This window comes from Litchfieldella xinjiangensis, assembly GCF_000759345.1.
GTDB classification, from domain to species: domain Bacteria; phylum Pseudomonadota; class Gammaproteobacteria; order Pseudomonadales; family Halomonadaceae; genus Litchfieldella_A; species Litchfieldella_A xinjiangensis.
Window position 1 is genome coordinate 1 of sequence record NZ_JPZL01000002.1, and the last position, 54,047, is coordinate 54,047.

At 59.8% G+C, this 54,047-nt stretch carries 65 protein-coding genes, 4 tRNA genes and 1 pseudogene (1 of these 70 running past the window's edge); 56 read left to right on the top strand and 14 right to left on the bottom strand.

The features are described from left to right. Window positions 1-213 precede the first annotated feature (213 nt). The 46 genes from JH15_RS07470 (at window position 214) to rplQ (ending at window position 33,001) form a co-directional block, all read left to right on the top strand. Entirely contained in the window at window positions 214-1,197 is a 984-nt protein-coding gene (locus JH15_RS07470) for a biotin--[acetyl-CoA-carboxylase] ligase (RefSeq protein WP_043529081.1), read from the top strand. Beyond that, a complete protein-coding gene (locus JH15_RS07475; RefSeq protein WP_043529082.1) occupies window positions 1,194-2,033 on the top strand; it encodes a type III pantothenate kinase in 840 nt (279 codons plus the stop codon). The genes JH15_RS07470 and JH15_RS07475 overlap by 4 nt, the downstream gene beginning before the upstream one ends. 105 nt (window positions 2,034-2,138) lie before the next feature. Continuing rightward, window positions 2,139-2,222 (top strand) — tRNA-Tyr (locus JH15_RS07480). Window positions 2,223-2,267: 45 nt separating this feature from the next. Then, window positions 2,268-2,341 (top strand) — tRNA-Gly (locus tag JH15_RS07485). 16 nt (window positions 2,342-2,357) lie between these two features. Beyond that, window positions 2,358-2,432, top strand: a tRNA-Thr gene (locus JH15_RS07490). 132 nt (window positions 2,433-2,564) lie between these two features. Then, a tRNA-Trp gene (locus JH15_RS07495) sits at window positions 2,565-2,640 on the top strand. A 73-nt stretch (window positions 2,641-2,713) separates the two neighbouring features. Beyond that, window positions 2,714-3,082: a preprotein translocase subunit SecE gene (secE, locus tag JH15_RS07500; protein WP_043529084.1), complete on the top strand. Its 369-nt coding sequence runs from the start codon at window positions 2,714-2,716 to the stop codon at window positions 3,080-3,082. Between the two features lie 8 nt (window positions 3,083-3,090). Further along, a complete protein-coding gene (nusG, locus tag JH15_RS07505) occupies window positions 3,091-3,624 on the top strand; it encodes a transcription termination/antitermination protein NusG (protein WP_043529087.1) in 534 nt (177 codons plus the stop codon). Window positions 3,625-3,713: 89 nt separating this feature from the next. After that, the gene (gene rplK / locus JH15_RS07510; protein ID WP_043529089.1) at window positions 3,714-4,145 is read left to right on the top strand and encodes a 50S ribosomal protein L11; all 432 of its coding nucleotides are present in this window, start codon (window positions 3,714-3,716) and stop codon (window positions 4,143-4,145) included. Window positions 4,146-4,147: 2 nt separating this feature from the next. Beyond that, the gene (gene rplA / locus JH15_RS07515) at window positions 4,148-4,840 is read left to right on the top strand and encodes a 50S ribosomal protein L1 (protein WP_043529090.1); all 693 of its coding nucleotides are present in this window, start codon (window positions 4,148-4,150) and stop codon (window positions 4,838-4,840) included. A gap of 253 nt (window positions 4,841-5,093) precedes the next feature. Then, entirely contained in the window at window positions 5,094-5,597 is a 504-nt protein-coding gene (rplJ, locus tag JH15_RS07520; protein WP_043529093.1) for a 50S ribosomal protein L10, read from the top strand. 93 nt (window positions 5,598-5,690) lie between these two features. Beyond that, entirely contained in the window at window positions 5,691-6,059 is a 369-nt protein-coding gene (gene rplL, locus JH15_RS07525) for a 50S ribosomal protein L7/L12 (protein WP_043529095.1), read from the top strand. A gap of 234 nt (window positions 6,060-6,293) precedes the next feature. Then, entirely contained in the window at window positions 6,294-10,370 is a 4,077-nt protein-coding gene (gene rpoB / locus JH15_RS07530; RefSeq protein ID WP_043529097.1) for a DNA-directed RNA polymerase subunit beta, read from the top strand. A gap of 9 nt (window positions 10,371-10,379) precedes the next feature. Beyond that, entirely contained in the window at window positions 10,380-14,597 is a 4,218-nt protein-coding gene (gene rpoC, locus JH15_RS07535) for a DNA-directed RNA polymerase subunit beta' (RefSeq protein ID WP_043529099.1), read from the top strand. 144 nt (window positions 14,598-14,741) lie between these two features. Next, window positions 14,742-15,116 (top strand): 30S ribosomal protein S12, encoded by a 375-nt coding sequence (gene rpsL, locus JH15_RS07540; RefSeq protein WP_043529100.1) that lies wholly within the window; start codon window positions 14,742-14,744, stop codon window positions 15,114-15,116. A gap of 123 nt (window positions 15,117-15,239) precedes the next feature. Next, window positions 15,240-15,710: a 30S ribosomal protein S7 gene (rpsG, locus tag JH15_RS07545; protein ID WP_043529102.1), complete on the top strand. Its 471-nt coding sequence runs from the start codon at window positions 15,240-15,242 to the stop codon at window positions 15,708-15,710. A gap of 65 nt (window positions 15,711-15,775) precedes the next feature. Further along, window positions 15,776-17,896, top strand: coding sequence for an elongation factor G (gene fusA / locus JH15_RS07550; protein WP_043530520.1), 2,121 nt, complete (start codon window positions 15,776-15,778; stop codon window positions 17,894-17,896). A gap of 28 nt (window positions 17,897-17,924) precedes the next feature. Further along, window positions 17,925-19,118, top strand: coding sequence for an elongation factor Tu (gene tuf, locus JH15_RS07555; protein ID WP_043529104.1), 1,194 nt, complete (start codon window positions 17,925-17,927; stop codon window positions 19,116-19,118). Window positions 19,119-19,280: 162 nt separating this feature from the next. Further along, window positions 19,281-19,592: a 30S ribosomal protein S10 gene (gene rpsJ, locus JH15_RS07560; RefSeq protein ID WP_016419080.1), complete on the top strand. Its 312-nt coding sequence runs from the start codon at window positions 19,281-19,283 to the stop codon at window positions 19,590-19,592. 147 nt (window positions 19,593-19,739) lie between these two features. Next, window positions 19,740-20,378 carry a 50S ribosomal protein L3 gene (rplC, locus tag JH15_RS07565; RefSeq protein ID WP_043529106.1) on the top strand — a complete coding sequence of 213 codons (639 nt, stop codon included), beginning with the start codon at window positions 19,740-19,742 and terminating at the stop codon, window positions 20,376-20,378. Window positions 20,379-20,389: 11 nt separating this feature from the next. Beyond that, on the top strand, window positions 20,390-20,998 hold the full coding sequence (rplD, locus tag JH15_RS07570) for a 50S ribosomal protein L4 (protein ID WP_043529108.1): 609 nt from the start codon (window positions 20,390-20,392) through the stop codon (window positions 20,996-20,998). Next, window positions 20,995-21,291, top strand: a complete 297-nt coding sequence (gene rplW / locus JH15_RS07575) for a 50S ribosomal protein L23 (protein ID WP_043529109.1) — start codon at window positions 20,995-20,997, stop codon at window positions 21,289-21,291. The genes rplD and rplW overlap by 4 nt, the downstream gene beginning before the upstream one ends. A gap of 17 nt (window positions 21,292-21,308) precedes the next feature. Then, window positions 21,309-22,139 (top strand): 50S ribosomal protein L2, encoded by an 831-nt coding sequence (rplB, locus tag JH15_RS07580; RefSeq protein ID WP_043529110.1) that lies wholly within the window; start codon window positions 21,309-21,311, stop codon window positions 22,137-22,139. A gap of 33 nt (window positions 22,140-22,172) precedes the next feature. Continuing rightward, window positions 22,173-22,448: a 30S ribosomal protein S19 gene (gene rpsS / locus JH15_RS07585; protein ID WP_009098993.1), complete on the top strand. Its 276-nt coding sequence runs from the start codon at window positions 22,173-22,175 to the stop codon at window positions 22,446-22,448. An 18-nt stretch (window positions 22,449-22,466) separates the two neighbouring features. Continuing rightward, window positions 22,467-22,799: a 50S ribosomal protein L22 gene (gene rplV, locus JH15_RS07590; protein ID WP_016419085.1), complete on the top strand. Its 333-nt coding sequence runs from the start codon at window positions 22,467-22,469 to the stop codon at window positions 22,797-22,799. Between the two features lie 11 nt (window positions 22,800-22,810). Next, window positions 22,811-23,512: a 30S ribosomal protein S3 gene (rpsC, locus tag JH15_RS07595; protein WP_043529111.1), complete on the top strand. Its 702-nt coding sequence runs from the start codon at window positions 22,811-22,813 to the stop codon at window positions 23,510-23,512. A gap of 15 nt (window positions 23,513-23,527) precedes the next feature. Continuing rightward, complete coding sequence (gene rplP, locus JH15_RS07600; protein WP_043529112.1) at window positions 23,528-23,941, top strand: 50S ribosomal protein L16; 414 nt, start codon at window positions 23,528-23,530, stop codon at window positions 23,939-23,941. Then, window positions 23,941-24,132 carry a 50S ribosomal protein L29 gene (gene rpmC / locus JH15_RS07605; RefSeq protein WP_043529114.1) on the top strand — a complete coding sequence of 64 codons (192 nt, stop codon included), beginning with the start codon at window positions 23,941-23,943 and terminating at the stop codon, window positions 24,130-24,132. The genes rplP and rpmC overlap by 1 nt, the downstream gene beginning before the upstream one ends. A 1-nt stretch (window position 24,133) precedes the next feature. After that, window positions 24,134-24,394 carry a 30S ribosomal protein S17 gene (gene rpsQ / locus JH15_RS07610; RefSeq protein WP_043529115.1) on the top strand — a complete coding sequence of 87 codons (261 nt, stop codon included), beginning with the start codon at window positions 24,134-24,136 and terminating at the stop codon, window positions 24,392-24,394. Window positions 24,395-24,440: 46 nt separating this feature from the next. After that, complete coding sequence (rplN, locus tag JH15_RS07615; protein ID WP_010626476.1) at window positions 24,441-24,812, top strand: 50S ribosomal protein L14; 372 nt, start codon at window positions 24,441-24,443, stop codon at window positions 24,810-24,812. Window positions 24,813-24,826: 14 nt separating this feature from the next. Beyond that, window positions 24,827-25,141 carry a 50S ribosomal protein L24 gene (gene rplX / locus JH15_RS07620; RefSeq protein WP_043529118.1) on the top strand — a complete coding sequence of 105 codons (315 nt, stop codon included), beginning with the start codon at window positions 24,827-24,829 and terminating at the stop codon, window positions 25,139-25,141. Between the two features lie 18 nt (window positions 25,142-25,159). Beyond that, a complete protein-coding gene (gene rplE, locus JH15_RS07625; protein WP_043529120.1) occupies window positions 25,160-25,699 on the top strand; it encodes a 50S ribosomal protein L5 in 540 nt (179 codons plus the stop codon). Between the two features lie 10 nt (window positions 25,700-25,709). After that, window positions 25,710-26,015 carry a 30S ribosomal protein S14 gene (rpsN, locus tag JH15_RS07630; RefSeq protein WP_043529122.1) on the top strand — a complete coding sequence of 102 codons (306 nt, stop codon included), beginning with the start codon at window positions 25,710-25,712 and terminating at the stop codon, window positions 26,013-26,015. Window positions 26,016-26,047: 32 nt separating this feature from the next. Beyond that, window positions 26,048-26,440: a 30S ribosomal protein S8 gene (gene rpsH, locus JH15_RS07635; RefSeq protein WP_043529123.1), complete on the top strand. Its 393-nt coding sequence runs from the start codon at window positions 26,048-26,050 to the stop codon at window positions 26,438-26,440. Window positions 26,441-26,449: 9 nt separating this feature from the next. Next, a complete protein-coding gene (rplF, locus tag JH15_RS07640; protein ID WP_043529125.1) occupies window positions 26,450-26,980 on the top strand; it encodes a 50S ribosomal protein L6 in 531 nt (176 codons plus the stop codon). A gap of 9 nt (window positions 26,981-26,989) precedes the next feature. Further along, window positions 26,990-27,340 carry a 50S ribosomal protein L18 gene (gene rplR, locus JH15_RS07645; protein ID WP_043529127.1) on the top strand — a complete coding sequence of 117 codons (351 nt, stop codon included), beginning with the start codon at window positions 26,990-26,992 and terminating at the stop codon, window positions 27,338-27,340. An 11-nt stretch (window positions 27,341-27,351) separates the two neighbouring features. After that, complete coding sequence (rpsE, locus tag JH15_RS07650) at window positions 27,352-27,852, top strand: 30S ribosomal protein S5 (RefSeq protein WP_043529129.1); 501 nt, start codon at window positions 27,352-27,354, stop codon at window positions 27,850-27,852. Window positions 27,853-27,857: 5 nt separating this feature from the next. Beyond that, window positions 27,858-28,040, top strand: a complete 183-nt coding sequence (rpmD, locus tag JH15_RS07655) for a 50S ribosomal protein L30 (RefSeq protein ID WP_043529132.1) — start codon at window positions 27,858-27,860, stop codon at window positions 28,038-28,040. Between the two features lie 3 nt (window positions 28,041-28,043). Continuing rightward, window positions 28,044-28,478 carry a 50S ribosomal protein L15 gene (gene rplO / locus JH15_RS07660; protein ID WP_043529133.1) on the top strand — a complete coding sequence of 145 codons (435 nt, stop codon included), beginning with the start codon at window positions 28,044-28,046 and terminating at the stop codon, window positions 28,476-28,478. Continuing rightward, the gene (gene secY, locus JH15_RS07665; protein WP_043529134.1) at window positions 28,478-29,809 is read left to right on the top strand and encodes a preprotein translocase subunit SecY; all 1,332 of its coding nucleotides are present in this window, start codon (window positions 28,478-28,480) and stop codon (window positions 29,807-29,809) included. The genes rplO and secY overlap by 1 nt, the downstream gene beginning before the upstream one ends. A 29-nt stretch (window positions 29,810-29,838) precedes the next feature. Beyond that, complete coding sequence (gene rpmJ, locus JH15_RS17750) at window positions 29,839-29,952, top strand: 50S ribosomal protein L36 (RefSeq protein WP_031384759.1); 114 nt, start codon at window positions 29,839-29,841, stop codon at window positions 29,950-29,952. Window positions 29,953-30,076: 124 nt separating this feature from the next. Then, window positions 30,077-30,433 (top strand): 30S ribosomal protein S13, encoded by a 357-nt coding sequence (rpsM, locus tag JH15_RS07670; protein ID WP_043529136.1) that lies wholly within the window; start codon window positions 30,077-30,079, stop codon window positions 30,431-30,433. A 36-nt stretch (window positions 30,434-30,469) separates the two neighbouring features. Beyond that, a complete protein-coding gene (rpsK, locus tag JH15_RS07675; RefSeq protein WP_011505752.1) occupies window positions 30,470-30,856 on the top strand; it encodes a 30S ribosomal protein S11 in 387 nt (128 codons plus the stop codon). Window positions 30,857-30,868: 12 nt separating this feature from the next. Beyond that, entirely contained in the window at window positions 30,869-31,489 is a 621-nt protein-coding gene (rpsD, locus tag JH15_RS07680; protein WP_043529141.1) for a 30S ribosomal protein S4, read from the top strand. A gap of 87 nt (window positions 31,490-31,576) precedes the next feature. Continuing rightward, window positions 31,577-32,575 carry a DNA-directed RNA polymerase subunit alpha gene (locus JH15_RS07685; RefSeq protein ID WP_043529143.1) on the top strand — a complete coding sequence of 333 codons (999 nt, stop codon included), beginning with the start codon at window positions 31,577-31,579 and terminating at the stop codon, window positions 32,573-32,575. Window positions 32,576-32,614: 39 nt separating this feature from the next. Then, window positions 32,615-33,001 (top strand): 50S ribosomal protein L17, encoded by a 387-nt coding sequence (gene rplQ / locus JH15_RS07690; RefSeq protein WP_043529146.1) that lies wholly within the window; start codon window positions 32,615-32,617, stop codon window positions 32,999-33,001. A 72-nt stretch (window positions 33,002-33,073) separates the two neighbouring features. Here the strand turns inward: rplQ and uvrA are convergent, their stop codons facing one another. Continuing rightward, complete coding sequence (gene uvrA, locus JH15_RS07695) at window positions 33,074-35,938, bottom strand: excinuclease ABC subunit UvrA (protein WP_043529148.1); 2,865 nt, start codon at window positions 35,936-35,938, stop codon at window positions 33,074-33,076. A 170-nt stretch (window positions 35,939-36,108) separates the two neighbouring features. Here uvrA and JH15_RS07700 point away from each other — a divergent pair, with 170 nt between their 5' ends. The 4 genes from JH15_RS07700 to JH15_RS07715 are packed head-to-tail and all read left to right on the top strand — an operon-like array spanning window position 36,109 to window position 39,809. After that, on the top strand, window positions 36,109-37,500 hold the full coding sequence (locus tag JH15_RS07700; RefSeq protein WP_043529150.1) for an MFS transporter: 1,392 nt from the start codon (window positions 36,109-36,111) through the stop codon (window positions 37,498-37,500). Window positions 37,501-37,547: 47 nt separating this feature from the next. Next, window positions 37,548-38,144, top strand: coding sequence for a single-stranded DNA-binding protein (locus tag JH15_RS07705; RefSeq protein WP_043529152.1), 597 nt, complete (start codon window positions 37,548-37,550; stop codon window positions 38,142-38,144). A gap of 37 nt (window positions 38,145-38,181) precedes the next feature. Continuing rightward, complete coding sequence (locus JH15_RS07710; RefSeq protein ID WP_043529154.1) at window positions 38,182-39,051, top strand: sugar nucleotide-binding protein; 870 nt, start codon at window positions 38,182-38,184, stop codon at window positions 39,049-39,051. Next, window positions 39,048-39,809 carry a lysophospholipid acyltransferase family protein gene (locus JH15_RS07715; RefSeq protein WP_043529155.1) on the top strand — a complete coding sequence of 254 codons (762 nt, stop codon included), beginning with the start codon at window positions 39,048-39,050 and terminating at the stop codon, window positions 39,807-39,809. Before JH15_RS07710 ends, JH15_RS07715 begins: the two co-directional genes overlap by 4 nt. A 304-nt stretch (window positions 39,810-40,113) precedes the next feature. Here the strand turns inward: JH15_RS07715 and JH15_RS18445 are convergent. After that, window positions 40,114-41,595 (bottom strand): annotated as a pseudogene (locus JH15_RS18445) (methyl-accepting chemotaxis protein); the annotation flags it as partial. Between the two features lie 342 nt (window positions 41,596-41,937). Here JH15_RS18445 and JH15_RS07725 point away from each other — a divergent pair. Continuing rightward, window positions 41,938-42,138 (top strand): hypothetical protein, encoded by a 201-nt coding sequence (locus JH15_RS07725; protein ID WP_043529157.1) that lies wholly within the window; start codon window positions 41,938-41,940, stop codon window positions 42,136-42,138. Window positions 42,139-42,215: 77 nt separating this feature from the next. Here JH15_RS07725 and JH15_RS07730 read toward each other — a convergent pair whose 3' ends face one another. Further along, window positions 42,216-43,040: a Tim44 domain-containing protein gene (locus JH15_RS07730; RefSeq protein WP_043529159.1), complete on the bottom strand. Its 825-nt coding sequence runs from the start codon at window positions 43,038-43,040 to the stop codon at window positions 42,216-42,218. Between the two features lie 90 nt (window positions 43,041-43,130). On the opposite strand from JH15_RS07730, the gene JH15_RS07735 reads away from it, so the two are divergent. Then, window positions 43,131-43,703: an isochorismatase family protein gene (locus tag JH15_RS07735; protein ID WP_043529161.1), complete on the top strand. Its 573-nt coding sequence runs from the start codon at window positions 43,131-43,133 to the stop codon at window positions 43,701-43,703. A 48-nt stretch (window positions 43,704-43,751) separates the two neighbouring features. Here JH15_RS07735 and yaaA read toward each other — a convergent pair whose 3' ends face one another. Continuing rightward, window positions 43,752-44,531, bottom strand: a complete 780-nt coding sequence (gene yaaA / locus JH15_RS07740; RefSeq protein WP_043529163.1) for a peroxide stress protein YaaA — start codon at window positions 44,529-44,531, stop codon at window positions 43,752-43,754. Window positions 44,532-44,631: 100 nt separating this feature from the next. Continuing rightward, the gene (locus JH15_RS07745) at window positions 44,632-45,663 is read right to left on the bottom strand and encodes an NADP(H)-dependent aldo-keto reductase (RefSeq protein ID WP_043529165.1); all 1,032 of its coding nucleotides are present in this window, start codon (window positions 45,661-45,663) and stop codon (window positions 44,632-44,634) included. A gap of 213 nt (window positions 45,664-45,876) precedes the next feature. Between JH15_RS07745 and JH15_RS07750 the strand changes: the two genes are divergently transcribed. Next, entirely contained in the window at window positions 45,877-46,380 is a 504-nt protein-coding gene (locus JH15_RS07750) for a tetratricopeptide repeat protein (RefSeq protein ID WP_043529167.1), read from the top strand. A gap of 47 nt (window positions 46,381-46,427) precedes the next feature. Beyond that, window positions 46,428-46,955 carry a hypothetical protein gene (locus tag JH15_RS07755; protein WP_043529170.1) on the top strand — a complete coding sequence of 176 codons (528 nt, stop codon included), beginning with the start codon at window positions 46,428-46,430 and terminating at the stop codon, window positions 46,953-46,955. Between the two features lie 3 nt (window positions 46,956-46,958). On the opposite strand, the gene JH15_RS07760 is transcribed toward JH15_RS07755, so the two are convergent. From JH15_RS07760 to JH15_RS07795, 8 genes are all read right to left on the bottom strand, one after another. Next, window positions 46,959-47,930: an NAD(P)H-quinone oxidoreductase gene (locus JH15_RS07760; protein ID WP_043529172.1), complete on the bottom strand. Its 972-nt coding sequence runs from the start codon at window positions 47,928-47,930 to the stop codon at window positions 46,959-46,961. Window positions 47,931-47,955: 25 nt separating this feature from the next. Further along, window positions 47,956-48,507, bottom strand: coding sequence for an LOG family protein (locus tag JH15_RS07765; RefSeq protein WP_043529174.1), 552 nt, complete (start codon window positions 48,505-48,507; stop codon window positions 47,956-47,958). Window positions 48,508-48,574: 67 nt separating this feature from the next. Next, window positions 48,575-49,096, bottom strand: a complete 522-nt coding sequence (locus tag JH15_RS07770) for a DUF501 domain-containing protein (protein ID WP_043529176.1) — start codon at window positions 49,094-49,096, stop codon at window positions 48,575-48,577. Further along, complete coding sequence (locus tag JH15_RS07775; RefSeq protein WP_043529178.1) at window positions 49,068-49,394, bottom strand: hypothetical protein; 327 nt, start codon at window positions 49,392-49,394, stop codon at window positions 49,068-49,070. The genes JH15_RS07770 and JH15_RS07775 overlap by 29 nt, the downstream gene beginning before the upstream one ends. 64 nt (window positions 49,395-49,458) lie before the next feature. Continuing rightward, window positions 49,459-49,929 carry a Cys-tRNA(Pro) deacylase gene (gene ybaK, locus JH15_RS07780; RefSeq protein ID WP_043529180.1) on the bottom strand — a complete coding sequence of 157 codons (471 nt, stop codon included), beginning with the start codon at window positions 49,927-49,929 and terminating at the stop codon, window positions 49,459-49,461. Further along, window positions 49,926-50,336, bottom strand: a complete 411-nt coding sequence (locus JH15_RS07785) for an acyl-CoA thioesterase (RefSeq protein ID WP_043529182.1) — start codon at window positions 50,334-50,336, stop codon at window positions 49,926-49,928. The genes ybaK and JH15_RS07785 overlap by 4 nt, the downstream gene beginning before the upstream one ends. Window positions 50,337-50,352: 16 nt before the next feature. Beyond that, the gene (locus JH15_RS07790) at window positions 50,353-51,237 is read right to left on the bottom strand and encodes a hypothetical protein (RefSeq protein ID WP_231566402.1); all 885 of its coding nucleotides are present in this window, start codon (window positions 51,235-51,237) and stop codon (window positions 50,353-50,355) included. Between the two features lie 15 nt (window positions 51,238-51,252). Continuing rightward, window positions 51,253-51,678 (bottom strand): hypothetical protein, encoded by a 426-nt coding sequence (locus JH15_RS07795; RefSeq protein ID WP_043529184.1) that lies wholly within the window; start codon window positions 51,676-51,678, stop codon window positions 51,253-51,255. Window positions 51,679-51,723: 45 nt separating this feature from the next. On the opposite strand from JH15_RS07795, the gene JH15_RS07800 reads away from it, so the two are divergent. Then, entirely contained in the window at window positions 51,724-52,878 is a 1,155-nt protein-coding gene (locus tag JH15_RS07800) for a MalY/PatB family protein (RefSeq protein ID WP_043529186.1), read from the top strand. Between the two features lie 22 nt (window positions 52,879-52,900). On the opposite strand, the gene JH15_RS07805 is transcribed toward JH15_RS07800, so the two are convergent. Further along, window positions 52,901-53,830: a thioredoxin family protein gene (locus JH15_RS07805; protein WP_043529188.1), complete on the bottom strand. Its 930-nt coding sequence runs from the start codon at window positions 53,828-53,830 to the stop codon at window positions 52,901-52,903. 117 nt (window positions 53,831-53,947) lie between these two features. Here JH15_RS07805 and JH15_RS07810 point away from each other — a divergent pair, with 117 nt between their 5' ends. Next, on the top strand, window positions 53,948-54,047 hold the 5' end (the start) of the coding sequence (locus JH15_RS07810) for a DUF3750 domain-containing protein (protein WP_043529189.1). 656 nt of this gene lie beyond the right edge of the window; the window shows 100 of its 756 coding nt (coding positions 1-100); it begins with the start codon at window positions 53,948-53,950; its stop codon lies off the right edge, out of view.

Here is a 54,047-nt window from a genome sequence, read left to right on the forward strand (position 1 = left end):
TTTTTCGTTGTGGCTCGGGCAGCGCCAAAAACCGCCAGCGCAAGGCTGGCGGTGTGCAGGCAGTGCGAAAGGGCGTCAACCAAGCAGGCGCTCCAGGGCTTCGATGAGACTATCCATTTCGTGATCGATAGCCTAACCCCACTTTGGTCGCGGAGATTCCCGGGCCTGGCCACATTCCGATAGAATGAGGCTTTTCCGGGCTGGGGGCCCTTCATGATCATCGGCGAATTGATTCGCTTATTGAGCGACGGAAAGTTCCATTCGGGCGAACAGCTTGGCGACAGCCTCGGTGTTTCCCGGACCGCCGTGTGGAAGCAGCTCAAGAAGCTGGAGGCCATGAATATCCCTCTTGAAGCGGTGAAAGGCCTGGGTTACCGGTTGCCCGAGCCGCTTGAGCTGCTCAGCGGGCCCACTATCGTGGCCGGAATCGAGCGAGAGAGTCGCCAGCATCTGGCGCGCCTGTTCATCGAGCAAACACTGCCTTCAACCAATCTCTTTGTGCGTGAACGCTTCTTGAAGGGAGCAGGGCATGCCGAAGTCTGCCTGGCAGAAAACCAAAGTGCAGGCAGGGGGCGGCGGGGTCGCGGCTGGGCATGCCCCTGGGGACATGGTCTATTGTTGTCCATTGGTTGGCGCTTTGAAACCGGGACCGCTGCCCTTGAAGGTCTCAGCTTGGCAGTGGGAGTGGCGATGGCGGAGGTACTCGAGCGGCATGGTCTTCCTGTCGTCTTGAAATGGCCCAACGATATACTGGTTAGCGACGCGTTAGGCAAAAACCAGAAGCTTGCCGGCATCCTGCTCGAAGTCAGTGGTGATGCCGCTGGCCCCTGTGAGGTCGTGGCAGGGTTGGGGCTCAACGTGAGCCTACCGGCATCGGTGCGCAGCCAGATCGACCAGCCGGTAGCGTCAGTCCATGATTACCAGCCCACATTATCCCGGAATCGCTTGGCATCTGAGCTGGTGGCAGCATTGTTAGGTCTGTTCGCGAGCTTTGAAGGGCAGGGGTTCGCTCCCTGGCGGGATGCCTGGAACAGGCGTAACGCGCATGCGGGCAAGGAGGTCTTGGTAACACAGGGGGCGCGGCAGTATACCGCCAAGGTTACCGAGGCCGACGCGGCAGGTAATCTTCTGATCGAGACCTCTGATGGGCCTGATCGATTAACTGGAGGCGAGATCAGTTTGCGTGGCCAGCCATGATACTGGACCTGGATATAGGCAATACGCTGTCCAAGTGGCGTTTAAAAGACACGGCTACAAGCGAAATCAGATCGCGAGGCGCAGTTTGGACGCGTGAGGAGTGGCGTCCTGGCTCGGACATCCCTGACCTTGATGTCGTCGAGGCCGTTCGAATATCGAGCGTCGCTCGGCAGTCGGTACTGCAGGAAACCGTACAGTTGTTGCAGCACCGAGTGGGTACGGTACATGTGGCAAGGTCGGTTCCTGAAGCGTTGGGTGTAACCAACGGTTACGAAGAACCCGCTCGCCTTGGCGTGGATCGCTGGATGGGCGCTTTGGCTGGTTACCAACTGATTGGTGGGTGCTGTAGTGTGGATTGCGGCAGCGCCATCACAGTGGATTTCGTTCTACCGGGTGGACGCCACCTGGGGGGGTATATACTCCCAGGGCTGCGCCTGATGAAGGAAAGCCTCAAGCTGGGAACGAGGAATGTGGCCATCGATCCTGATAGTGAAGCGGATACCTTGTTAACCCCTGGACGCAACACGATCGAGGCCGTCAATCACGGTATTTATATGGCCGCGGTCAGCGCCGTCAACCGTATTTATGGCGAAGTATGCGATCGTGAAGGGGTTTCGTTACCCTTGGTAATGACGGGAGGGGATGCGCGTGTTGTGTCCCGGGGGATCCGTATTCCTCACGCCGTGTGGCCGGACATGGTCTATGGTGGTCTGGAGGCCTGCTTTCCGCTGACTGCGGCAGAGCGTGCAGGTCGCATGTCGGGGGCCCCACAGGTACCAGCGCCGGTTGCGCTAGAAAAAATTCGCGCCGCGCTTGCATTCTCGGCACTGCTTTGACATAATTCTGCGCGTTCGCAGCCGGTCGCGTCTAGGTACGAGCAGTAAGGAAGATGGATAACTGCTTGACAGGGTTGTGAAATGCGGTAGAATTTGCCGCCAGTTGGAGGGGTTCCCGAGTGGCCAAAGGGAGCAGACTGTAAATCTGCCGCGAAAGCTTCGAAGGTTCGAATCCTTCCCCCTCCACCAGTTTTGCCGAAGCGGATTAGCTGGTTCGGCTGCAAGAGTCGGCAAGCGGGCATAGTTCAATGGTAGAACTTCAGCCTTCCAAGCTGATAGTGCGGGTTCGATTCCCGCTGCCCGCTCCAGGCATGCAAGGGTTGCGCTCATGTAGCTCAGGGGTAGAGCACACCCTTGGTAAGGGTGAGGTCGACGGTTCAAATCCGTCCATGAGCTCCATATCGAACAGGCGAGCACAGGCTCGCCTTTTCTTTACCCGGAAACCCGGGGTTGTAAGACGGGCTGCTATTCGCTATTATAGCGCCCGCTGTCGCGCAGGTAGCCTGCAAGAGGCTTGCGAGAAGTAGTTACAGGCCAGTAGCTCAATTGGCAGAGCAGCGGTCTCCAAAACCGCAGGTTGGGGGTTCGATTCCCTCCTGGCCTGCCAGCCTTCCCCAGGCTGGCTTGATCTCATATACTGTCTTGTTTTCGATTGCTGCACCCTGAGGAGTCTCATTTTAATGAAACATAACGCCGAGGTGCAGGAGTCGCGCCACGACGGGCTCAAGTGGGCGGTTGTCGTCGCCTTGGTGGTAGTCGCTGTCGTTGGTAACTCCTATTTCGATGACCAGGCCATGCTCTATCGAGTGCTGGGCGTGGTTGCCATGTGCGCGCTGGCTGCCGGGGTCGCGCTGACTACCGCCAAGGGGCGTAGTTTGGTGGAGCTGGCACGCAGCTCGCGCAAAGAAATACAGCGTGTCGTGTGGCCGACTCGCCCTGAGACAGTGCAAACGACCGCCATCGTTCTGGTGGCCGTGCTGGTGGTTGGCCTGGTTCTTTGGTTGATCGACACCCTTCTTGGCTGGGCAATGTCCGGCATCATTGGTTAGGAGATTCCATGTCCAAGCGATGGTATGTCGTCCATGCCTATTCCGGCTTCGAGAAGCATGTCATGCGTTCGCTTATCGAGCGGGTGAAGATGTTTGGCATGGAAGATCGCTTTGGCGAGATTCTTGTGCCCACCGAAGAAGTCGTCGAGATGCGTGACGGCAAGCGCCGTAAGAGTGAGCGCAAGTTCTACCCGGGCTACGTGCTGGTAGAAATGGAAATGGAAGACGCTACTTGGCACCTGGTCAATGAAACGCCGCGTGTGATGGGGTTCATCGGTGGTAGCAAGGAAAAGCCGGCACCCATCACCCAGAAAGAGGCAGACGCTATCTTGCGTCGTGTCCAGGACGGCACAGACAAGCCACGTCCCAAGACGCTATTCGAGCCCGGGCAGTCCGTGCGCGTCATTGACGGTCCTTTTGCAGATTTCAACGGCGTTGTAGAAGAGGTCAACTACGACAAGAGCCGTTTGCAGGTCAGTGTTCTGATATTTGGACGTGCCACGCCCGTTGAGCTTGAGTTCTCTCAGGTTGAGAAAGAATAACCTGAGGAACGTACTAATCGTTTGAGCCGGGTCGCCGGCTCGATAAATCCGGGGAGCCGAAAGGCGCTACTACCCAACTGGAGTGAAACATGGCCAAGAAAGTACAGGCTTATATCAAGCTGCAGGTCGCAGCGGGTAAAGCCAATCCGAGTCCTCCCGTAGGTCCCGCGCTGGGCCAACACGGCGTCAATATCATGGAGTTCTGCAAGGCGTTCAACGCCGAGACGCAGAATCTCGAGCCGGGTCTTCCGACGCCTGTTGTAATTACGGTCTATTCCGACCGTAGTTTCACCTTCGTGACCAAGACGCCGCCGGCTGCTGTCTTGCTGAAGAAGGCCGCTGGGATCAAGTCCGGCTCCGGTGAGCCGAACAAGACCAAGGTCGGTACTGTCACACGAGAGCAGCTCGAAGAGATCGCCAAGGCCAAGGAACCGGATCTGACGGCTGCGGATCTTGATGCTGCCGTGCGTACCATTGCAGGCAGTGCCCGTAGCATGGGTCTCAACGTGGAGGGGCTTTGATCATGGCTAAGCTATCCAAGCGCGCTAAGATGATTCGCGACAAGGTTGATGCTGGCAAGGTCTACTCCATCGAGGAAGCTGTGGCCCTGTTGAGCGAAGTATCGACCGTCAAGTTCAAGGAGTCCGTGGACGTCGCCATCAATCTTGGCGTCGACCCGCGTAAATCCGATCAGGTCGTACGTGGCGCCACCGTCATGCCCAACGGTACAGGCAAGGACGTTCGTGTTGCCGTCTTCACGCAAGGTGCCAATGCCGACGCTGCGAAAAAAGCCGGTGCCGATATCGTAGGCATGGATGACCTGGCCGAGCAGGTAAAAAAGGGCCAGCTCGATTTCGACGTGGTCATTGCTTCTCCGGATGCGATGCGTGTCGTTGGTCAGTTGGGCCAGATCCTAGGGCCGCGCGGCCTGATGCCTAACCCCAAGGTGGGTACCGTGACGCCCGACGTCGCGACAGCCGTTAGGAATGCCAAGGCAGGTCAGGTGCGTTTCCGCACAGACAAGAATGGCATCATCCACACTACCTTGGGTAAGACCGACTTTGATGCCACCGCTATTCGTGGCAACCTGGAAGCGTTGGTTAATGACCTGAAAAGGCTTAAGCCAAGCACCTCCAAGGGTATCTATTTAAAGAAGATGACCATGTCCACTACCATGGGCCCGGGCATCACCGTCGATCACAGCGCTTTTGTGTAACGGTAAACAGGCAGTAACTTTGCGGTCCCCGTGCACTGTTTCGACAGGTAGGGGCGGGGCACCGTCAAAGACCGCAGGCGCCGCGCTTTGTTAGGCGCGGCTTAATTGCCCCTGAGGCGCCTGCGCAGATGGTGTTGCCGCCAGATATCTGGTGAGCACCATCCCCAAGGCTCCAGGCATGGTCAGTGTCGCCTGGAGAGATGGTAAACACCGGATTCCTCGAACGAGGGTCCGGCACGAAGGAGTGATCACTGTGCCACTAGCACTTGAAGGCAAGAAGGCGATCGTTGCCGAGGTCAGTGAAGCTGCAAAGGACGCTCTTTCCGTCGTAGTTGCCGATTCTCGTGGCGTGGCTGTGGGCGCAATGACTGATTTGCGCAAGCAGGCCCGCGAGAATGGCGTCCAGATCCGTGTTGTACGTAACACACTGGCACGCCGCGCGCTGTCAGGCACTCCTTGGGAGTGCCTGAACGAGACTTTCTCTGGTCCGACAATGCTGGCCTTTTCCTATGAGCACCCGGGCGCCGCAGCTCGTCTGTTCAAGGAATTTGCCAAGTCGCAGAAGGACTTTGAAGTCAAGGCGCTGGCCTATGAGGGAGAGTTCATCCCCGCTGCCGATCTTGACCGTCTGGCGACTCTGCCGACACGCGATGAAGCGATTGCCAAGCTGATGTCTGTCATGAAAGAAGCTTCTGCAGGCAAGCTGGTTCGTACCCTCGCAGCACTGCGCGATCAGAAGCAGGAGAGCGCCGCTTAACGGCCTCCCTGGACGCTGCAGTCTGAGCCGATTGTTGAATCATGAGCACTTGCCGATCTCGGTTAAGGCTCCGCAAAGTTTAGGAACATGAAAATGGCACTGTCTCAAGAAGATATCATCAACGCCGTCGCTGAAATGTCCGTGATGGAAGTGGCCGAACTGGTTTCCGCCATGGAAGAGAAGTTCGGCGTTTCTGCTGCTGCCGCTGTCGTGGCTGGTCCCGCTGCTGCCGGCGAAGCTGTCGAAGAGCAGACTGAGTTCGATCTGGTGCTGACCGCAGCCGGTGACAAGAAGGTCAACGTCATCAAGGTCGTGCGCGAGATCACTGGTCTGGGCCTGAAGGAAGCCAAGGGTGCCGTCGACGGTGCTCCGTCGACCATCAAGGAAGCCATGTCCAAGGACGACGCAGAAGCTGCCAAGAAGAAGCTGGAAGAAGCTGGCGCCTCTGTGGAGCTCAAGTAACCCTTGGGGTCAGGAACTCTACGCGCAGCGTAAGTTCCACGGCTGGTGGCGGGATGCCCGCTGCCGGCCTTTTTCTGTTGTTACTAGCCGGCGGCCATGATGGCTTAGTCGCTAGCCGAATACCGACGGCGAGCTCTCCTGAGAGGGCTTGCCGTCAACGCCTGACGGAGTCGGATCCGTCCGGTGGCGCCGACACGCATCGGTCACCCATGGTGAACAAGCTGGGGAATACAGATGGCTTACTCATACACTGAGAAAAAACGCATCCGCAAGGATTTCGGCAAACTGCCCCAAGTGATGGATGTGCCCTACCTGCTGGCCATCCAGCTTGATTCCTACTACGACTTTCTCCAGCAGGATCGCGCACCGGAAGAGCGACTCGAGATAGGGTTGCACGCCGCCTTCAGGTCTGTTTTTCCGATCGAGAGCTTCTCGGGGAATGCAGCGCTCGAATACGTTAGCTACCGCTTTGGTACGCCGGCTTTTGACGTCAAGGAATGTCAACTGCGTGGCGTCACCTACTCTGCGCCCTTGCGCGTCAAGGTTCGCCTGATCATCTACGACAAAGAGTCGTCGAACAAGGCGATCAAGGATATCAAGGAGCAGGAAGTCTACATGGGGGAAATCCCCCTGATGACCGAGAACGGTACCTTCGTCGTCAATGGTACTGAGCGGGTCATCGTCTCCCAGCTGCATCGCAGCCCCGGGGTTTTCTTCGACCATGACAAGGGCAAGAGCCACTCGTCAGGTAAGCTGTTGTACTCCGCTCGGGTCATTCCTTACCGTGGTTCCTGGCTCGACTTCGAGTTCGATCCCAAGGACAGCGTATTCGTACGTATCGACCGTCGCCGCAAGTTGCCGGCTACGGTGCTTCTGCGTGCGCTGGGTATGGGCGCCGAAGAGATCCTTGATACCTTCTTCGATACCAGCACCTTCCATATCGAGAAGTCCGGCTTCTCCGTGGAGCTCGTGCCTTCGCGCCTGCGTGGCGAGACTGCCACTTTCGACATCAAGGATGGCGATGGCAGCGTGATTGTCGAAGAGGGTCGTCGCATTACCCAGAAGCACATCCGGCAGTTGGAAAAATCGGGCCTCGAACGTCTCGTAGTTCCGATGGAGTACCTGTACGGAAAGACGCTGGCCAAGGATCAGGTCGATCCCAACACCGGCGAGCTGATCTGTGAATGCAACACCGAAGTTACTGCCGACCTGCTGGAGAAGCTGGCTACGGCAGGCATTACCAAGCTCGACACGCTCTATACCAATGATCTCGACTGCGGTCCGTTCATTTCCGATACGCTGAAACTGGATACCACCCGCAGCCAGCTCGAGTCCCTGGTTGAGATCTATCGCATGATGCGCCCCGGCGAGCCGCCCACCAAGGAGGCTGCCGAGACGTTGTTCAACAACCTGTTCTTCACCGAAGATCGCTACGATCTCTCGGGTGTGGGGCGCATGAAGTTCAACCGTCGCCTGCGTCGCGATGAGGACACAGGCTCTGGCGTACTCGACAAGCAGGATATCCTTGACGTTCTCAAGGAGCTGATCGCCATCCGTAACGGCTTTGGCGATGTCGACGATATCGACCACTTGGGCAATCGTCGTATCCGTTGCGTCGGTGAGATGGCCGAAAACCAGTTCCGTGTCGGTCTGGTCCGTGTCGAGCGTGCGGTCAAGGAACGCCTCTCGATGGCCGAGAGCGAAGGCCTGATGCCGCAGGACTTGATCAATGCCAAGCCAGTTGCCGCTGCCGTCAAGGAATTCTTCGGTTCCAGTCAGCTGTCACAGTTCATGGATCAGAACAATCCGCTATCCGAGGTCACGCACAAGCGTCGTGTGTCGGCGTTGGGCCCGGGCGGTCTGACTCGCGAACGCGCTGGCTTCGAGGTGCGCGACGTCCATGCGACTCACTACGGACGTCTATGCCCGATCGAGACGCCGGAAGGTCCTAACATCGGCCTGATCAACTCGCTGGCCACGTATAGCCATACCAACAGTTATGGGTTCCTCGAGACACCGTATCGCAAGGTCGTGGATCGTCAGGTCACCGACGATGTCATGCATCTGTCGGCCATCGAGGAAGGTGACTTCGTCATCGCCCAGGCATCGGCAACGGTCGACGAAAGCGGCAAGCTGGTCGACGATCTGGTTCAGGTGCGTCATCGCGGCGAGACCACCTTCGTGGCGCCTGACAAAGTCACCCTGATGGACGTTTCTCCCCGTCAGGTGGTCTCGGTGGCAGCGGCCTTGATTCCGTTCCTCGAGCATGACGACGCCAACCGCGCTCTGATGGGCTCGAACATGCAGCGTCAGGCGGTACCGTCGCTTCGTGCCGACAAGCCGTTGGTAGGTACCGGGCTCGAGCGTGTCGTGGCACGAGACTCTGGTGTCTGCGCCGTTGCACGCCGCGGCGGGGTCATCGATTCTGTCGATGCCAAGCGGATCGTGGTGCGTATCAACGAAGACGAGATCATCGGCGGCGAAGCCGGCGTCGATATCTACAACCTCACCAAGTACGTGCGTTCCAACCAGAATACCTGCATGAACCAGCGTCCCATCGTGCGTCCGGGCGACGTCGTGGCTCGTGGCGACATTCTGGCGGATGGCCCCTCAGTGGATATGGGTGACCTGGCGCTTGGCCAGAATATGCGTATCGCCTTCATGCCCTGGAACGGCTACAACTTCGAAGACTCAATCCTGCTGTCCGAGCGTGTAGTGCAGGAAGATCGCTTCACCACCATCCATATTCAGGAACTGACCTGCGTCTCTCGTGACACCAAGCTGGGTGCCGAAGAGATTACGTCAGACATCCCTAATGTGGGTGAGTCGGCACTATCCAAGCTGGACGAGGCCGGCGTGGTCTACATCGGTGCTGAAGTCGGCTCTGGCGATATTCTGGTTGGCAAGGTCACGCCCAAGGGCGAGACACAACTGACGCCGGAAGAGAAGCTGCTGCGTGCCATTTTCGGTGAGAAGGCCAGCGATGTGAAGGATACGTCTCTGCGTGTGCCCACCGGCATGAAGGGCACCGTGATCGACGTACAGGTCTTCACCCGCGATGGCGTGGAGAAGGATTCCCGTGCGCTGTCTATCGAGCAGATGCAGCTCGACGAGGTACGCAAGGATCTGCAGGAGACCTACCGCATCGCCGAGGACGCTACATTCGAGCGCCTCAAGCGGACCCTCTCTGGTCAGGCCGTGAATGGCGGGCCCAAGCTGAAGAAAGGTGACGTCCTGAGTGACGACTACCTGGAAGAGCTGCCACGCCAGCAATGGTTCAAGTTGCGCATGCAGGACGAGAGCCTGAATGAGTTGTTGGCTCAGGCCGATGAGCAGCTGGAGAACCGTCGCAAGGAAATGGACGAGCGTTTCGAAGACAAGAAGCGCAAGCTCACCCAAGGCGACGACCTCGCTCCGGGCGTGCTCAAGATCGTCAAGGTCTACATGGCCGTGAAGCGTCGCATTCAGCCGGGTGACAAGCTGGCCGGCCGTCACGGTAACAAGGGTGTCATCTCTGCCATCATGCCGGTCGAAGACATGCCGTTCGACGAGAAAGGCGAGCCGGTCGACGTGGTGCTCAACCCGCTCGGTGTTCCTTCGCGGATGAATGTCGGGCAGGTGCTCGAGACTCACCTGGGGCTGGCGGCGCACGGCCTGGGGCAGCGCATCGGCGAGATGCTGCGTGAGGCGCGCGGTCAACAGGTCGCGGAGATTCGTGAGTTCCTGGGCAAGGTGTACAACACCCCGGGTACCCGTGAGGAAGATATCGGTTCTCTCACCGACGAGGAAGTTATCGCACTGGCCAAGAACCTCCAAGGGGGTGTTCCCATGGCCTCGCCGGTCTTCGACGGCGCCAAGGAACACGAGATCAAGCACCTGTTGAGTCTGGCGGGTCTACCCGATTCCGGCCAGATGACACTGTACGACGGCCGTACCGGCGATACATTCGACCGGCCGGTCACCGTTGGCTACATGTACATACTGAAGCTCAACCACCTAGTCGACGACAAGATGCATGCGCGTTCCACCGGCTCCTACTCGCTGGTCACACAGCAGCCGCTGGGCGGCAAGGCGCAGTTCGGTGGCCAGCGCTTCGGCGAGATGGAGGTGTGGGCGCTGGAAGCCTACGGCGCTGCCTACACGCTCCAGGAGATGCTCACCGTCAAGTCCGACGACGTGGAAGGTCGCACCAAGATGTACAAGAGCATCGTCGATGGCGACCACACCATGCAGGCGGGTATGCCGGAATCCTTCAACGTGTTGGTGAAGGAAATCCGCTCGCTGGGCATCGATATCGAGTTAGAGAGCTAGGAGCCTCCCATGAAAGATTTGGTGAAAGTCCTCAAATCGCAGGCACAGTCCGACGAGTTCGACGCGATCAAGATCACGCTCGCGTCGCCGGACATGATCCGCTCCTGGTCCTACGGCGAGGTCAAGAAGCCCGAGACCATCAACTACCGTACCTTCAAGCCGGAGCGGGATGGCCTCTTCTGTGCCAAGATCTTTGGCCCGGTGAAGGATTACGAGTGCTTGTGCGGCAAGTACAAGCGCATGAAGCATCGCGGCATCATCTGCGAGAAGTGCGGCGTCGAGGTTACCAAGGCTGCTGTGCGTCGTGAGCGCATGGGTCATATCGAGCTGGCTTCGCCGGTGGCGCACATCTGGTTCCTGAAATCCTTGCCGTCGCGGATCGGCATGTTTCTGGACATGACCCTGCGGGATATCGAACGCGTACTCTACTTCGAGAGCTTCGTGGTCATCGATCCGGGCATGACCACGCTTGAGCGTGGTCAGCTGCTCAACGATGAACAGTATTTCGAGGCCCTGGAAGAGTTCGGGGACGATTTCGATGCGCGCATGGGGGCCGAAGCGGTACAGGCTCTGCTGCAGGACATCGATCTGGAAGAGGAAATCAATCAGCTGCGTGACGAGATCCCGCAGACGAACTCCGAAACCAAGATCAAGAAGCTGTCCAAGCGACTCAAGCTGTTGGAAGCCTTCTACCATTCCGGCAACGCGCCCGCATGGATGGTCATGGAAGTGCTGCCGGTACTGCCGCCGGATTTGCGCCCTCTGGTACCGCTGGACGGTGGCCGGTTCGCAACGTCGGATCTGAACGATCTCTATCGTCGCGTCATCAACCGTAACAATCGCCTGAAGCGCCTGCTCGACCTCAATGCGCCCGATATCATCGTGCGCAACGAAAAGCGCATGCTGCAGGAGTCGGTGGATGCCCTGCTGGATAACGGTCGTCGCGGACGTGCCATTACGGGCTCCAACAAGCGCCCGCTGAAATCGCTTGCCGACATGATCAAGGGTAAGCAGGGGCGTTTCCGCCAGAACCTGCTGGGCAAGCGTGTCGACTACTCCGGTCGTTCGGTCATCACGGTGGGCCCAACGCTGCGGCTGCATCAGTGCGGTCTGCCGAAGAAAATGGCGCTGGAGCTGTTCAAGCCCTTCATCTACTCGAAGCTGCAGCTCAATGGTCAGGCCTCGACCATCAAGGCGGCAAAGAAGATGGTCGAGCGCGAGCTGCCCGAAGTGTGGGACATTCTCGCCGAGGTCATTCGCGAGCATCCGGTACTGCTCAACCGCGCGCCGACGCTGCACCGTCTGGGTATCCAGGCCTTCGAACCGTTGCTGATCGAAGGTAAGGCCATCCAGCTGCACCCGCTGGTATGTGCCGCTTACAACGCCGACTTCGATGGCGACCAGATGGCGGTTCACGTACCGCTGACTCTGGAAGCCCAGCTCGAAGCCCGTGCGTTGATGATGGCGACTAATAACGTCCTATCCCCGGCCAACGGTGAGCCGATCATCGTGCCGTCTCAGGACGTCGTTCTGGGTCTGTATTACATGACCCGCGAGAAGATCAATGCCAAGGGCGAAGGCATGGTCTTCGCTAACCTCAATGAAGTGGAGCGCGCCTTCGGTACTCAGAGCGTTTCACTGCATGCACGGGTCAAGGTGCGCCTGACGGAGCACCTTCCGGAAGTAGAGGACGGTGAACTGATCGAGAATACCTCGATCTTCGATACCACCGTAGGGCGCGCGCTGTTGTTCCGCATCCTGCCCAAGGGCGCTCCATTCGAGTTGGTTGACCAGCCGATGAAGAAAAAGGCGATTTCACGGCTGATCAATGAGGTCTATCGTCGCGCGGGCCTCAAGGAAGCGGTCATTTTCGCCGACCAACTGATGTATACCGGGTTCCGTCTGGCGACATGGTCAGGGGCCTCGATCGGTGTCAACGACTTCGTCATCCCCGATGCGAAGAAGGGCATCGTCGATGCGGCCGAGGACGAGGTCAAGGAAATCGAGGACCAGTTCTCCTCGGGTCTGGTGACCGCTGGCGAGAAGTACAACAAGGTTATCGATATCTGGTCCAAAGCCAACGATAAGGTAGCCAAGGCGATGATGACGGGGATCTCCAAGGAGACCGTCGTCGACCGTGATGGCAACGAGGTCGAACAGGACTCGTTCAACAGCGTATTCATCATGGCCGACTCCGGCGCCCGGGGTAGTGCCGCCCAGATCCGCCAGCTGGCGGGGATGCGGGGCCTGATGGCCAAGCCGGACGGCTCGATCATCGAGACGCCGATCGTTGCCAACTTCCGCGAGGGGTTGAACGTACTCCAGTACTTCATCTCGACACACGGGGCGCGTAAGGGCCTTGCGGATACGGCACTGAAGACGGCCAACTCCGGTTACCTCACACGACGCCTCGTCGATGTGGCGCAGGACCTGGTCATCACCGAAGCGGACTGCGGGACCGAAGAGGGCTTGACGCTTCACCCGATCATCGAAGGCGGCGACATCATTGTCTCCCTCGCCCAGCGTGTACTCGGCCGAGTGGTGGCACAGGAAGTCATCGATCCGTCTACCGAGGAAGTGCTGATTCCGCGTGGCACATTGCTCGACGAAGCATGGTGCGCAGACCTGGACGTGATGGGCGTTGACGAGATCGTGGTGCGCAGCACCATTACTTGCGAAACCCCGCACGGGGTGTGCTCGTCCTGTTACGGCCGCGACCTGGCACGGGGCCATCAGGTCAACATCGGTGAGGCTGTGGGTGTCATTGCTGCCCAGTCGATCGGTGAGCCGGGCACTCAGCTGACGATGCGGACATTCCACATCGGTGGCGCGGCATCACGTGCTTCGGCAGTGGACAGCGTGCAGGTCAAGCATGGCGGCAAAGTGCGTCTGCACAACATCAAGTCCGTTGAGCGTGGCGACGGTAAGCTGGTTGTCGTTTCTCGTTCTAGCGCACTTGCCGTTGCTGATGAGCATGGTCGCGAGCGTGAGTACTACAAGTTGCCGTACGGTGCCGAAATTTCGGTACGTGATGGCGACGAGGTTGAGGCTGGCCAGGCGGTTGCCAAGTGGGATCCGCACACGCACCCGATCGTTGCCGAGGTGGAAGGTAAGATCCAGTACGTCGACATGGATGAAGGTCTGTCGATTTACCGGAGTGTTGACGAGATGACCGGTCTGTCATCGATCGAGGTGATCGAGACAGGGGCACGTCCGGCGGCGGGCCGTGACAAGCGGCCATTGATCATGCTGCTGGACGACGCTGGCGAAGCGGTTTCACTGCCGGGCTCTAATACGCCCGTACAGTACATGTTGCCGGGCAACGCCATCGTTTCCGTCGATGATGGATCTACCATCGGTGTGGGTGAAGTCATCGCCCGTATTCCCATGGAAGCATCCGGCACCAAGGATATCACCGGCGGTCTGCCGCGAGTTGCCGATTTGTTCGAAGCTCGCAAGCCCAAGGAGCCAGGCATCCTTGCTGAAATCAGCGGTGTGGTGAGCTTTGGGAAGGAAACCAAGGGTAAGCGGCGTCTGACGATTTCACCGGAATCCGGCGATCCGTTCGAGATGCTGATCCCGAAATGGCGTCAGATTGCAGTCTTCGAAGGCGAGACTGTCGAGCGTGGCGAAGTGATTTCCGACGGCCCGAGCAACCCGCACGATATCTTGCGCCTGTTGGGTGTCTCGGAGCTCGCCAAGTACATCACTGCCGAAGTGCAGGAGGTCTATCGTCTCCAGGGCGTGGGCATCAACGACAAGCACATCGAAGTGATCGTGCGCCAGATGCTTCGCAAGGTCGAAATCACCGATGCTGGCGATTCGAGCTTCATTACCGGCGACCAGGTCGAATTGGTGCGGGTGATCGAAGAGAACGCTCGCCTGGCCGAGGCCGACAAGTTCCCGGCCAAGTTCGACCGTCTGCTGCTGGGTATCACCAAAGCCAGCCTGGCGACTGAATCGTTCATCTCTGCGGCTTCGTTCCAGGAGACGACACGCGTACTGACCGAGGCCGCAGTGACCGGCAAGCGCGACTACCTGCGTGGCCTCAAGGAGAACGTGGTGGTAGGTCGCCTGATTCCGGCAGGGACCGGCCTGACTCACCACGCCGAGCGTCGTCGCAAGCGTGAAGACGCCGAGCGCATCCTGCAGCCATCGGCCTATGACGTCGAGCAGGAGTTGGGCGCTCAGCTCACCGCGTTGGACGCCGACGACGAAGAAATCTGAGGCAAGGGGCGTCAAGACCAGGCTTGGCTCTGGTCTTGACGCCTAACCGGGCAAGACAGTAGAATTCGCAGCCTTTAATAGTGGGGTGGGTGCGTCCACGCCACTTTTTAAGGCCAAGGCAACCATTGGAGTCAGCTACAGACCATGGCAACGATTAATCAGCTCGTGCGCAAGCCGCGCAAGCGTCCGGTCACGAAAAGTGACGTGCCGGCGCTTCAGGCCTGCCCGCAAAAGCGTGGGGTTTGCACCCGCGTTTACACCACCACCCCCAAGAAGCCTAACTCGGCCCTGCGTAAGGTTTGCCGCGTGCGCCTGACCAACGGTTTCGAGGTGTCTTCTTATATCGGCGGTGAAGGCCACAATCTTCAGGAACACTCTGTGGTCCTGATTCGCGGCGGACGTGTCAAGGACTTGCCGGGTGTGCGTTATCACACCGTTCGTGGCGCCCTGGATACTTCTGGCGTTCAGAACCGTAAGCAGGGTCGTTCCAAGTACGGCACCAAGCGTCCCAAGGCATAAGCCAGGGCGTCAATCGAGAGTCGAAACGGTCAGATAAGAGTAAGGTCGAGCGCTGCGTGACGATGTTCACGATTCGCAGGAGTCTCGGGTTTACCTGAAGGACCCTTCAATTGAGGGCTTATCATGCCTAGAAGAAGAGTAGCAGCGAAGCGCGAGATCCTGCCGGATCCCAAGTTTGGAAGTGAGCGCTTGGCGAAGTTCATGAACCACCTGATGTTCAGCGGCAAGAAGTCTGTAGCAGAGCGCATCGTTTACGGTGCACTCGACAAGGTTGCCGAGCGTAGCAAGGACGAGCCGCTGGAAATCTTTGACAAGGCGCTCGAAGCCATCCAGCCGATGGTCGAGGTCAAGTCGCGTCGTGTGGGTGGTGCCACTTACCAGGTCCCGGTCGAAGTTCGGCCTTCGCGCCGTCAGGCGCTGGCCATGCGCTGGCTCGTCGATGCGGCCCGTAACCGTGGTGAAAAGACCATGGTTCAGCGTCTTGCTGGTGAGATGCTCGATGCCTCTGAGGGTAAGGGCGCGGCGGTTAAGAAGCGTGAAGACGTTCACCGTATGGCAGAGGCCAACAAGGCCTTCTCTCATTACCGTTTCTAACGCCGACTTCCATACACGAGGTGCCGCCCCTTTGGCGGTGCCTCTCAGCAATGGGGAATTTCATCGTGGCACGCAAGACTCCGCTCAAGCGTTACCGCAATATCGGTATCGTGGCCCACGTCGACGCCGGCAAGACCACCACTACCGAGCGTGTCCTGTTTTATACCGGCCTGTCGCACAAGGTCGGTGAGGTTCATGATGGCGCTGCTACCATGGACTGGATGGAGCAGGAGCAGGAGCGTGGTATCACTATCACCTCCGCCGCGACTACCTGCTTCTGGCAGGGTATGAACAAGCAGTTCGACGAACATCGCATCAATATCATCGACACGCCTGGGCACGTCGATTTCACTATCGAAGTCGAGCGCTCACTGCGTGTGCTCGACGGTGCCGTGGTCGTGCTGTGCGGTTCTTCAGGCGTACAGCCGCAGACCGAAACCGTGTGGCGCCAGGCCAACAAGTACGAAGTTCCGCGCATGGTCTTCGTCAATAAGATGGACCGTGCTGGCGCTGACTTCTTCATGGTCGTCGAGCAGCTCAAGTCCCGTCTCGGTGCCAATGCGGTTCCAATCCAGATCAACTGGGGCACTGAAGAGGACTTCAAGGGCGTCATCGATCTCCTGCAGATGAAGGGCATTCTGTGGAATGAAGAAGACAAGGGCATGAGCTATGACCTCGTCGATATTCCCGCCGAATTGCAGGAAACCGCTGAGAAGTACCGCGAAGAGATGGTCGAGGCAGCGGCCGAGGCGTCCGAAGAGTTGATGGACAAGTATCTTGAAGGCGGTGAGCTCTCCGTCGAGGAGATCAAGGCCGGTCTGCGTCGTCGTACCCTCGACAACGAGATCGTGCTGGTCACCTGCGGCTCGGCGTTCAAGAACAAAGGTGTTCAGGCCGTACTGGACGGTGTCATCGAGTTCATGCCGTCGCCCACCGAGGTCAAGGCCATCGAGGGTGAGCTTGACGACAAGGATGGCACCATCGCCACGCGTGAAGCGGACGACAGTGCGCCTTTCTCTGCGCTGGCATTCAAGATCGCCACAGACCCGTTCGTCGGCACACTGACGTTCATTCGTGTCTATTCGGGTGTTCTGAAGTCCGGTGACAGCGTCTACAACTCCGTCAAGGAGAAGAAGGAGCGCGTCGGTCGTATCGTCCAGATGCACTCCAATTCCCGTGAGGAGATCAAGGAAGTATACGCCGGGGACATCGCGGCCTGTATCGGCCTTAAAGATGTGACCACTGGGGACACCCTGTGTGACTTGAATGACAAGATCGTTCTTGAGCGCATGGAATTCCCGGATCCCGTCATCTCCGTGGCAGTGGAGCCGAAGTCCAAGGCCGACCAGGAGAAGATGGGGGTTGCTCTGGGCAAGCTGGCCCAGGAGGACCCGTCCTTCCGCGTCAAGACCGACGAAGAGACAGGTCAGACCATCATCTCTGGCATGGGCGAGTTGCACCTCGATATCATCGTCGACCGCATGCGTCGCGAGTTCAAGGTCGAGGCCAACATCGGCAAGCCGCAGGTGGCATACCGCGAGACCATCCGCGGCAAGGTCGAGCAGGAAGGCAAGTTCGTGCGTCAGTCTGGCGGTCGTGGTCAGTTCGGCCATGTCTGGTTGCGCATCGAGCCGCTAACTGCGGAGGACAAGGGCGAGGACGAGGAGATGCACTTCAAGTTCACGTCCGAGATCGTCGGTGGTGTGGTTCCCAAGGAATACGTGCCGGCCGTCGAGAAAGGGGCCTTTGAGCAGCTGCAGAACGGTGTCATCGCGGGTTACCCGATGATCGACGTCAAGGTCACGCTGTATGATGGCTCCTACCACGACGTGGACTCTAACGAGACCGCGTTCAAGATCGCCTCTTCCATGGCGGTCAAAGAAGGTGCCAGAAAGGCCAAGGCCGTGCTGCTGGAGCCGATGATGAGGGTCGAAGTCGTGACACCCGAGGAGTTCATGGGTGACGTCATGGGCGACCTGAACCGTCGTCGCGGTCTGGTGCAGGGCATGGATGATTCCTCTTCGGGCAAGATCATCCGCGCAATGGTGCCGCTGGGCGAGATGTTCGGTTATGCAACCGACCTGCGCTCTCAGTCCCAGGGCCGTGCAAGCTACTCCATGGAGTTTGCGCAGTACGACGAGGCGCCCTCCAGCGTCGTTGAAGCCGTCATCAACCAGAACGGTTAACCGTTAGCAACGTAAAGAGGTTATAGCAGTGGCTAAGGAAAAATTTGAACGTTCCAAACCGCACGTCAACGTCGGCACCATCGGTCACGTCGACCACGGTAAAACTACGCTGACAGCGGCTCTGACCCGTGTTTCTGCCGAGGTTTTCGGCGGCGAGTGGCGTCAGTTCGATTCTATCGATAACGCCCCGGAAGAGCGCGAGCGCGGTATCACTATCGCCACCGCTCACGTCGAGTATCAGTCTGAAGTGCGTCACTATGCGCACGTTGACTGCCCGGGACACGCCGACTACGTCAAGAACATGATCACCGGTGCTGCCCAGATGGACGGCGCGATCCTGGTCTGTTCTGCCGCTGACGGCCCCATGCCGCAGACTCGCGAGCACATCCTGCTGTCTCGTCAGGTTGGCGTTCCTTACATCGTCGTGTTCCTGAACAAGGCTGACATGGTCGATGACGAAGAACTGCTCGAGCTGGTCGAGATGGAAGTTCGCGAACTTCTGAGCGAGTACGACTTCCCGGGCGACGACACGCCGATCATTACCGGCTCTGCCCTGATGGCGCTGGAAGGTAAGGATGACAACGGCATGGGTACGACTGCTGTTGCCAACCTGATCAAGGCGCTTGACGACTACATTCCCGAGCCGGAGCGTGCTATCGACCAGCCGTTCCTGATGCCGATCGAAGACGTGTTCTCCATCTCCGGTCGCGGTACCGTTGTTACCGGTCGCGTTGAGCGCGGCATCGTCAAGAGCGGTGAGGAAGTGGAAATCGTGGGTATCCGCGACACCACCAAGACTACCGTTACTGGCGTCGAGATGTTCCGCAAGCTGCTCGACGAAGGTCGCGCCGGTGAGAACGTCGGTGCCCTGCTGCGTGGCACCAAGCGTGACGACGTCGAGCGTGGTCAGGTTCTGGCCAAGCCGGGCACAATTACCCCGCACACCGTGTTCGAGTCTGAAGTCTACATCCTGTCCAAAGAAGAAGGTGGTCGTCACACGCCGTTCTTCAAGGGCTATCGTCCGCAGTTCTACTTCCGTACCACTGACGTCACTGGTACCTGTGAACTGCCGGAAGGTGTCGAGATGGTCATGCCTGGTGACAACGTCAAGATGGTTGTCACGCTGATCGCGCCGATCGCCATGGAAGACGGCTTGCGCTTCGCTATCCGCGAAGGCGGTCGTACCGTTGGCGCCGGCGTCGTCGCCAAGATCGTCCAGTAAGCCTCGGCTTTACGATGATCGAAGGGGGCTCCCAAGGGAGCCCCCTTTCTGCGCATCCTTTTCCGGTCATTGACTCCAGGAAAAGGCATGCCTATAATGCGCATCCTTTGAATGCGTGGGTAGACGGCTCGCGCCGTTGAAAGCCATTGGAGTTTAGGGCAAATGCAGAACCAGAAGATTCGCATTCGGTTGAAGGCCTTCGACCATCGCCTGATCGACCAGTCCGCCGCGGAGATCGTTGAAACCGCCAAGCGTACCGGTGCTCAGGTTCGTGGTCCGATTCCGCTGCCGACCAACCGTGAGCGCTATACCATCCTGATCTCGCCGCACGTCAACAAGGATGCGCGCGATCAGTATGAGATCCGGACCCACAAGCGTGTGCTCGATATCGTCGAGCCCACGGAAAAGACCGTTGATGCCCTGATGAAGCTCGACCTCGCTGCTGGCGTGGACGTGCAGATCAAGCTCGACTGAAACCACACTAGACACTTCGGTATTATTTCCGACATAGGGTTGGGAGAGACCGACGCGCCGTGATGGCGCCACACAATGTGCTAGTGGAATGCTCTGGAAAGGGCAGCCATAGCGGGTGATAGCCCCGTACACTAAAGGAGACTGAACATGACTATCGGTTTAGTCGGTAAGAAGGCCGGGATGACCCGTGTCTTTACCGAAGATGGCGCTTCCGTGCCCGTAACCGTTATCGAGGTTGAGCCGAATCGCGTGACGCGCGTCAAGACTGTCGAGTCTGACGGTTATAGCGCCGTGCAGGTTACAGCCGGTTCCCGCAAGGCCAAGCACTTGACCAAGGCGCAAGCTGGACAGTTTGCCAAGGCAGGTACCGAGGCCGGTCGTTCACTGATGGAGTTCCGTCTGACAGAAGGCGAAGAAGCTCCTGAAGTGGGTGGCGAATTCACCGTATCCCTCTTCGAAGCTGGCCAGTTGATCGATGTGACTGGCACCTCCAAGGGCAAGGGCTTCCAGGGCGCAGTCAAGCGCTGGAACTTCCGCACCCAGGACATGACTCACGGTAACTCCCTGTCGCATCGCGCACCGGGTTCTATCGGCATGTGTCAAACGCCGGGTCGCGTCTTCAAGGGCAAGAAAATGGCCGGTCAGCTGGGTAACGTCCGCTGCACCGTACAGAGCCTGGAAGTCGTACGTGTCGATGCCGAACGCAATCTGTTGCTCATCAAGGGCGCCGTCCCGGGTGCGCCGGGTAGCGACGTCATTGTGCGCTCTGCCGTCAAAGCTCGCTGAGGGGGTTAACGATGAATCTGAATCTTGCAGGTGCAAGCGCCGGTACTGTTGAGGTATCTGACGCCACCTTCGGCAACGAATTCAATGAAGCGCTGGTTCACCAGGTCGTCACCGCCTATCTGGCCGGTGGTCGCCAGGGTACCCGCGCTCAGAAGACTCGCTCTGATGTGCGTGGTGGTGGCAAGAAGCCGTGGCGCCAGAAGGGCACGGGTCGTGCGCGTGCCGGCACCATTCGCTCCCCCTTGTGGCGTAGTGGTGGTGTGACGTTCGCTGCACGTCCTCAGGATCACTCGCAGAAGGTCAACCGCAAGATGTACCGTGCGGCTATGCGTTCGATCCTCTCCGAGCTGGTGCGTCAGGAACGTCTGGTTGCGGTTGATGAATTTGTTGTCGACGCGCCGAAGACCAAGCAGCTGGTTGCCAAGCTCAAGGAGCTTGAGCTGGAGAAAGTGCTGATCGTCACTGAAGACGTTGACGAAAAGCTCTATCTGGCCGCGCGCAATATTCCCAACGTCGATGTCGTGGATGTTGCTGCCGCTGACCCGGTGAGTCTGGTTGCCTTCGACAAGGTGCTGGTCACCGTCTCCGCTCTGCGCAAATTCGAGGAGAAGCTGGCATGAATCAGGAACGCGTTTTCAAGGTGCTGCTGGGTCCGCACATGACCGAGAAGGCCGCCTTCGCCGCCGAGAACAACCAGTATGTGTTCAAGGTGGCAAGTGACGCGACCAAGCCGGAAATCAAGCAGGCTGTTGAAGCTCTGTTCGGCAAGAAGGTCAATCGCGTCCAGGTCCTGAACATGAAAGGCAAGACCAAGCGCACTGCAAAGGGCATCGGCCAACGCAAGGGTTACCGTAAGGCATACGTGTCCCTGGCTGCGGGCGAGACGCTCGAAGACTTCTCTGGCGCCGAATAAGGGCAGGAGTACGGATCATGGCAGTAGTTAAGACCAAACCCACATCCGCCGGTCGTCGCCACCTGGTCAAGGTCGTCAGCGACGAGCTTTACAAGGGTCGCGCTTACGCGCCGCTGCTCGAAAAGCAGTCGAAGTCCGGTGGGCGTAACAACAATGGCCGCATTACTACCCGTCACGTGGGCGGTGGCCATCGTCATCATTATCGGATGATCGACTTCAAGCGCACCAAGGATGGCGTTCCCGCCATCGTCGAGCGTCTGGAGTACGACCCGAACCGTAGCGCACACATTGCGCTGCTGAAGTACCTGGACGGTGAGCGTCGCTACATTATCGCGCCGAAGGGCGTGACTGCTGGCGACAAACTCGAGTCCGGTGTCAACGCGGCGATCAAGCGGGGCAATACCCTGCCGCTGCGCAACATCCCGGTGGGTTCCACCGTGCACTGCATCGAGCTCAAGCCCGGCAAAGGCGCTCAGATCGCTCGCAGTGCCGGTGCCAGCGCTCAGCTGGTAGCACGTGAAGGCAATTACGCCACTGTGCGTCTTCGCTCCGGCGAGATGCGCAAGATTCTGGCCGAATGCCGTGCAACCCTCGGCGAGGTGAGCAACTCCGAGCACAGCCTACGTCAACTTGGCAAGGCCGGTGCGAAGCGCTGGAGAGGTGTGCGCCCGACCGTTCGCGGTGTGGCCATGAACCCGGTCGATCACCCGCATGGTGGCGGTGAAGGTCGTACCAGTGGTGGCCGTCACCCGGTAACACCGTGGGGCGTGCCCACCAAGGGTCACAAGACCCGCAAGAACAAGCGCACCGACAAGCTGATCATTCGTCGCCGCAAGGCCCGGAACTAAGATCCAACGCCAAGACATCAAGAGGTAACGGCTGTGCCACGTTCACTGAAGAAAGGTCCCTTCATTGACCTTCATCTGCTGAAGAAGGTTGAGGCTGCAGTGGAGAAGAACGACCGTAAACCGATCAAGACCTGGTCGCGTCGTTCGATGATCCTGCCCAACATGGTCGGGCTCACCATTGCAGTCCATAACGGTCGCCAACACGTCCCGGTGCACGTCTCCGAGGAAATGGTTGGCCACAAGCTGGGCGAATTCGCTGCCACCCGCACCTACCGCGGCCATGCGGCGGACAAGAAAGCCAAACGGTAAGCCAGAGAGGATTGAGAGATGGAAGTCACAGCTAAGCTGCGTGGCGCTCGTTTATCCGCCCAGAAGGCCCGTTTGGTGGCTGACCAGGTGCGCGGTAAACCGGTCGCCGAAGCGCTCGACCTGCTGACCTTCTCACCGAAGAAGGCTGCCAAGCTGGTCAAGAAAGTGCTTCAGTCCGCTATTGCGAACGCGGAAGAAAACAACGGCATGGACATCGACGAGCTGCGTGTCTCGACCATCTGTGTCGATGAGGGCATGACGCTCAAGCGCATCCAGCCGCGCGCCAAAGGCCGCGCGGATCGTATCTTGAAGCGCACCTGCCACATCACCGTCAAGGTAGCCGAGAAGTAGGAGTCGACCAGATGGGTCAGAAAGTAAATCCGACAGGTATTCGTCTCGGTATCGTCAAGGACCACACATCAGTGTGGTACGCCGAGCGCGGTGCCTACGCAGACAAGTTGAATAATGATCTTGCCGTTCGCCGCTTCCTCGAGGAGCGTCTGAAGAATGCGTCTGTAAGCCGCATCATCATCGAGCGTCCGGCTAACAATGCCCGCATTACCATTCACACGGCCCGTCCGGGCATCGTGATTGGCAAGAAGGGCGAGGACGTCGATCGGCTGCGTCGTGACGTCACCCAGATGATGGGCGTGCCTGTGCACGTCAACATCGAGGAAGTTCGCAAGCCGGAACTCGATGCCCAGCTCGTTGCGCAGAACATCGCCGGCCAGCTTGAGCGTCGCGTGATGTTCCGTCGCGCCATGAAGCGCGCCGTGCAGAATGCCATGCGCCTGGGCGCGGGTGGTATCAAGGTACAGCTGTCCGGCCGCCTCGGCGGTGCTGAGATCGCTCGTACCGAATGGTACCGCGAAGGTCGTGTACCGCTGCATACGCTGCGTGCGGACATCGACTACGCCACCTACGAAGCCCACACCACCTACGGCGTCATCGGCGTCAAGGTATGGGTCTTCAAGGGTGAAATCCTCGGGGGCATCGAGGAGGTACGCGCCAAGGCCAAGCAACAGCCTCAGGCAGCGCCCTCCAAGAAGAAAGGTTCCAGGTAAGGGGAGAGCGAATCGATGTTACAACCCAAGCGTATGAAATTCCGCAAGATGCAGAAAGGCCGCAACCGTGGCCTGGCGCATCGCGGAAGCAAGGTGAGCTTCGGCGAGTATGGCCTGAAAGCTACCGGACGCGGTCGCGTCACTGCTCGACAGATCGAAGCGGGTCGTCGTGCCATCACTCGTCACGTCAAGCGTGGCGGCAAGATCTGGATTCGGGTCTTCCCGGACAAGCCGATCTCCAAGAAGCCCCTCGAAGTTCGTATGGGTAAGGGGAAAGGCTCCGTGGAATACTGGGTCGCACAGATCCAGCCAGGTCGTGTCCTGTATGAGATCGAAGGTGTTTCTGAAGAGTTGGCTCGCGAGGCGTTCAGCCTGGCAGCGCAGAAATTCCCGGTCTCCACCACCTTTGTGAAACGGACGGTGATGTGATGAAAGCCCAGGAAATTCGTGAAAAGTCGGAAGGGGAACTGCGCGAGCAGCTCTTCGAACTCCTCCGCGAGCAGTTCAACCTGCGCATGCAGAAGGCCACTGGCCAACTGAGCCAGACTCATCTGCTCAAGCAGGTCCGTCGGGATATCGCCCGCGTGAAGACTGTGCTCAACGAGAAAGCAGGTGATTGAGATGGCCGAAGAAAAGAAATCCCGTACGCTCACCGGCAAGGTGGTGAGTGACAAGATGGACAAGTCCATCGTCGTCATGATCGAGCGCCGTGAGCGTCATCCGATTTACGGCAAGTACGTGAAGCGCTCCACCAAACTGCATGCCCATGACGCGCAGAACCAGGCTAAGGCAGGCGACACCGTTTCCATTCAGGAATCGCGTCCCCTGTCAAAGAAGAAAGCCTGGACGCTGGTCGAAGTGGTCGAGCAGGCCAAGGGCTGAGCTCACCTCACAACCAGTGCGGTCAGATTAGGTTTGGAGAAAACCGATGATTCAGACACAGACAATGCTGGATGTCGCCGACAACAGCGGCGCGCGCCGGGTGCAATGCATCAAGGTGCTGGGCGGTTCACACCGCCGCTACGCTCGCGTGGGTGACATCATCAAGGTCACGGTGAAGGAAGCCATTCCACGGGGCAAGGTCAAGAAGGGCCAGGTCCTCAAGGCTGTGGTAGTCCGGACCCGTAGTGGCGTCCGTCGTAGCGACGGTTCGCTGATCCGCTTCGACGGAAATGCGGCGGTTCTGTTGAACAACACCAACGAACAGCCGATCGGAACCCGTATTTTCGGGCCGGTGACGCGTGAACTTCGTACTGAGAAGTTCATGAAGATCATTTCCTTGGCGCCTGAAGTGCTGTAAGGAGCGAGGCGGATATGCAAAAGATCAAACGTGACGATGAAGTGATCGTCATCGCTGGCAAGGACAAGGGCAAGCGTGGCACCGTTAAGCGGGTTCTCGAAAACCGCTTCGTGGTGTCCGGTGTGAATATGATTAAGCGTCACACCAAGCCCAATCCCATGGCCGGCAATCAGGGCGGTATCGTCGAGCGCGAGGCTCCGATTCACGCGTCCAACGTAGCCATCTTCAATCAGGAGACCGGTAAGGCGGATCGCGTCGGCTTCCAGGTAAAGGAAGACGGTACCAAGGTACGTATCTACAAGTCGACGCAGACGCAGATCGACGCCTAACGCGAGTCGGGTAGCAAAATGGCGAACTTGAAAGAACGTTATCAGAACGAGGTGGTGGCTCAACTCCGAGAGCAGTTCAGCTACGCCAACGTTATGCAGGTACCCCGGATCACCAAGGTGACCCTGAACATGGGTATCGGCGATGCGACCAGCGACAAGAAGCTGATCGACAATGCCATCGGCGATCTGGAGATGCTCTCCGGTCAGAAGCCGATGGTGACCAAGGCACGCAAGTCCATCGCGGGCTTCAAGGTGCGTGAAGGTTGGCCCATCGGGATCAAGGTCACACTGCGCAGTGCGCGCATGTGGGACTTCCTGGACCGCCTGGTGAACATCGCGATCCCCCGCGTGCGTGACTTCCGGGGTCTGAACCCGAAGTCCTTCGACGGCCGTGGCAACTATTCCATGGGGGTGCGTGAGCAGATCATCTTCCCGGAGATCGAATATGATAAGATCGACCGGATTCGTGGTCTGGATGTCACAATCACCACCACTGCCAACACTGACGAAGAAGGGCGTGCGCTGCTGAGCGCGCTGAACTTCCCGTTCAAGCGATAAGGGTGGGATCATGGCAAAGAAGAGCATGATTGAGCGCGAACTCAAGCGCACCAAGCAGGTCGAGAAGTATGCCGCCAAGCGCGCAGCACTCAAGGCCGTCATCTACGACGTGAACGCTTCCGACGAAGAGCGCTTCGACGCACAGCTTCAGTTGCAGCAGCTGCCGCGCGACTCCAGTCCGGTACGCCAGCGTAATCGCTGCCGTATCACCGGTCGTCCGCACGGCTACTACAACAAGTTCGGGCTTGCCCGGAACATGTTGCGTGAAGCCGCCATGCGTGGCGACGTTCCCGGGCTCAAGAAGTCCAGCTGGTAACGGCCACGTAGAATTATCAGGAGCGTAACGTAATGAGCATGCAAGATACGCTGGCGGATATGTTCACCCGTATCCGCAATGCGCAGATGGCCACCAAGGAGACGGTTACCATGCCGTCTTCCAAGCTCAAGATCGAGCTGGCCCGCGTATTGAAGGAAGAGGGCTACATCAATGACTTCGCTGTCAGTGGTGACGTCAAGCCCGAACTGACCGTCAGCCTCAAGTACTTCGAGGGCAAGCCGGTCATCGAGCACATCCAGCGAGTGTCCAAGCCGTCCCTGCGCCAGTACAAGGGCAAGGATGCGCTGCCTAAGGTCGCCGATGGTATGGGCGTCGCGATCGTTTCCACCTCCCAGGGCGTGATGACCGATCGTGCGGCCCGTCATGCCGGTGTCGGTGGTGAAGTCCTCTGCACCGTATTCTAGGAGTTTGGAATGTCCCGCATAGCCAAATATCCGGTTAAGCTGCCCAGCGGCGTCGAAGTCAAGCTCGACGGCGATCAACTGACCGTCAAGGGCGGTCAGGGCACGCTCGCCATGACCGTTCACGCTGACGTCGTGATCGGCCAGGAAGAAGGTCAGCTGACCTTCGCTCCGAGCGAGAGCGCCAAGAGCTGGGCCATGGCCGGTACTACTCGCGCACTGGTCCAGAACCTGGTTACCGGTGTGCACGAGGGGTTCACCAAGAGCCTCGAGATCAATGGCGTCGGCTACCGTGCCCAGGCAAGTGGCAAGACGCTCAACCTCACACTGGGCTTCTCCCACCCGGTCGAGTACACGCTGCCTGAAGGTGTCGTGGCGGAAACGCCCAAGAACACCACGATCGTGCTGAAGAGCGCGGACAAGCAGAAGCTCGGCCAGGTAGCCGCGGAAATCCGTGCCTTCCGTCCGCCTGAGCCCTACAAGGGCAAGGGTATCCGGTACGGCGACGAGCAGGTCCGCCGCAAAGAAGCCAAGAAGAAGTAAGGCAGGGTTATGAACGCGAAGAAAGAATCTCGTCTCCGTCGTGCCCGCCGCGCGCGTGCCAAGATCCGCGAGCTGGGCGTGTATCGCCTGTGTGTGAACCGTACCCCGCGCCACATCTATGCGCAGATCATCTCGCCGGATGGTGGCAAGGTATTGGCCAGCGCTTCGACGCTGGACAAGGCCCTGCGCGAGGGTGCGACCGGTAATTCTGACGCTGCCGCCAAGGTGGGTGCGTTGATTGCCGAACGCGCAAAGGAAGCAGGCATCACTCAGGTGGCCTTCGACCGTGCTGGCTTCAAGTACCATGGCCGCGTCAAGGCCTTGGCAGATGCCGCACGTGAAGGCGGTCTGGAATTCTAAAGGGTTTTACGATGGCGAAGAACGAACAGAACGGCGGAGATCTGCAGGAAAAGCTCGTGCAGGTCAACCGCGTCGCCAAGGTGGTCAAGGGGGGCCGGATTTTCGGCTTTACCGCACTGACCGTCGTTGGTGATGGCAATGGTCGTGTTGGCTTCGGTCGTGGCAAGGCGCGTGAAGTGCCTGTCGCGATTCAGAAGGCCATGGATCAGGCACGTCGTAACATGGTCAAGGTTACCCTTAGCGGTAGCACGCTGCAGTACCCGGTTCGCGCCCGTCATGGTGCATCCAAGGTCTACATGCAGCCGGCTTCCGAAGGTACCGGGATCATCGCCGGCGGTGCCATGCGCTCCGTGCTCGAACTGGCTGGCGTCCACGACGTTCTGGCCAAGTGCTACGGCTCCACTAATCCGGTGAACGTGGTGCGTGCGACCGTCAAAGGTCTTGCCGCCATGCAGTCTCCGGAAGACATCGCCGCCAAGCGCGGACTGTCTGTCGAAGCGATCACGGGGTAAGCACCATGGCAGCAACGATCAAGGTTACCCAGATCCGTAGCACCATCGGCGTCCTGGATAAGCACAAGGCCACCATGAAAGGCCTCGGGCTGCGTCGCATCGGGCATACGGTCGAATTGGAAGACACCCCTGCCGTACGCGGTATGGTCAACAAGGTCAACTACCTTGTGCGTGTTGAGGGAGAGTAATCCATGAAACTCAATAGCCTGAGCCCGGCACCGGGTTCCAAGCACGCCGAGAAGCGTGTCGGCCGTGGCATCGGCTCTGGTCTTGGCAAGACCGGTGGTCGTGGTCACAAGGGTCAGAAGTCGCGTAGCGGTGGTACGGTCAAGCCCGGTTTCGAGGGCGGCCAGATGCCGTTGCAGCGTCGTCTGCCCAAGTTTGGCTTCACCTCAATGAAGTCACTGGTCTCCGAAGAGGTTCGCCTGGCCGAGCTGGGCAAGGTCGAGGGCGATGAAGTCACCCTCGAAAGCCTCAAGAAGGCCAACGTGCTCAAGGACGCCACGCAGCATGCGAAGGTGATCCTCTCCGGCGAACTGAACAAGGCGGTTACCGTGCGCGGTCTGAAGGTCACCAAAGGTGCCCGCAGCGCAATCGAAGCCGCCGGTGGCAAGGTAGAGGACTAATGGCTAAGTCAGGTAACATGCCGGCGACGGGAAGTGGGTTGAGTGAACTGTGGGCGCGCTTGCGCTTCGTGTTTCTCGCCATCGTGGTGTACCGAATCGGTGCACACATTCCCGTTCCCGGTATCAATCCTGACCAGCTAGCTGCCTTGTTCAGGGAGCAGCAGGGCACCATCCTGGGACTGTTCAACATGTTCTCAGGGGGCGCCCTGGAGCGCATGAGTATCTTGGCGCTGGGGATCATGCCGTATATCTCCGCATCGATCATCATGCAGCTCTTGACCGCGGTCTCACCTCATCTTGAGCAATTGAAGAAAGAGGGTGAGGCTGGACGCCGCAAGATCAGCCAGTACACGCGCTACGGCACGGTGGTTCTTGCTTTTGTCCAGGCGACCGGCATGTCGGTTGGCCTGGCAGGGCAGGGAGTCGCCTACGCTGCTGACTTCAGCTTCTATTTCACCGCCGTGGTTACATTCGTATCCGGAGCGGTGTTCATGATGTGGCTAGGTGAGCAGATTACCGAGAAGGGGATCGGCAATGGCATTTCGTTGCTGATCTTCTCTGGGATCGTCGCCGGGTTGCCGGGTGCCGTCGGCCAATCGTTCGAACTGGCGCGCAACGACGGTGCCTGGAACGTATTGCCGCTGCTGGCACTGACCGTACTGGGGGTTGCCACCGTGGCCTTCGTGGTGTTCATCGAGCGCGGCCAACGCCGCATCACGGTGAACTACCCACGTCGTCAGGTGGGCAACAAGATGTATGCAGGGCAAAGTAGTTACTTGCCTCTGAAGGTCAACATGGCGGGTGTCATTCCTGCCATCTTCGCCTCCAGCATTCTGCTGTTTCCGGCTTCTCTCGGCCAATGGGTCAGCGCCGGTGACGGCATGGAGTGGCTGCAGAAGGCGTCCTTGGCTCTTGGCCCGGGTCAGCCGTTGTACATCTTGCTTTTCGCGGCGGCGGTGATATTCTTCTGCTTCTTTTACACAGCGCTGGTCTTCAACCCCAAGGATGTCGCTGACAACCTCAAGAAGTCAGGGGCGTTCCTGCCGGGTATCCGTCCGGGCGAGCAGACGGCTCGCTATATCGACAAGGTCATGACACGTCTGACCCTGTTCGGTGCCCTGTACATCACTGCGGTTTCCTTGATGCCTCAGTTCCTGATTGTAGCCTGGAACGTACCGTTCTTCTTCGGTGGAACTTCGCTGCTGATCGTGGTGGTGGTGATCATGGATTTCATGGCCCAGGTACAGTCGCATCTCATGTCGAATCAGTATGAGTCGGTCATGAAGAAGGCCAACCTGAAAGGCTACGGTAGCGGCGGCATCATGCGCTGAGGCGCGCCGACCGCGATTTGGAGAGAACGATGAAAGTTCGAGCTTCCGTAAAGAAAATGTGCCGTAACTGCAAGATCATCCGTCGCAACGGCGCTGTTCGCGTCATCTGCACGGAGCCGCGGCACAAGCAGCGTCAGGGTTGATACCCAGGCGTTGACCTGAACCGGTGCTGGCATACCCCTTGCCCTGATTAGGGTAAAGGGGTATGCTGTTGCGCCTTTTGTAGTTGATCCAACGAGCAAGCCGCTCAAATTTCGGAGTAAGCTGATGGCCCGTATTGCAGGCGTCAATATCCCGGACAACAAGCATGCGGCGATCTCGCTGACCTATATCTTCGGGATTGGCCGTACGCGCGCACAGATCATTTGTGCCGCTGCCGGCATCGCGCCGACTACCAAGATTCAGGAATTGTCCTCCGATGAGCTGGACACCCTGCGTACTGAAGTCGGCAAGTTCACCGTTGAAGGTGACCTACGTCGTGATGTGACGCTGAATATCAAGCGTCTCATGGACTTGGGTTGCTATCGTGGTCTGCGTCATCGTCGTGGTCTTCCGCTGCGTGGTCAGCGTACCAAGACCAATGCGCGTACCCGCAAGGGCCCGCGTAAGCCGATTCGCAAATAACACGCATGTGGCGTTAAGACAGGAATAGACATCAACATGGCTAACCCGCGTAGTAACCGTAAAAAGGTTAAAAAGCAGGTAGTGGATGCGGTTGCCCACATCCATGCCTCTTTTAACAATACGATCGTGACGATCACAGACCGCCAGGGCAATGCCCTTTCCTGGGCAACTGCCGGTGGTTCGGGTTTTCGTGGTTCTCGCAAGAGCACCCCGTTCGCTGCTCAAGTGGCAAGCGAACGTGCAGCGACCGCTGCAGCCGAGTATGGTGTGAAAAACGTCGACGTGCTGGTCAAGGGCCCCGGTCCTGGCCGTGAGTCTGCCGTGCGTGCTCTCAATGCCGCCGGTTTCCGCGTGCAAAGCATCACCGACGCGACGCCCGTTCCCCATAACGGCTGCCGTCCGCCGAAGAAACGCCGCGTTTAAGGAGACAGATTCATGGCTCGTTATATTGGACCGAAGTGCAAACTGTCTCGTCGTGAAGGTACCGACCTCTTCCTCAAGAGCGGTGTCACTCCCTTCGAGAAGAAGTGCAAATCCGAGCAGATCCCGGGTGTGCACGGCCAGCGCCGTCAGCGTCTTTCCGACTACGGCTTGCAGCTTCGTGAGAAGCAGAAAGTGCGTCGTATCTACGGCGTACTCGAGAAGCAGTTCCGCAATTACTACAAGGAAGCGGCCCGTCTGAAGGGTGCAACCGGCGAGTTGTTGCTGCAGCTTCTTGAATCCCGACTGGACAATGTCGTCTATCGCATGGGCTTTGGCTCGACTCGCTCCGAAGCGCGTCAGCTGGTAAGCCACAAGGCGATCACCGTCAACGGCCGCACCGTCAACGTTGCGTCCTATCAGGTCAAGCCCGGTGATGTGGTCTCCGTTCGCGAGAAGGCCAAGAACCAGGCGCGCATTCAGAATGCGCTGTCCATCGCTGCTAACCGCGGTGATGTACACTGGATCGAGGTCGATGCCAAGAAGATGGAAGGCACCTTCAAGGCTCTGCCTGAACGCGGCGACTTGTCTGCCGACATCAACGAAAACCTGATCGTCGAGCTGTACTCGAAGTAAACGTCCTTGTGACGTGGCCGGATCCGCTATGTGGGTCCGGCGATGCAGAGTACCGAGTATCCGTTTGGCAGCCTATAGGTGTTCATCATGCAGCGTTCAGTGACAGAGTTTCTCCGTCCTCGCGATATCAAGGTCGAAGAGATCAGTGCACACCGTGCGAAGATCGTGCTCGAGCCGTTCGAGCGCGGCTTCGGGCACACCCTGGGGAATGCGCTGCGTCGCATCCTGCTCTCCTCAATGCCCGGCTGCGCCGTGGTGGAAGCGGAGATCGCCGGTGTCGACCATGAGTACAGTGCGATCGAAGGGGTGCAGGAAGACGTTATCGAAATCCTCCTGAACCTCAAGGACGTGGCGATCAAGATGCATAGCCGCGACGAGGCGGTGCTCACGCTGAACCAGCAGGGCCCGGCCGTCGTGACAGCGGGAGATATTTCCACCGATCACGATGTGGAAATCGTCAACCCCGATCATGTCATCGCGCACGTCAATGAAGGTGCCGAGCTCAAGATGCAGCTTCGGATTGCCCGTGGCCGCGGTTACGAGCCGGCGGATATGCGTGGTGATGCGGACGACGAGTCCCGCGCCATCGGTCGCCTGCAGCTGGATGCGACCTTCAGCCCTGTACGCCGGGTTTCCTACTCCGTCGAGGCCGCGCGTGTTGAACAGCGTACCGACCTCGACAAGCTGGTCATTGACCTGGAAACCGACGGCACCCTGGATCCCGAAGAGGCTATTCGTCGTAGCGCCACCATCCTGCAGGAGCAGTTGGGTGCGTTCGTCGATTTGGAAGCTGATAAGGAACAGGAGGTCAAGGAGGAGGAGGATCACGTCGATCCCATCCTGCTGCGTCCCGTAGACGATCTCGAGTTGACCGTTCGCAGTGCCAACTGCCTGAAGGCCGAGAATATTTACTACATCGGTGATCTTATCCAGCGCACTGAAGTTGAGCTGTTGAAGACACCGAATCTCGGTAAGAAGTCCCTGAATGAGATCAAGGACGTGTTGGCCGCCCGCGGTTTGTCCCTCGGCATGCGGTTGGAGAATTGGCCGCCGTCGAGCCTCAAGGACGACAAGGCCTCTGCGTGAGCGTCGACTCGAGTCCCAGTTTGGTAAGGAATCACAACCATGCGTCATCGTAAGAGTGGTCGTCACTTAAATCGTACCAGCTCGCACCGCCAGGCCATGTTCAAGAACATGTGCGTATCGCTGGTCGAGCACGAAGTTATCAAGACAACCCTGCCCAAGGCCAAGGAACTGCGTCGTCATATCGAGCCGCTGATCACCCTGGCCAAGCAGGATAGTGTCGCCAATCGTCGTCTGGCCTTCAGCCGTACTCGCTCCAAAGAAGCGGTCGGTAAGCTCTTCAACGAGCTGGGTCCGCGTTATGTCGAGCGTCCGGGTGGTTATATCCGTATCCTCAAGTGCGGTTTCCGTACTGGTGACAACGCGCCTATGGCCTACGTCGAACTGGTCGACCGTCCGGTCGTCGAGGAAGCTGCTGCCGAGGAGTGATTCTCGCAGCGCTATCGCGGCAGGCAAACGTAAACCGGCTCTCAGGAGCCGGTTTTTTTATGCCTGTATGGCTTACGTGGTTGCCGTCTTTTTATCGGCCTTGTGGGTCTTGGCACGCTCAAGCAAGGGCTTGAGGAAGCGTCCCGTATGGGAGATCGGCATTTTTGAGACTTGCTCAGGCGTACCTTCGGCAATGATGCGACCGCCACCGGAGCCGCCTTCAGGGCCTAGGTCGATGATCCAATCGGCTGTCTTGATCACGTCGAGGTTGTGCTCAATGACGACGATGGTGTTGCCATGGTCACGCAGGCGATGCAATACGCCAAGCAGCTGGCGGATATCCTCAAAATGCAGACCGGTGGTGGGCTCGTCCAATATATAGAGCGTCTTCCCGGTGTCGCGCTTGGCCAACTCCCGAGCCAGCTTGACGCGTTGGGCCTCACCCCCAGATAACGTGGTTGCGCTCTGTCCCAGCCGGATGTAAGACAGCCCCACATCGAGAAGCGTCTGTAGTCGACGGGCAATGGCCGGCACCGGGCTGAAGAAGCCCAGGGCTTCTTCGACAGTCATTTCCAATACCTCGTGTATGCTCTTGCCTTTGTACTCGATCTCGAGGGTTTCGCGATTGTAGCGCTTCCCTTTGCAGACATCGCACGGTACGTAGATATCCGGCAGAAAGTGCATCTCGACCTTGATCATCCCCTCGCCCTGACAGGCCTCGCAGCGCCCACCCTTGACGTTGAACGAGAAACGGCCGGGCTTGTACCCCCGCGAGCGAGCCTCCTGTGTACCGGCAAACAACTCGCGAATGGCCGTAAAAATACCGGTATAGGTGGCGGGATTCGAACGAGGTGTTCGCCCGATCGGGCTCTGGTCGATATCGATGATCTTGTCGAGCTGGTCGAGTCCTTCGATAGCGGTATAGGGCGCCGGGGTCAATGTCGTGGCCTTGTTCAACTCCCGAGCCGCGATCGGCATCAGCGTGGAGTTGATCAAGGTGGATTTCCCCGATCCCGATACCCCCGTCACGCACACGAACAGGCCGAGTGGAAGTGACAGGGCGACATCCTGAAGATTGTTACCACTGGCCCCGGTCAGACGCAGGGTCTTCTCCGGATTCCCCGGGATTCGCCATGGTGGCACCTCGATACCCCGTGCACCGGAGAGGTACTGTCCCGTCAGCGAATCAGGATTGGCCTGCACCTCTTCGGGTGTGCCCTGAGCCACGATTCGGCCGCCGTGTACCCCTGCGCCTGGCCCGATGTCCAGCACATGGTCCGCTGCTCGAATGGCATCCTCGTCGTGCTCGACGACGATGACGGTGTTCCCCAAGTCTCTCAGGTGCTCAAGCGTCTTGAGTAGACGATCGTTGTCGCGCTGGTGCAGGCCGATCGAAGGCTCGTCGAGGATATACATTACCCCGACCAGACCGGCCCCGATCTGGCTGGCCAGGCGGATACGTTGGGCCTCGCCACCGGACAAGGTTTCGGCGCTGCGTTCGAGATTGAGATAATCGAGGCCGACGTTGACCAGGAATTCCAGTCGCGCATGAATTTCATGCACGATCTTGAGGGCGATCTCGCCCTTGCGCCCCGGCAGCGTCAATGCCTTGAAGTAGTCCAGCGCTTCGCCAATCGGGAAACGCACAAAATCTGGAAGCGTGTGATCGTCGACATAAACATGGCGGGATTCTCTGCGCAAGCGCGAACCATGACAGGTGGGGCAGGGCTGGACGGCCAGGTAGCGGGCCAGATCCTCACGCACCATATTGGATTCGGTTTCGCGATAGCGACGCTGCATATTGGGCAGCACGCCTTCGAAAGGGTGCTCGCGGGTCACCTTCTTGCCGCGATCGTTGGCGTAGATAAAGGCGATCTCGTCATGGCCACTGCCGTTAAGGATCACCTCACGCTCGTGGCGTGCCAGGTCCTTCCAGGCGGTTTCCAGAGTGAAACGGTAATGATCGGCCACTGCCTGCAGTTGATTGAAATAGTACACGCTGCGCCGATCCCACCCCTTGATAACGCCCTCGGCGAGTGAAAGCTCGGGGTGGCTGATCAGCTTGTCGGGATCGAAGAACTGTTGCGATCCAAGGCCGTCGCAGGTTGGGCACGCCCCGGCCGGGTTGTTGAACGAAAACATGCGTGGTTCGAGTTCTGCGATCGAATAGCCACACACTGGGCAGGCAAAGCGGGCCGAAAAGGTGATGTCCTCGGCCTCACCCTCCATGAAGTGAACCACCGCGATGCCATCGGCCAGGCCCAGGGCCGTCTCGAAGGACTCGGCCAGACGCTGCTGCAGGCCATCACGCACTTTGATACGGTCGACGGCCACACTGATATCGTGCTTCTTGTTCTTGTCCAGCGGGGCGACGTCGTCGAGCTCCAGGGCCTGACCGTCGATCACTACGCGTACGAAGCCCTGGGCACGCAACTCGGCGAGTAGCTGCAGGTGCTCACCCTTACGCCCTTTGACGACCGGTGCGAGCAGCATCAGCTTGCTGCCTTCGGGAAGGGCCAGGACCTGATCGACCATCTGCGAGACCGTCTGTGCCTCGAGGTCCTCCCCATGTTCCGGGCATCGGGGCGTACCCGCACGGGCAAAAAGCAGGCGCAGGTAGTCGTAGATTTCGGTGATGGTGCCCACGGTCGAGCGCGGGTTGTGCGACGTGGACTTCTGCTCGATGGAGATCGCCGGGGATAACCCTTCGATATGGTCGACGTCCGGTTTCTCCATCATTGATAGGAACTGGCGTGCATACGTCGATAGTGATTCAACGTAGCGCCGCTGTCCTTCGGCGTAGAGCGTATCGAAGGCCAGCGAGGACTTTCCCGAGCCCGACAGGCCGGTCACCACGATCAGTTTGTCGCGCGGAAGATCGACGTCGATTTGCTTGAGGTTGTGGGTGCGTGCACCCCTGACCAGAATCCTGTCCATTACCACCTCGTGCGGGACGCAAAAGTTTCAGTATACGGGGTGGATCGACGACACGGCAAAACGACGGCCCTCGATCCCGACATGGCCTTTTCCTGCGAGCCGACGACCCGGTAGAATAGACGGTTACTCACGCGGGCGCTTTCGCCCTTCATGCCAACCTGGATACCGCGATCCGCATGGTTTCTCGTTTGCTTCTCGCCACCGAGCGTCGCGCCATCATCGGTCTGGCCAGCCTGTATGCTTCGCGCATGTTGGGGCTGTTCATGGTGTTGCCGGTGCTTGCCCTGTATGCCGATGATCTGGCCGGGGCGACACCGCTACTGGTGGGGTTGGCGTTGGGGGGCTATGGCCTGACCCAGGCCATCCTGCAGATCCCCTTTGGCCTGCTCTCGGATCGTATCGGGCGAAAGGTAGTCATCGCCCTGGGGCTGGTGCTGTTCATGCTGGGTAGTGTGGTGGCTGCGATGGCCGATAGCATTGCCTGGATTATCGCGGGGCGCTGCCTGCAGGGAAGTGGCGCCGTCGCGGCGGCCATCATGGCGCTGCTAGCCGATCAGACCCGCGAGCAGGTACGTACCGCCGCCATGGCCACCATCGGTCTATCGATCGGCGTGGCCTTTGCCATTGCCATGGTGCTGGGCCCATTGCTGGCGTCGCACTTCGGCTTATCGGGGGTGTTCTGGTTTACGGCCCTGCTGGCCGCTCTTGGCTTGCTCGTGCTTTGGCACCTGGTGCCAGCAGCGCCGCGTCGCTTGCGGCATCGCGATGTGGGATTGGATCGCAACCAGATGAAAGCCATGCTTGGCCGTAGCGACCTGCTACGTCTGGATCTGTCGATTTTCTCCCTGCACCTGATCCTGATGGCTATATTCGTTGCTGTACCGTTTCGTCTGCTCGGGGCAGGTATCCCGATAGAGCGTCACGGGGTGGTTTATTTGGGGGTCATGGCCTTGGCGTTCGTGGGGATGGTGCCGTTGGTTATCGTCGCCGAAAAAAAACGACGCATGAAAGGCATCTTTCTGGGCGCGGTGGCCGCCATGGCTGCCTGCCTGATGGCGTTGGGTACGGCCACGACAGTGGTGCCGTTGGTTCTATTGTTATTTGGATTCTTCACTGCGTTCAACCTGCTCGAGGCCACGTTACCCTCGATGATCAGTAAGATGGCCCCGGCGGGTGCCAAGGGCACCGCCATGGGTATCTACTCCACCAGTCAATTCCTGGGCGCTTTTCTGGGAGGCATTTTGGGAGGGGCGCTAGCCCAGGATTTCGGCCTGGATGCCGTCTTTTATGGCTGTGGTCTGGTGGCGTTGATCTGGTTGACCGCGGTTTGGGGGATGCCTACCCCACGGTACTTGAGCAGTGAAGTCGTGGCGCTCGATCCGGATACTCACGGCGACGCGCTGGATACCCTGCTCGAACGTTTTGCCGAAGTGGCCGGGGTGGAAGATGTATTGGTCGTTCCGGAAGAGCGGGTCGTCTACCTCAAAGTGGACCGCCAGCGGTTGGATAGCGATGCCTTGGCACGAATTGCCGGGTCGCGGCATGATCACGAGGGCGCCTAGCGTCCGACCCTTTTTATAGCAGCTCACAGCAAGACAAGGAGACCGGCATGGCCCGTGGCGTAAACAAAGTCATCCTCATCGGCAACCTGGGGCAGGATCCCGAGGTACGCTTTCTTCCTTCCGGCAATCCGGTGGCCAACCTTCGGATTGCCACTACCGATACCTGGACCGATCGTCAGAGCGGTCAGCGTCAGGAACGGACCGAGTGGCACTCCGTGGTGCTCTTCAACAAGCTGGCCGAGATCGCCCAGCAGTATGTGAAGAAGGGATCGCGTATCTATATCGAAGGACGCCTGCAGACGCGCAAGTGGCAGGGGCAGGATGGGCAGGATCGCTACAGCACCGAGATCGTCGGCAACGACATGCAGATGCTCGATTCCCGCAGCGGCGGTGGCGCAGATTACAGTCAGGCGCCACAGCAACAGTACGCAGGTGCGCAGGGAGCGCCCCAAGGCAACGCTGGTCAGCCGGGCGGTTACGGCCAGCAGGGCTACGGTCAGCAGGGAGGCCCGGGTGCCCCCTCGCAGGGTGGGCAGCCGCAGCGCCCGCCACAGGGTGGTCAATCGGGTAATCAGCAAGGCAACAATTATGGCGCACCGGATCCCGGCAGCTTCGACGATTTCGATGACGAGATCCCGTTCTGATCGCCGTTCTCCTGCGCATAGCGGGTAAGGAGCCGACGTGAAGCTGCTGATATTGGATGCCGGGCACTGTCTGAGCCTGGCCTTGGCACGGGAAGCCAATCGTCGCAGCGATACCGAGCTGGTGATAGAAGCCGGACTGGGCCTGACATCGGAGCGCCTTGCCGAGATCGCCCCGGATGCGTTGGTGATCCCGCCGTTGACGCAGCCGATCACGGCCGAGCCGGCCGCTGTCGTAGCCCACGCCGAGGCGGTCGAGGACTGCCTGACGCTGTGCCGCGAGTCGCAGATACCTCTGGTATGGTGCGTCTCGGATCAGCTCTACGAGGATGGCTTCGACGAGCCGATCGATGAACACATGATCCCTGCGCCACGTGATGAAAGCTTACGCCGGCTGATCGTCACCGGGGATCGCATACGTGAGCGATATCCACGTCACCTTATCGTGCGGCTAGGCCCATTGTTCGCCCTGGATGGTGCCGAAGCGTGGTTGAACCAGCTGATCGATAGCCTGATCGCCGGCGATGAGGTGAGGGCTGCGGAAGATGTCATATTCTGCCCGACATCGGCGGACGCAGCCGCCATGGCGTTGCTCGGCATACTGCATCAGCTCCACTGCGGTGCTGAGGCATGGGGTGCCTATCACTTGGCGGGGACCGAGCCGGTGAGTGCCTATACCTTTGCTTCGATGGTGCGCACGCAACTGATGACGCGTCTCGAAGGGGCTGGCGAGACATTGACTCTGGGGCCGCTGCGGGCCTTGAAACATCATCACGGTCAGCCGCTGCGCCGGGTACTCAACTGCCGCCGCGTGCTGGAGGCGTTTGGAGTACACCAGAAACCTTGGCGACTGGAAGTGGGGCGCCTATTGGACGTCTGGTTTGTTGCACGGGCCGAGGAGATGGCATGAACCTCTTGCGTAGCCTGATCTTCTACCTGGGCTATTTTTCGGCAATGCTGGTGTGTGGCGTTTTCATGCTGCCTGTCGCCCCGTTCCTTCCGCTCAGGGGACGCTACCGCCTGCTGAACCTGTACAACCACTTCATCGTTGCCTGGTTTCGGATTAGTTGCGGCGTGCGCTATGACATTCGGGGCCGTGACCATGTGCCCACAGGTTCCTGCGTCATCCTCGCCAATCACCAGTGCGAGTGGGAAACGGTCTTCCTGCAACTATTGAAGCCGCCCGTTTGTACGGTATTGAAAAAGGAGCTTTTGAATTTTCCGATATTCGGCTGGGCGCTACGCCTGCTACGGCCCATAGCGGTGGATCGCTCAAGACCCGCGCGGGCCATGAAGCAGGTCCTGACCCAAGGGAAGGAGCGCCTGGAGTCGGGAATGTCGATATTGATATTTCCCGAGGGTACGCGTGTCGAACCGGGGCAGCGCCGCCGCTATAACAAGAGCGGGACGGTCATTGCCTGCCGGGCGGGCGTTCCCGTACTGCCCGTTGCGCATAACGCCGGAGAACGCTGGCCAGGGCATTACTGGATCAAGAACCCGGGTGCGCTGAATGTAGTCGTGGGCCCTCCCATCGAGACCCGTGATCGCACCCCGGAAGCGGTGCTCGCCGAGGTCGAGGAATGGATCGAGACCACGCTTCAGGAAATATCCGGGGTACCCCGCCCACCGCGGGAAGCGGCGATGGCGACTGCCCCGTTACCGGGCTGACCACCCTGAAATAGACTCCCAGAATGAAGGACGCGGCGGCAAAGGCTTCCCACTCGGCTTCCTGCTTCTGCGCCTTTTTCTGAACTGGCGCGGACGGTTGGGAGCGCTGGGATGCGCTGGGCTGACTGGACGGAGGCGTCAACGAAGCAGCGGCGCGTGGCGCCGGAAGGGTCGCAGAACTGTGCTGGGAGGCCAGGCGGAACTGAGAAACGGCTGTTTCCAACTGGGCGGCCTGGTCTTCCAGTGACGCCGCGGCCGCCGAGGCCTGCTCGACCAACGCAGCGTTCTGCTGGGTGACCTGATCCATCTGCGAAATGGCCTGATTGACCTGCTCGATGCCGCTGCTCTGCTCCTGAGAGGCCGCCGAGATTTCATCCATGATATCCGTCACGCGGCGTACCGAGGCCACGACGTCGCGCATGGTAGCGCCCGCGCTTTCGACCAAGGCAGAACCTTGCTGTACTTGGGTGGATGAGGCTTCGATCAGCGCCTTGATCTCCTTGGCGGCGTCGGCACTACGACTGGCCAGATTGCGCACCTCGCCTGCCACGACAGCAAAGCCACGACCCTGTTCGCCGGCACGGGCTGCCTCGACCGAGGCATTCAGCGCCAAGATATTGGTCTGGAAGGCGATCGAGTCGATGACGCCAATGATATCCACGACCTTCTTGGAGCTATCGGCAATGCCATGCATGGTGGTAATCACGTTATCGACGACATCGCCGCCACGGCCTGCCGTGGTCGAAGCATCGTTGGCGAGCGTGCTGCCCTGGCGGGCGTTGTCGGCATTCTGACGCACGGTCGCGGTGAGCTGTTCCATACTCGCGGCGGTTTCCTGCAGAGCGGCCGCCTGTTCCTCGGTGCGCGAGGAAAGGTCGGCATTGCCTGAGGCGATCTCGCGTGCGCCGACATGTATTGAGCCGCTGCTGTTACGCACGGTGGAAACCGTATGACCCAGGCCCTGTTGCATGTGCTGCATGGCCGCATAGAGCTTACCGATCTCATTGCGTCCACGGTCCTCGATCTGGCGTGACAGGTCGCCTTGGGCAATACCTTCGAAGTGACTGACGGCTTCCTGCAGCGGTTTGACCACGGTGCGGGTCATGGCCATACGCACCAGGATGACCAAGGCAACAGTCAGCACCAGTAATGCGATCTCGATGTAGCCGAATAGCGATGCCTGGGCCTCGAAGTCCTCGATCAATGTATCGCCGCGTGCACCGGCATAATCGATGAAGGTCTGGCTGGCGTTACGGAATTCGCCTTTTGCGATATCAACTTGAGACGTCAGGGCATGGAAGGCCTCGACGTTGCTGCGCTCCAGCTCACGTTGTTGCTGGGAGATCCCTTCGATCAGCTTGGCATGGGCGGAGACGATGTTCTGCTCATGTTCACGTCCGGAGGCGGTTTTCGGTGAATCAACGTATTGGTTGAAGCGCGTTTCGGCGCGGCCCATGGCGGCTTGTGCCTCGGCCTGATTGGTACTGGCCAGGCGCGCATCGCTATTGTTTTGCGCATCGGCAAAACGCTCCAGATACAACTGCGCATCGGCCAGGTGGGCGCGGGTCAAGGAGATCGCATTGAGCTGGGTGACATTGATCAGGTCGAGTTCTTTCAATGCCTGATCCCCCTTGTGACTGGAGAGATATCCCAGGCCAGACACGAGCAGGATGAATAAACTGAACAGTACCAGGACTGAGGTCAGGCTGGCATTGATCGATAGATTGCGTAATACACGGGTCATGGTCGTTCCTCTTCTTAGGGGCGACGGGAGGCGCCCCGGCATACGAGCACTGGGCCAAGAGGTGTCTATTGGCCCAAGCTAATTTCAATTGGTTTTTTTTAGTGATCTTTGCGCTCTGGTATTGGTGTTATCGTCACGGCGAGTAAAAAATTGAATTGGAAGCGCCTGATTAAGCGGTCTGTTGCCTATATTTCAAAATCAAGCCGATGAATCAATTAGTTACTGAGGGATAAATACTTCGCATTTGGTTTGAAACGCTTAATATACAAATTAAATTAAGCCTGCTTATTATTATTCAGTTAAATGCTACTTCGCTCAGCGGTGAGGTGCTTACTGTGCTAACGTATCCTTGTGTATATGCGACTGCCCGCAAGGAGGGAGAAAATGGAAGGGAATCAACTACGCAAATGGGGCATGGCCCTGCTGTTGGTGCTGAGCGTCGTCGGTATGGCAGGCTGCGATAACGAAGGTCCTGCCGAGCAGGCGGGAGAAAATATCGACGAGTCCATGGAGCAGGCAGGTGAGACCATGGAAGAGCTGGGCGACAATATTCAGGAATCGGCTGACGAGGCGCAGGAAAACTGATTGCTGTGGCCTGAAACCGCGTTCCGAAACGCAAGAGGCCGGCCCTTGGGGCCGGCCTCTTGCCGTTTGGATGGAGCTCAGTGAGGGTTTTGCTCGATCCCCTGAACATACCAGGGCGCGCCATCCTGCAGCTCTCGAGTCAGATGCCAGGTCTCGTTGAAGGCCGTCTCCTCGCCATTTTCGTCGAGGATGCCATGGAAGATCACCGTGGCTTCCGCTGAATTACCCGTTTCGCGTACCTCGCCCAGCTCCGCAAGTAGACGCACGACCTCGGTCCGGTTGTTGGCCGGGTGCTGGTCGCGCTCGGCGCGTAGCAGGTTATACAGCTCCGGTGTGACGTACTCCTGGATGCCGCTGAAGTCGTTGTTGTCCCAGGCGCGCTGCAAGGTCATGAAATGCTCCTTGGCCCCGCCCAGGAAGCGCTCCCTGTCGAACCAGGTCGGCATGGGGCTCGGCCCGCCGAATGCAGGGGCGGTTGATGCTGCGGGCTGGGGTTGCGGTTGGCCGAGCCCTCCGGAACGTGGTTCGACACCGCCCGGTGTCGCTACGGCCGGCCGGCGACGGGCCAGCAGCCGGAACGCCAGGAAGGCCACACCGGCGACCAGAAGAATATCCATTAACCGCAACTCGTCGAAGGCGCCGCCGAAGAACAGCGCGGCCAGCAATCCTCCGGCGAGGAGGCCACCCACCATGCCGCCGGCACGTCCCGGTGCGCGAGCACCCGCTTGCTGGCCGGCTGCGGCTGGCGCCGCCTGGCGGCTGGGAGCTGCAGCCGTGCTTTCGGTAGAGCGCGAGAAAGAGCCGAAACTCTTGCCGCCACCCAGGCGGCGTGCCTCGGCATCGTCAATAGCCAGACTGAAACCCAGCATGCCGACCAACAGCATGATCATGAAATGTCGCATCGAGGAGAGTCTCCGTGAGTGGCGTTAAAAAGCGAATCGCGACATTCTACCGGTTATTCTCGAAATAAGATCAGGAGAATAGGAGGAGACATGCGCATTTCCCGCGATCAAAGCCTCATGGTGATCGTCGACCTCCAGGCGAAACTACTGCCGGTCATCGACGGCGGTGAGCAGGCAGTCGCCGAGGCCACCTGGCTTGGGTCGCTGGCCTTGGAACTCAATGTGCCGGTTTGGTTCACCGAACAGTATCCCGAGGGACTGGGCGCGAGCGATCCACGCTTGCTCGAGCGGCTCCCCACCGCCAGGCGCTGGGAAAAACACCACTTCGGTGCTCATGACGAAACGGACTTCGCCCGCACCCTGGTAGAAACGGGCTGTCGACAGGTCATCGTCTGTGGCACAGAAGCCCATGTGTGTGTGCTTCAGACCGCGTTGGGTCTGCTCGAGGCAGGGTACAGCGTGTATTGGCTGGTCGAGGCGTGTGCCAGCCGGCGCCCCGAGGAGGCCCGGCTGGCCAAGGAACGGGCCGTGTCGGCGGGCGCCGTAGCGGTGAGTGCCGACATGGTCGCCTATGAATGGCTGCAACGCTGTGACACCGACACCTTCCGACAGGTTCACCGGGGCTACCTCAAGCCCCGTTCAGGGCGCAATCTGCGCTTTTAATCCCGAACCGGATGGCGTGCCCCTTCTTTCGAAGGGCTCATTCCCGCTCTAGCTGGCCGCCTCTTCTCGGGTGAAGACCAGGGTATCGCCCTCGGAAAGGATGGCGTTGTAGCGGTAGCCTTCGACATCGAACGCCTTGAGTCCCTCGGGATCGTTCAGCCGCTGGTGAATCATCCAGGCGCTCATCAGCCCGCGGGCCTTCTTAGCATAGAAGCTGATGATCTTGAACTGGCCGTTCTTGGCATCCTTGAAAACCGGTGTGACGACATGGGCATCGAGCTTTTTGGTATCGACTGCCTTGAAGTACTCGTTCGAGGCGAGGTTGACCAGCACCTTGCTACCGCTCTCGGCAATCGCCTGGTTAAGCGCGTCGGTCAGGGTTTTCTTCCAGAAGGCGTAGAGATCCTTGCCCGCCGAGTTGGGCAAGCGCGTGCCCATCTCGAGGCGATAGGGCTGGATCAGGTCGAGGGGGCGCAACAGGCCGTAGAGTCCCGATAGTATGCGCAGATGGCGCTGGGCGAAGGCATTGTCCTGTTCATTGAACGATTCGGCCTGGAGACCGACATAGACATCGCCTTGGAACGCCTGGACCGCCTGCTTGGCATTGTCGAGATCGAAAGGGGGATGCCACTCGGCAAATCGTGCTGCGTTGAGCCCGGCCAACTTGTCACTGATGCCCATCAGTTCGGACAGTTGCTGGGGTGAGTAACCACGCAGGATGTCGATGAGCTCCTGGCTCTTGTCGAGGAAGTCGGGCTGGGTATAGGTAGGCGTGGTGGGAGATGCCTCGAAATCCAACGATTTGGCGGGTGAAATCACGCTCAGCATGGTGCCGCTCCAGTCAGCCTAGGAAGAATCGCGAGTATACCAAGGCGGGCCGCTTACCGGGGCTATCGTGGCGATAGCCCCGGTAAGGCAGGGGAATGCTTTAGGGACTGGGGTTGGGAATACGCTGATGGACCGCTTCGATGGCGTCCAGTACCTCCTGGTCGAGTTTGAGAGACTCGCTGGCCAGGTTGGTTTCGAGCTGCGCCATGGTCGTTGCCCCAATGATGTTGCTGGTCAGGAATGGGCGCGAGTTGACGTAGGCCAGTGCCATCTGTGAGGGGTCGAGGCCATGCTCGCGGGCAATGCCGACATAGGCCCGGGTCGCTTCGTCGGCCAGATCCGAGGTGTAGCGCTTGAAGCGCTCATAAAGGGTCAGGCGGCCCTTGGGCGGCCGGGCGCCGTCGAGATACTTGCCCGATAGCATGCCGAAGGCCAGCGGTGAATAAGCCAGCAGTCCGACCCGCTCACGATGGGCGATCTCTGCCAGGCCAACCTCGAAGCTGCGGTTGAGCAAGTTGTAGGGGTTCTGGATGCTGGCGACTCGCGGCAGCCCCAGTGTCTCGGCAAGATGCAGGCTGCGCATCACGCCCCATGGCGTCTCGTTGGAGAGCCCGATGGCGCGTACCTTGCCGGCGTCCACCAATTCCTTGAGTGCAGACAGGGTCTCCTCGAGGGGGGTGGCGTCTTCATTGTCATCGGGCACGTAGCCCAGCTTGCCGAAGAAGTTGGTACTGCGGTCGGGCCAATGCAACTGATACAGATCGATATAGTCTGTCTGCAAACGTTTCAGGCTGGTGTCGATGGCGCGTTGCAGATGGTCGCGCGTCAGGCGCGGGCCGCCGCGAATGTGGCTCATCCCGGGCCCGGCGGCCTTGGTGGCCAGTATGAGGTCATCGCGGCTACCGCGTGCCTTGAGCCAGGTCCCGATATATTGCTCGGTCCGCCCTTGGGTCTCGGCCATCGGGGGGACCGGATACATTTCGGCGGTGTCGATGAAATTGATGCCAAAAGCCACGGCGCGATCGAGCTGTTCGTGGGCCTCGGATTCGCTATTTTGTTCGCCGAACGTCATGGTACCAAGGCATAGCCGGCTGACCTCGATACCGGTATCGCCCAGGGGTCGGATCTGCATTCATCGCTCCATCGCACTAGGAATGAAATCGCATGGTAGCCGCGCCTAACGCGAGCGGCAAATGACGGGGGTTGAGTCGGCTTCGAGGTGGGCGTATGCTTGCCGCCCATTGCCCCGGCAGAGCCCGGCTGGCCCAAGCATGAGAGCCGATGGTGCCAGGTACAGGACGGTACCTGCTATCGTATCAGTCAACGAGAACCAAGGTTGTTTGCCATGTCGCAGGCATCTTCTCTGTTCACTCGCCTCGAGTATCGCCTGGCGGAGCAATTATTTCGCGCACGCTGGTTGCCGCGCTCGCCGCGTACCCAGCGTTTGACCATGCGCCTGTTCCAACGGTGTGCCGATGCGGGTCACACGTCGGCGCTGGCTGTGTATGGCAACGTGCTGTTTCAGCGCGCCATCAGCCCGCAGGACAAGGCACGCGGGGCTAGCTATGTGCTCAAGGCCGCCCACAGTGGCGATGCCTATGCACAGTATCAGGCTGCGCGTATCTACGAGCACGGGTGCGCGCAGTACCCGCGTCGCGAGGATCATGCCGTGACCTGGTTTGCCCGTTCCGGCGAGGCAGGCTATGCCCAGGCCGCACTGCGCCTGGCTCAAGCCTACCGCTGGGGCGAGCTGGGCCTGCCGGTGGATGCACAGCGTGCCGACTACTGGCAGCGCCTGGCTGATCATGCTGGCGCATTTGCCGAACCCCAACAACTCGTCCACCACTGAGCGAGCCACTGGCGCGGCCTTACGCCAATACAGAGGATGCCGTTCACGTGACGCTGCCTATCTTGCTAGACATCGAAGCGTCCGGGTTCGGACGTGGCAGCTATCCGATCGAGGTCGGCCTGGCCCGGCCTGACGGCAGTATCTGTGCTTTCTTGATTCATCCCCTTGATGAGTGGGTTCACTGGGACCCCAAGGCCGAACTGCTGCATGGCATTTCCCGTGCGCGACTGGTACGCGAGGGACATCCGGTCGTCGAGGTGGCGCGGTGGCTCAACGATGAGCTGTCTGAAGCCGGCGTGGCCTACAGCGATAGCTGGGGTTACGACAATACTTGGCTGTCGCTGCTCTTTCACCATGCCGGGATGCTGCCGCGCTTTCGCCTCGAGGCCCTGCGTCGCCTGCTTTGTGATCAGCAACTCAGCCAGTGGAAGGCGACCAAGGAAGCGCTGATACGTGAGTGCGCTATCCAGCGCCACCGGGCAGGGGCCGACGCCCGCTTGTTGCAACTCACCTATGAACGTACCCGGCAGATCGCCCTGAACCTGCCGGGGCACGAAGCGCCCGACACCGACTGACGGCTATCCTTCGCCACTTACTGCCAGCAGTACCTTGCCGGTCGTGGCATTGCTTTCCAAGTGTTCCATGGCGGTATCGGCCTGATCGATGGGCCAGGTACGGTCGATGAGCGGACATATCTTCCCCGTCTCCAGGCGCGGCCAGACATGCGCCAACAGGGCATCGAGTATCAATCCCTTGGCCTTGGGCGGGCGTGAACGCAGGGTGGAACCGATCAGTCGCTGGCGCTTCATCAGCATGCGGCCCATGTCCAGGTCGGCCAGGCGGCCTCCCATCAACCCGATCAGCACCAGGCGGCCATCGACATTGAGTACCTGCTGATTGTCGGCCAGATAACTGGCGCCTACCGGGTCGAGGATGACGTCGGCGCCACCCCAAGCCTTCACCGCGTCGACGAAGCTACCCTGATGACGATTCCAGCCGCTTTCGGCTCCCAGTGCCTGGCAGGCCGCGATTTTTTCGTCGCTCCCGGCAGTCACGAAGCAGGGGTGATCGAACGCCTTGCAGAGCTGGATGGCTGCGGTACCCACCCCGCTGGCCCCGGCATGCAGAAGCACGCGCTCCCCGGTCTTGAGAGCACCTTCCATGAACAGATTCAGCCAAGCGGTGGCAAATACCTCGGGCAAGGCGGCCGCCTCACGCAGACCCATGCCATCGGGAATGGGCAGCACCTGCTGGCTCGAGACCACCACTTCCTCGGCATAGCCGCCGCCAGCCAGAAGGGCGCAGACCTTGTCGCCGACCCGCAGGCGTTCGACACCCGGGCCGGCTTCACTCACGGTACCGCTGACTTCGAGCCCTAGTATCTGCGACTCGCCAGGGGGCGGCGGGTAGCTACCGGCACGCTGCATGATATCGGCGCGGTTCATGCCGGCCCAGGCGACATTGATGCGAACGTCATCAGGGCCTAACGGCCCCGGCGTCGGCTGCTCGCGCCATGTAAGGCGGGACTCTTCCGTGACAATAGCGTGCATGCGGGACCTCCTGTCCTGTCGTGTTTCAGGGGATGTGCAGTTGGTATTCCAAGGCGTCGAGCAGGGTTTCGGGGTGCTCGGCCGCCAGCAGTCGCTGCCGTGTGCCCGCATCAAGAAAGCCTGCCTCGACCGTTGAGTCCAGAAAGCCTAGCAAGGGGCTATAGAATCCTGCGGTATCCAGGACACCGATCGGCTTGTCATGCAGGCCGAGGTATTGCCAGGTCCAGATTTCGAACAGTTCTTCCAATGTGCCGATGCCCCCCGGCAAGGCGACGAAGGCATCGGCGTGCGACGCCATGCTGGCCTTGCGCTCATGCATGTTGGCGACACGGATCAGTTGGGTTAGCCCCTGGTGCGCCTGCTCACGCTCGACCAGATGGTCCGGCATGACACCGATCACTTCCCCGCCGGCGTCCATGGCGGCATTGGCCAGGGCGCCCATCAGCCCAAGGCGCGCTCCACCATAGACCAGGCGATGGCCACGTTGCGCGATCTGCCGGCCCAGTAACTCGGCGGTTTCTTTGTAGATGGCCTGATGGCCGGTGCGGGAACCCAGGTAGACACAGATATTGGCCATGCGCTTCTCCTCGATCGGGCCCATAGTCTATCAGGCCGTTCGGGTGTGGGCATGGGGGCGCGCTGGTTCAGGGCAGGCAGTCAGGAATGCCGTAGACAGCGTCCAGCCACTGGCCTATCGCGTTGTCGCCACACAGATGGTGCGCATATTGGGTATGTAGACAACGAACCTGATCCCACTTGCCAATGCCGCCAACCCCGCGCTCACTAAGCAAGCTGGCATAACCCAGACGCTCGATGTCGGCGCGGTGTTCGGGGGTCATGTAATGCCACCGCTGGGCCACGTAGTCGCGATGGCTCTGGTGATAGGCGGCGAGGAACTCGGGTTCCTCCAGCAGCTGGGCCTCGAGCCGCTTGATCACCCCCTGGGCCTCGATCTGGGACAGCACGACCTTCAGGCGTTCCGAACATAGCCAGTAGAGGGTCGGGAAGGGCTTGCCATCGATGATGGGCTCCATGCGCAGCACCAAGGGCGTGCCCTCGCCGTCGGTCGCGGCCACCGCCTGGATGCCACGGGGTGCGCGGCCCAACTGCTCGGTGATGATCGCCAACTGGCGGGGATCAGGAGCCTGATCGGTACGGATAACCATCGTGCGGATCTCGCAGGAATTTGGGAGAGCGCCCCACGGCGCGGAAGAAGGCCTGGTTGAGCTGCACTGGCGTGGGCACGTAGGCCCATTGTCGTTGGCAGTACTCGTCGGCGCGGGCCATCAGAACGTCATAGAGGCGATTGAACGGGGCATCATAATCGTAGGGGTCATCACCGAACAAGCGGATGTGGGGGTAATCGGCAAAGCGCTCCATGAAGTAATGCTCGAGATCGGCCTCCACGGCGCGGTGTTGACCGACATTGTCGGGATCGAGCCACAGGTTGTAGCGAATCGCCATGTGTGTCTCCTGAGGCGATGTGTCTGCCGACCCTACACGGCTCGATGGCGTATGCACAATGCGCTCAATGACGTGCGATATGGCATGCCCGGGCCTGGGTAAGCTCGATGAGTACCCCCGGCGACAGGCCAATTTCGAGGCCACGGCGCCCCGCGCTGATATACAGGGTGTCGCGTGTCGTGGCGGAAATATCCAGGTAGGTCGCCAACCGTTTGCGTTGCCCCAAGGGGCTGATGCCCCCAACCACGTATCCCGTACTACGCTCGGCTTCTTCCGGATCGGCCATGCTCGCTTTCTTTGCCTTCGCAGCACGTGCCAGGGCCTTGAGATCGAGCTGGCTGGCCACCGGCACGAGAGCCACGACCAGGCGTCCATCGTCGAGCCTTGCCAGAAGGGTCTTGAAGACGTCATGTTCAGAGAGCCCCAGCGCGTCGGCCGCTTCCTGTCCGTAGGCCGGTGTCTTGGGGTCGTGATGGTACTCCTTGAGCGCGAAAGCCAGGCCGGCGCGCTCGAGGACGCGCACCGCCGGGGTCATCCCCGTGTCTCCGGCGGGGCCTGCAGGTGGGCCTCGAGCGCTTGCCGGAGCTCACCCTCTATCGGCGTGGCGCGCTTGGCAGCGTGGTCATAGTGCACCATGACCGTATTCCCCTGGGCGGCCAGCTTGCCGCCCTGCCACGCCTGCTGAGTCACGGTGAAAGAGCTGTTCCCCAAGCGTGTCAGGAAGGTCTTTAATTCGACCTCCTGACCATAGTAGAGCTCAGCGTGAAACTCGATATCGTAGCGGGCCAGGATCAGGCGCCATTTGCGCGGGTCGAGATCCGGCGTGAACAACCGGAACAGCTCGGTACGTCCCTGTTCGAACCAGGCAGGTAGCCGGGTGTTGTTGATATGTCCCAAGGCATCGGTGTCGTGGAACGCAGGCTCCAGGGTGCGGATGAACATGCCAGTTTCCTTTCTGTCAGGGGCTCGGGTTGTTGGGGCTGTCAGCCGTTTTGGCCATGGTGTGGGGCGAGGGCCGATCCTCGGAGCGGGGCGTTTCCAATGATCGTTTGCGCAGCCGCCAAGTTTGGATTCGTGTCCAAGCGAGGAGCCACAGTGTGGCCGCCACGAAGCCGGCGGCGGTGCCCAGGGCCAGACCCAGGTTGGTATAGGTCAACGATACGGTCAGCGCATAGCAAAGTAGAGAGCCGAGCCCGGCCGGGTAATGCTTGATCACCGTGGCTACCGGCGCGGCGCCATGGCTCAGGTGAAGAATGATCAGGAAGGGGAACATGGTGACCGGAAACGCTGCCAGCACACCGGCCCAGGCGGCCGGGATGGCATGGGCGAGCCCCGTAATCAGGAAAATGATCGCCGCGGCCAGCAGCGCTCGCGAGCCCAGGGCAGCCCAGGAGAAACCGCCCCGCCTGGCGGCGCGGCTATCCGGGATGTGGCGGTAGAGCCACAGGAAGCCGGCGATGGCCACCAGTGTGACCAGGCTGCCTTCCAGGCGGTTGAAGTCGAAACGCGTCAGCAGCAGCGCTACGATGAGCCAGGCACCGATACCGCCCAGGCTGCCGCGTAGCATGCCGACGACGCCATCCCGGCGACCGCACAGCCAGTAGCCGCCAGTCAAGGCCAGGGTGGCGCTGAAGCCGGCCAGCGTATGCACGGCCCCTTCGGCGGCAAACGCGGGCGATATCTCCAGGCCAATGAAGAAGAGGGCGATTGCGGTTCCCAGTGGATAACCGGACAACAATCCGGCCACACGGGGACTTGCGCGTTCCGCAACCAGGGAAAGGCCCAGCACGACGCCCACCGAGACCAGAAGTTTGGCGACTTGCCAACTGAAAGGCACGTCCATGACAGTTCCTCGCGATCAGATCAGACGCCGGCTCTGGGCGTCAGCCCATGCCTCGTCCAGGGCAGGTGCCAGTGGCTCCCGAAGGTGTGCAGGGAGGGCCGCGTGGGCCTCATCCAAGGTGTGAAACGAACGGTTGCGGAGCCAGCAGTAGGCCCAGGCGCAGGCCTCGAGGTCGTCACGCGGGGTGGGGCGCGCCGTCACCTGGGTCAGCAGAAATGTCGCCGAGCGCGCCGCCCACAGCGGTGGCTGAGCGTCGCCACTCCAGGCCTGCAGGGTCGCGGCATCCGGTGTATCCTCGGGCTCCCCGAGTTTGGCTACCCGCGCGGTATCGGCAAGGATCATTGCCAGGCGCTCGGGGGCCGCCTGGCCGATCATCAGCCAATGGCCGATCAGGCGCGAGGTGCCCCGCATGGCCTTGGCATAGAAATGGGTTTCAGGCATGTTCTTACTTCCCTCGACTGAGTCACGTCGCCTATAGGAGACGCCATGCGCTTCGATTTTGCCACCCCTATCGACCGATGCCAGCCCTGGCCCTCCCAGAAATGGCAACGTTACGAAGATGACGTGGTGCCGCTGTGGGTGGCCGACATGGATTTTCGCTCCCCGCCCGCCGTCGTCGAGGCGCTGGCGTCACGAGTCGAGCACGGGGTGTTCGGCTATGGGCGTGTCCCCGATTCGCTGCGCCATACCTTCTGCGAGTGGAGCCAGGAGCACTACGACTGGCAGCTCGCGCCGGCGTGGCAAGTCTGGCTGCCGGGCGTGGTACCGGCGCTGCACCTGGCGAGCCTGGCCTTTGCCGAGCCTGGCGACGGCATCCTGAGTGTCTCGCCCATCTACCCGCCGTTCCTTCATGTGGCCCGGCGCACGGGCCGTATTCCCCAGACGGCATCCCTGAGCGAGCCATTGACGCCGGGCGGCCCCTGGCAGCTCGACCTGGAGGCGCTCGAGGCATCGATCACGCCGCGTACCCGCTTGTTGCTGTGGTGCCATCCACATAACCCCACCGGTCGTGTGTGGCGCCCCGATGAACTGGCGGGGCTGGCCGACCTGGTGGAGCGTCATGATCTGCTGGTCGTTTCCGATGAGCTGCACTGCGACCTGCTGCTGGATCGGGGGGCGCGGCATGTGCCGCTGGCGGTCCAGTGCCCACAACTGGCCGATCGTGTCATTACGTTGATGGCACCCTCGAAAACCTTCAATCTGGCGGGGCTGACCACCGCTTGTGCCATCATCCCCAACGACACATTGCGCCAGCGATTCGAAGCCCAGATGCGCGGTCTGCAGTCGGATGTCAACGTGCTGGGGCTGGTGGCCGCCGAAGCCGCTTATGGCCAGGGCGACCCGTGGCGGCATGCGCTACTCGAGGTCTTGCGTCAGCACCGCGAACGGCTGGTCAGCCAGGCAAGCCAGTGGCCTGGCGTGGTATTGAGCCCGCCACAATCCACCTATCTGGCATGGTTCGACCTTCGTCAGGCGGGTTTGGGCGATGCGCCTCAACAGGCGTTGCTCGAACGCGCACAGGTTGCGCTGTCCGATGGCGCCGATTTCGGCGCCCCGGGATTCGTACGGCTCAACTTCGGTACTACCGCCCAGCAACTGGACGAGGCATTGGCGCGCCTCGACCAGGTACTGGGCCAGTGAAGGTAGGGATCACTACCAAGGCTCAATAGAGCAGGGCGAACAGCTTACGGCGATACGTCACGGTTAACGGATGATCGGCACCCAAGGCATCGAAGACCCGCAGCAACGTCTTGCGTGGGGCTTCGTCCTGGTACTGCCGATCACTCTTCATCAGGGCCAGGAGGCCTTCCAGGCCAGCTTCGTAGTCGCCATCGGCGACCTGGCGCAAGGCGCGCTTGTAGCGTGCTTCGCTATCGCCGCGCCCCTCGAGGTTGGCCAGCTCCTCATGACTCGGCGCTTCCTCGCCGAACTCGAGCCGGGCACGCACCCCTCGCGCCTTGGGGCCGTCGCGGTGTTCAGGCGGTAGATTATCGAGAATCGCGCTGGCATCCGCGGCGTTGCCTTCCGCAAGGACGGCGCCGGCAAGCTCGATCTGATAGTCGTACTGCTGCGGATACTCCTCTACCAGGCGCTGATAGATTGTCCGTGCCGTCGCGGCGTCGCCTGCAGCAAGGGCAGCCTGGGCCTGCTCTTCGGGGCTCTCGGGGGCATCGGCAGGTGGCTGGATATATTGTGCCAGCCACTCCCGAATTTGCTTCTCTGGCAAGGCCCCCTGGAACTGGTCATAGAGTTGCCCCTGCATGATCAACTTGACGTCTGGCACCGAGCGGACGCCGAGCTGAGCAGCGATCTGTGGGTGATCTTCGATATTGAGCTTGGCGAGCACGAATGCACCGGCATACTCTTTGGCCAGCTTTTCGAGAACGGGCATCAAGTTCTTGCAGGGTTCGCACCACGGAGCCCAGCAATCGAGCAGTACTGGGCCCTGCATGGACCCTTCCAGCACCACCTGCTGGAAATTGCTCATGTCGATATCGACGATATAGCTGGACGGATCGGCGCCGCCTGCCTGGGGGCTGGATGTGTCGGGCGTGGCGATGGGTTCACCGCTGCGTGGATCGACGATCGGCATAGAAGTAACCTTGGTACGTGAAGGAGTTTGTACACAAGATGCGGGTACCCCGGGCGTGATTCAAGCCCCGCCATTGCCTTGGGGCGGTTGGGCCGACACGACACAGGAAACGAATCGATGAACCGAGTGGTACGAGGGGTGGGGGTTGTACTGGTAACAGTAGCCCTGCTGCTTACCGGGCCCCTGCTGATGCTTGCCACTCAGCGTATCGACCTGG

Coding starts and splice junctions, on each gene's coding strand:
- rpoB (WP_043529097.1), top strand. CDS start 6,294: ATGGCTTACTCATACACTGAGAAAAAACGCATCCGCAAGGATTTCGGC.
- JH15_RS07785 (WP_043529182.1), bottom strand. CDS start 50,336: ATGTTCATCCGCACCCTGGAGCCTGCGTTCCACGACACCGATGCCTTG.
- nusG (WP_043529087.1), top strand. CDS start 3,091: ATGTCCAAGCGATGGTATGTCGTCCATGCCTATTCCGGCTTCGAGAAG.
- JH15_RS07765 (WP_043529174.1), bottom strand. CDS start 48,507: ATGGCCAATATCTGTGTCTACCTGGGTTCCCGCACCGGCCATCAGGCC.
- rplL (WP_043529095.1), top strand. CDS start 5,691: ATGGCACTGTCTCAAGAAGATATCATCAACGCCGTCGCTGAAATGTCC.
- JH15_RS07730 (WP_043529159.1), bottom strand. CDS start 43,040: ATGCGACATTTCATGATCATGCTGTTGGTCGGCATGCTGGGTTTCAGT.
- rpsJ (WP_016419080.1), top strand. CDS start 19,281: ATGCAGAACCAGAAGATTCGCATTCGGTTGAAGGCCTTCGACCATCGC.
- JH15_RS07805 (WP_043529188.1), bottom strand. CDS start 53,830: ATGCCGATCGTCGATCCACGCAGCGGTGAACCCATCGCCACGCCCGAC.
- rplW (WP_043529109.1), top strand. CDS start 20,995: ATGAATCAGGAACGCGTTTTCAAGGTGCTGCTGGGTCCGCACATGACC.
- rplP (WP_043529112.1), top strand. CDS start 23,528: ATGTTACAACCCAAGCGTATGAAATTCCGCAAGATGCAGAAAGGCCGC.
- rplF (WP_043529125.1), top strand. CDS start 26,450: ATGTCCCGCATAGCCAAATATCCGGTTAAGCTGCCCAGCGGCGTCGAA.
- rpsG (WP_043529102.1), top strand. CDS start 15,240: ATGCCTAGAAGAAGAGTAGCAGCGAAGCGCGAGATCCTGCCGGATCCC.
- rpsE (WP_043529129.1), top strand. CDS start 27,352: ATGGCGAAGAACGAACAGAACGGCGGAGATCTGCAGGAAAAGCTCGTG.
- rpoC (WP_043529099.1), top strand. CDS start 10,380: ATGAAAGATTTGGTGAAAGTCCTCAAATCGCAGGCACAGTCCGACGAG.
- rpsH (WP_043529123.1), top strand. CDS start 26,048: ATGAGCATGCAAGATACGCTGGCGGATATGTTCACCCGTATCCGCAAT.
- rplO (WP_043529133.1), top strand. CDS start 28,044: ATGAAACTCAATAGCCTGAGCCCGGCACCGGGTTCCAAGCACGCCGAG.
- rplE (WP_043529120.1), top strand. CDS start 25,160: ATGGCGAACTTGAAAGAACGTTATCAGAACGAGGTGGTGGCTCAACTC.
- rplB (WP_043529110.1), top strand. CDS start 21,309: ATGGCAGTAGTTAAGACCAAACCCACATCCGCCGGTCGTCGCCACCTG.
- JH15_RS07715 (WP_043529155.1), top strand. CDS start 39,048: ATGAACCTCTTGCGTAGCCTGATCTTCTACCTGGGCTATTTTTCGGCA.
- JH15_RS07800 (WP_043529186.1), top strand. CDS start 51,724: ATGCGCTTCGATTTTGCCACCCCTATCGACCGATGCCAGCCCTGGCCC.
- yaaA (WP_043529163.1), bottom strand. CDS start 44,531: ATGCTGAGCGTGATTTCACCCGCCAAATCGTTGGATTTCGAGGCATCT.
- rplC (WP_043529106.1), top strand. CDS start 19,740: ATGACTATCGGTTTAGTCGGTAAGAAGGCCGGGATGACCCGTGTCTTT.
- rplN (WP_010626476.1), top strand. CDS start 24,441: ATGATTCAGACACAGACAATGCTGGATGTCGCCGACAACAGCGGCGCG.
- ybaK (WP_043529180.1), bottom strand. CDS start 49,929: ATGACCCCGGCGGTGCGCGTCCTCGAGCGCGCCGGCCTGGCTTTCGCG.
- rpsK (WP_011505752.1), top strand. CDS start 30,470: ATGGCTAACCCGCGTAGTAACCGTAAAAAGGTTAAAAAGCAGGTAGTG.
- uvrA (WP_043529148.1), bottom strand. CDS start 35,938: ATGGACAGGATTCTGGTCAGGGGTGCACGCACCCACAACCTCAAGCAA.
- rplK (WP_043529089.1), top strand. CDS start 3,714: ATGGCCAAGAAAGTACAGGCTTATATCAAGCTGCAGGTCGCAGCGGGT.
- JH15_RS07475 (WP_043529082.1), top strand. CDS start 1,194: ATGATACTGGACCTGGATATAGGCAATACGCTGTCCAAGTGGCGTTTA.
- JH15_RS07470 (WP_043529081.1), top strand. CDS start 214: ATGATCATCGGCGAATTGATTCGCTTATTGAGCGACGGAAAGTTCCAT.
- rpsD (WP_043529141.1), top strand. CDS start 30,869: ATGGCTCGTTATATTGGACCGAAGTGCAAACTGTCTCGTCGTGAAGGT.
- rplA (WP_043529090.1), top strand. CDS start 4,148: ATGGCTAAGCTATCCAAGCGCGCTAAGATGATTCGCGACAAGGTTGAT.
- JH15_RS07725 (WP_043529157.1), top strand. CDS start 41,938: ATGGAAGGGAATCAACTACGCAAATGGGGCATGGCCCTGCTGTTGGTG.
- rplV (WP_016419085.1), top strand. CDS start 22,467: ATGGAAGTCACAGCTAAGCTGCGTGGCGCTCGTTTATCCGCCCAGAAG.
- JH15_RS07775 (WP_043529178.1), bottom strand. CDS start 49,394: ATGGCGATTCGCTACAACCTGTGGCTCGATCCCGACAATGTCGGTCAA.
- rplD (WP_043529108.1), top strand. CDS start 20,390: ATGAATCTGAATCTTGCAGGTGCAAGCGCCGGTACTGTTGAGGTATCT.
- rpsM (WP_043529136.1), top strand. CDS start 30,077: ATGGCCCGTATTGCAGGCGTCAATATCCCGGACAACAAGCATGCGGCG.
- rpsL (WP_043529100.1), top strand. CDS start 14,742: ATGGCAACGATTAATCAGCTCGTGCGCAAGCCGCGCAAGCGTCCGGTC.
- rplQ (WP_043529146.1), top strand. CDS start 32,615: ATGCGTCATCGTAAGAGTGGTCGTCACTTAAATCGTACCAGCTCGCAC.
- JH15_RS07685 (WP_043529143.1), top strand. CDS start 31,577: ATGCAGCGTTCAGTGACAGAGTTTCTCCGTCCTCGCGATATCAAGGTC.
- JH15_RS07735 (WP_043529161.1), top strand. CDS start 43,131: ATGCGCATTTCCCGCGATCAAAGCCTCATGGTGATCGTCGACCTCCAG.
- JH15_RS07705 (WP_043529152.1), top strand. CDS start 37,548: ATGGCCCGTGGCGTAAACAAAGTCATCCTCATCGGCAACCTGGGGCAG.
- secY (WP_043529134.1), top strand. CDS start 28,478: ATGGCTAAGTCAGGTAACATGCCGGCGACGGGAAGTGGGTTGAGTGAA.
- secE (WP_043529084.1), top strand. CDS start 2,714: ATGAAACATAACGCCGAGGTGCAGGAGTCGCGCCACGACGGGCTCAAG.
- JH15_RS07760 (WP_043529172.1), bottom strand. CDS start 47,930: ATGCACGCTATTGTCACGGAAGAGTCCCGCCTTACATGGCGCGAGCAG.
- rpsC (WP_043529111.1), top strand. CDS start 22,811: ATGGGTCAGAAAGTAAATCCGACAGGTATTCGTCTCGGTATCGTCAAG.
- JH15_RS07795 (WP_043529184.1), bottom strand. CDS start 51,678: ATGCCTGAAACCCATTTCTATGCCAAGGCCATGCGGGGCACCTCGCGC.
- JH15_RS07750 (WP_043529167.1), top strand. CDS start 45,877: ATGTCGCAGGCATCTTCTCTGTTCACTCGCCTCGAGTATCGCCTGGCG.
- rpsN (WP_043529122.1), top strand. CDS start 25,710: ATGGCAAAGAAGAGCATGATTGAGCGCGAACTCAAGCGCACCAAGCAG.
- JH15_RS07790 (WP_231566402.1), bottom strand. CDS start 51,237: ATGGACGTGCCTTTCAGTTGGCAAGTCGCCAAACTTCTGGTCTCGGTG.
- rpmD (WP_043529132.1), top strand. CDS start 27,858: ATGGCAGCAACGATCAAGGTTACCCAGATCCGTAGCACCATCGGCGTC.
- rpsQ (WP_043529115.1), top strand. CDS start 24,134: ATGGCCGAAGAAAAGAAATCCCGTACGCTCACCGGCAAGGTGGTGAGT.
- rplX (WP_043529118.1), top strand. CDS start 24,827: ATGCAAAAGATCAAACGTGACGATGAAGTGATCGTCATCGCTGGCAAG.
- rpmC (WP_043529114.1), top strand. CDS start 23,941: ATGAAAGCCCAGGAAATTCGTGAAAAGTCGGAAGGGGAACTGCGCGAG.
- JH15_RS07770 (WP_043529176.1), bottom strand. CDS start 49,096: ATGGTTATCCGTACCGATCAGGCTCCTGATCCCCGCCAGTTGGCGATC.
- JH15_RS07745 (WP_043529165.1), bottom strand. CDS start 45,663: ATGCAGATCCGACCCCTGGGCGATACCGGTATCGAGGTCAGCCGGCTA.
- rplR (WP_043529127.1), top strand. CDS start 26,990: ATGAACGCGAAGAAAGAATCTCGTCTCCGTCGTGCCCGCCGCGCGCGT.
- rpmJ (WP_031384759.1), top strand. CDS start 29,839: ATGAAAGTTCGAGCTTCCGTAAAGAAAATGTGCCGTAACTGCAAGATC.